55 protein-coding genes (1 of these 55 cut by a window edge) are annotated in these 56587 nt (G+C 63.5%); 32 read left to right on the top strand and 23 right to left on the bottom strand.

The annotated features are described in order from the left end of the window. The 4 genes from JQ597_RS30835 to JQ597_RS30820 all read left to right on the top strand — a co-directional run. Positions 1-1280, top strand: partial view of a WG repeat-containing protein gene (locus JQ597_RS30835; protein WP_212269237.1) — the 3' portion only. The gene continues 769 nt to the left of window position 1, outside the view; 1280 of the gene's 2049 nt are visible here — the last part of the coding sequence; the start codon falls outside the window, past its left edge; its stop codon occupies positions 1278-1280. A 77-nt stretch (positions 1281-1357) separates the two neighbouring features. Then, positions 1358-2200, top strand: coding sequence for a shikimate dehydrogenase (locus JQ597_RS30830; RefSeq protein ID WP_212269236.1), 843 nt, complete (start codon positions 1358-1360; stop codon positions 2198-2200). A gap of 122 nt (positions 2201-2322) precedes the next feature. Further along, positions 2323-2901: a hypothetical protein gene (locus JQ597_RS30825; RefSeq protein ID WP_502754710.1), complete on the top strand. Its 579-nt coding sequence runs from the start codon at positions 2323-2325 to the stop codon at positions 2899-2901. 137 nt (positions 2902-3038) lie between these two features. Then, on the top strand, positions 3039-3656 hold the full coding sequence (locus JQ597_RS30820) for a single stranded DNA-binding domain-containing protein (protein WP_409411320.1): 618 nt from the start codon (positions 3039-3041) through the stop codon (positions 3654-3656). Between the two features lie 173 nt (positions 3657-3829). Here JQ597_RS30820 and JQ597_RS30815 read toward each other — a convergent pair whose 3' ends face one another. Further along, positions 3830-4966 (bottom strand): alpha-hydroxy acid oxidase, encoded by a 1137-nt coding sequence (locus tag JQ597_RS30815; RefSeq protein WP_212207229.1) that lies wholly within the window; start codon positions 4964-4966, stop codon positions 3830-3832. Positions 4967-5105: 139 nt separating this feature from the next. Between JQ597_RS30815 and JQ597_RS30810 the strand changes: the two genes are divergently transcribed. From JQ597_RS30810 to JQ597_RS30755, 12 genes are all read left to right on the top strand, one after another. After that, positions 5106-5312: a hypothetical protein gene (locus tag JQ597_RS30810; protein WP_212269234.1), complete on the top strand. Its 207-nt coding sequence runs from the start codon at positions 5106-5108 to the stop codon at positions 5310-5312. A 182-nt stretch (positions 5313-5494) separates the two neighbouring features. Further along, positions 5495-6841 carry a phosphoglucosamine mutase gene (gene glmM / locus JQ597_RS30805; RefSeq protein ID WP_212269256.1) on the top strand — a complete coding sequence of 449 codons (1347 nt, stop codon included), beginning with the start codon at positions 5495-5497 and terminating at the stop codon, positions 6839-6841. A gap of 308 nt (positions 6842-7149) precedes the next feature. Next, positions 7150-8409: an MFS transporter gene (locus JQ597_RS30800; protein WP_212269233.1), complete on the top strand. Its 1260-nt coding sequence runs from the start codon at positions 7150-7152 to the stop codon at positions 8407-8409. Positions 8410-8687: 278 nt separating this feature from the next. Further along, positions 8688-9533 carry an outer membrane protein gene (locus JQ597_RS30795; RefSeq protein ID WP_212269232.1) on the top strand — a complete coding sequence of 282 codons (846 nt, stop codon included), beginning with the start codon at positions 8688-8690 and terminating at the stop codon, positions 9531-9533. 313 nt (positions 9534-9846) lie between these two features. Beyond that, positions 9847-10662: an outer membrane protein gene (locus tag JQ597_RS30790; RefSeq protein WP_212269231.1), complete on the top strand. Its 816-nt coding sequence runs from the start codon at positions 9847-9849 to the stop codon at positions 10660-10662. 115 nt (positions 10663-10777) lie between these two features. Beyond that, positions 10778-11368: a glutathione S-transferase family protein gene (locus JQ597_RS30785; RefSeq protein ID WP_212269230.1), complete on the top strand. Its 591-nt coding sequence runs from the start codon at positions 10778-10780 to the stop codon at positions 11366-11368. A gap of 17 nt (positions 11369-11385) precedes the next feature. Beyond that, positions 11386-11856 (top strand): GNAT family N-acetyltransferase, encoded by a 471-nt coding sequence (locus JQ597_RS30780; protein ID WP_212269229.1) that lies wholly within the window; start codon positions 11386-11388, stop codon positions 11854-11856. Positions 11857-12033: 177 nt separating this feature from the next. Then, positions 12034-12246, top strand: coding sequence for a hypothetical protein (locus JQ597_RS30775; protein ID WP_212269228.1), 213 nt, complete (start codon positions 12034-12036; stop codon positions 12244-12246). A gap of 79 nt (positions 12247-12325) precedes the next feature. Further along, positions 12326-13498, top strand: a complete 1173-nt coding sequence (locus tag JQ597_RS30770; protein ID WP_212207237.1) for a phosphoserine transaminase — start codon at positions 12326-12328, stop codon at positions 13496-13498. A gap of 150 nt (positions 13499-13648) precedes the next feature. After that, positions 13649-15238: a phosphoglycerate dehydrogenase gene (gene serA, locus JQ597_RS30765; RefSeq protein ID WP_212269227.1), complete on the top strand. Its 1590-nt coding sequence runs from the start codon at positions 13649-13651 to the stop codon at positions 15236-15238. Positions 15239-15571: 333 nt separating this feature from the next. Next, positions 15572-17233, top strand: coding sequence for a mucoidy inhibitor MuiA family protein (locus JQ597_RS30760; protein WP_212269226.1), 1662 nt, complete (start codon positions 15572-15574; stop codon positions 17231-17233). Positions 17234-17419: 186 nt separating this feature from the next. After that, on the top strand, positions 17420-18256 hold the full coding sequence (locus JQ597_RS30755) for an enoyl-CoA hydratase-related protein (protein ID WP_212269225.1): 837 nt from the start codon (positions 17420-17422) through the stop codon (positions 18254-18256). A gap of 188 nt (positions 18257-18444) precedes the next feature. On the opposite strand, the gene JQ597_RS30750 is transcribed toward JQ597_RS30755, so the two are convergent. From JQ597_RS30750 to JQ597_RS37870, 5 genes are all read right to left on the bottom strand, one after another. Next, the gene (locus JQ597_RS30750; protein ID WP_212269224.1) at positions 18445-19800 is read right to left on the bottom strand and encodes an esterase-like activity of phytase family protein; all 1356 of its coding nucleotides are present in this window, start codon (positions 19798-19800) and stop codon (positions 18445-18447) included. A 141-nt stretch (positions 19801-19941) separates the two neighbouring features. Beyond that, positions 19942-20742 (bottom strand): heme ABC transporter ATP-binding protein, encoded by an 801-nt coding sequence (locus tag JQ597_RS30745; protein ID WP_212269223.1) that lies wholly within the window; start codon positions 20740-20742, stop codon positions 19942-19944. Beyond that, complete coding sequence (locus tag JQ597_RS30740; RefSeq protein WP_212269222.1) at positions 20739-21842, bottom strand: FecCD family ABC transporter permease; 1104 nt, start codon at positions 21840-21842, stop codon at positions 20739-20741. The genes JQ597_RS30745 and JQ597_RS30740 overlap by 4 nt, the downstream gene beginning before the upstream one ends. Continuing rightward, entirely contained in the window at positions 21839-22792 is a 954-nt protein-coding gene (locus JQ597_RS30735; RefSeq protein ID WP_212269221.1) for a heme/hemin ABC transporter substrate-binding protein, read from the bottom strand. Before JQ597_RS30735 ends, JQ597_RS30740 begins: the two co-directional genes overlap by 4 nt. Before the next feature lie 6 nt (positions 22793-22798). After that, entirely contained in the window at positions 22799-23005 is a 207-nt protein-coding gene (locus JQ597_RS37870; protein WP_249133696.1) for a hemin uptake protein HemP, read from the bottom strand. A 261-nt stretch (positions 23006-23266) separates the two neighbouring features. Between JQ597_RS37870 and JQ597_RS30725 the strand changes: the two genes are divergently transcribed. The 6 genes from JQ597_RS30725 to JQ597_RS30700 all read left to right on the top strand — a co-directional run bounded on the left by JQ597_RS30725 (position 23267) and on the right by JQ597_RS30700 (position 28767). Next, positions 23267-25642 carry a TonB-dependent hemoglobin/transferrin/lactoferrin family receptor gene (locus JQ597_RS30725; protein WP_212269220.1) on the top strand — a complete coding sequence of 792 codons (2376 nt, stop codon included), beginning with the start codon at positions 23267-23269 and terminating at the stop codon, positions 25640-25642. A 150-nt stretch (positions 25643-25792) separates the two neighbouring features. Beyond that, positions 25793-26128 (top strand): heme-degrading protein HmuQ, encoded by a 336-nt coding sequence (gene hmuQ, locus JQ597_RS30720; protein ID WP_212207247.1) that lies wholly within the window; start codon positions 25793-25795, stop codon positions 26126-26128. A gap of 13 nt (positions 26129-26141) precedes the next feature. Beyond that, positions 26142-26657, top strand: coding sequence for a heme utilization cystosolic carrier protein HutX (hutX, locus tag JQ597_RS30715; RefSeq protein ID WP_212269219.1), 516 nt, complete (start codon positions 26142-26144; stop codon positions 26655-26657). A 32-nt stretch (positions 26658-26689) separates the two neighbouring features. Next, on the top strand, positions 26690-27484 hold the full coding sequence (gene exbB, locus JQ597_RS30710) for a tonB-system energizer ExbB (protein ID WP_212269218.1): 795 nt from the start codon (positions 26690-26692) through the stop codon (positions 27482-27484). A 3-nt stretch (positions 27485-27487) separates the two neighbouring features. Further along, entirely contained in the window at positions 27488-27937 is a 450-nt protein-coding gene (gene exbD, locus JQ597_RS30705; protein WP_212269217.1) for a TonB system transport protein ExbD, read from the top strand. Positions 27938-27942: 5 nt separating this feature from the next. Then, positions 27943-28767, top strand: coding sequence for an energy transducer TonB family protein (locus tag JQ597_RS30700; RefSeq protein WP_212269216.1), 825 nt, complete (start codon positions 27943-27945; stop codon positions 28765-28767). 8 nt (positions 28768-28775) lie between these two features. Here JQ597_RS30700 and JQ597_RS30695 read toward each other — a convergent pair whose 3' ends face one another. The 4 genes from JQ597_RS30695 to JQ597_RS30680 all read right to left on the bottom strand — a co-directional run bounded on the left by JQ597_RS30695 (position 28776) and on the right by JQ597_RS30680 (position 33312). Next, entirely contained in the window at positions 28776-29678 is a 903-nt protein-coding gene (locus tag JQ597_RS30695) for a carbohydrate ABC transporter permease (protein ID WP_192737599.1), read from the bottom strand. Further along, a complete protein-coding gene (locus tag JQ597_RS30690) occupies positions 29671-30636 on the bottom strand; it encodes a carbohydrate ABC transporter permease (RefSeq protein ID WP_192737598.1) in 966 nt (321 codons plus the stop codon). Before JQ597_RS30690 ends, JQ597_RS30695 begins: the two co-directional genes overlap by 8 nt. A gap of 133 nt (positions 30637-30769) precedes the next feature. Then, positions 30770-32110 carry an ABC transporter substrate-binding protein gene (locus JQ597_RS30685; protein ID WP_212269215.1) on the bottom strand — a complete coding sequence of 447 codons (1341 nt, stop codon included), beginning with the start codon at positions 32108-32110 and terminating at the stop codon, positions 30770-30772. A 158-nt stretch (positions 32111-32268) separates the two neighbouring features. After that, positions 32269-33312, bottom strand: a complete 1044-nt coding sequence (locus tag JQ597_RS30680; protein WP_212269214.1) for a C-terminal binding protein — start codon at positions 33310-33312, stop codon at positions 32269-32271. Between the two features lie 241 nt (positions 33313-33553). On the opposite strand from JQ597_RS30680, the gene JQ597_RS30675 reads away from it, so the two are divergent. Then, entirely contained in the window at positions 33554-35239 is a 1686-nt protein-coding gene (locus tag JQ597_RS30675; protein WP_212269213.1) for a methyl-accepting chemotaxis protein, read from the top strand. Positions 35240-35375: 136 nt separating this feature from the next. Continuing rightward, the gene (locus JQ597_RS30670; RefSeq protein ID WP_212269212.1) at positions 35376-36722 is read left to right on the top strand and encodes an amidase; all 1347 of its coding nucleotides are present in this window, start codon (positions 35376-35378) and stop codon (positions 36720-36722) included. Between the two features lie 100 nt (positions 36723-36822). On the opposite strand, the gene JQ597_RS30665 is transcribed toward JQ597_RS30670, so the two are convergent. Next, positions 36823-37800, bottom strand: a complete 978-nt coding sequence (locus JQ597_RS30665; protein WP_212269211.1) for a Bug family tripartite tricarboxylate transporter substrate binding protein — start codon at positions 37798-37800, stop codon at positions 36823-36825. A gap of 102 nt (positions 37801-37902) precedes the next feature. Beyond that, positions 37903-38838 (bottom strand): DMT family transporter, encoded by a 936-nt coding sequence (locus tag JQ597_RS30660; protein WP_212269210.1) that lies wholly within the window; start codon positions 38836-38838, stop codon positions 37903-37905. A gap of 131 nt (positions 38839-38969) precedes the next feature. Between JQ597_RS30660 and JQ597_RS30655 the strand changes: the two genes are divergently transcribed. Continuing rightward, positions 38970-39392 (top strand): DUF1330 domain-containing protein, encoded by a 423-nt coding sequence (locus JQ597_RS30655; protein WP_212269209.1) that lies wholly within the window; start codon positions 38970-38972, stop codon positions 39390-39392. A gap of 67 nt (positions 39393-39459) precedes the next feature. Here JQ597_RS30655 and JQ597_RS30650 read toward each other — a convergent pair whose 3' ends face one another. The 10 genes from JQ597_RS30650 to JQ597_RS30605 all read right to left on the bottom strand — a co-directional run bounded on the left by JQ597_RS30650 (position 39460) and on the right by JQ597_RS30605 (position 48687). Then, a complete protein-coding gene (locus JQ597_RS30650) occupies positions 39460-40437 on the bottom strand; it encodes a TRAP transporter substrate-binding protein (protein ID WP_212269208.1) in 978 nt (325 codons plus the stop codon). A gap of 41 nt (positions 40438-40478) precedes the next feature. Then, positions 40479-41786: a TRAP transporter large permease gene (locus JQ597_RS30645; RefSeq protein WP_212269207.1), complete on the bottom strand. Its 1308-nt coding sequence runs from the start codon at positions 41784-41786 to the stop codon at positions 40479-40481. 1 nt (position 41787) lies between these two features. Beyond that, positions 41788-42333, bottom strand: coding sequence for a TRAP transporter small permease (locus JQ597_RS30640; RefSeq protein ID WP_212269206.1), 546 nt, complete (start codon positions 42331-42333; stop codon positions 41788-41790). A 202-nt stretch (positions 42334-42535) separates the two neighbouring features. After that, positions 42536-42832, bottom strand: a complete 297-nt coding sequence (locus JQ597_RS30635; RefSeq protein WP_192737587.1) for an antibiotic biosynthesis monooxygenase — start codon at positions 42830-42832, stop codon at positions 42536-42538. 201 nt (positions 42833-43033) lie between these two features. After that, entirely contained in the window at positions 43034-44029 is a 996-nt protein-coding gene (locus tag JQ597_RS30630) for an ABC transporter substrate-binding protein (protein ID WP_212269205.1), read from the bottom strand. Positions 44030-44069: 40 nt separating this feature from the next. After that, positions 44070-45287, bottom strand: a complete 1218-nt coding sequence (locus JQ597_RS30625; protein WP_349628915.1) for an alpha-hydroxy acid oxidase — start codon at positions 45285-45287, stop codon at positions 44070-44072. A 42-nt stretch (positions 45288-45329) separates the two neighbouring features. Beyond that, positions 45330-46130 carry an MlaD family protein gene (locus tag JQ597_RS30620; RefSeq protein WP_212269204.1) on the bottom strand — a complete coding sequence of 267 codons (801 nt, stop codon included), beginning with the start codon at positions 46128-46130 and terminating at the stop codon, positions 45330-45332. 76 nt (positions 46131-46206) lie between these two features. After that, positions 46207-47136, bottom strand: coding sequence for a DMT family transporter (locus JQ597_RS30615; RefSeq protein WP_212269203.1), 930 nt, complete (start codon positions 47134-47136; stop codon positions 46207-46209). Between the two features lie 162 nt (positions 47137-47298). Further along, positions 47299-47682, bottom strand: a complete 384-nt coding sequence (locus tag JQ597_RS30610; protein WP_212269202.1) for a helix-turn-helix domain-containing protein — start codon at positions 47680-47682, stop codon at positions 47299-47301. A 9-nt stretch (positions 47683-47691) separates the two neighbouring features. After that, entirely contained in the window at positions 47692-48687 is a 996-nt protein-coding gene (locus JQ597_RS30605) for a LysR family transcriptional regulator (RefSeq protein WP_249148345.1), read from the bottom strand. Between the two features lie 251 nt (positions 48688-48938). Here JQ597_RS30605 and JQ597_RS37865 point away from each other — a divergent pair, with 251 nt between their 5' ends. From JQ597_RS37865 to JQ597_RS30585, 4 genes are read left to right on the top strand one after another with little or no spacing between them, the layout of a single operon-like run. Then, positions 48939-50075: a GNAT family N-acetyltransferase gene (locus JQ597_RS37865; protein ID WP_249148343.1), complete on the top strand. Its 1137-nt coding sequence runs from the start codon at positions 48939-48941 to the stop codon at positions 50073-50075. Further along, positions 50072-50677 carry an isochorismatase family protein gene (locus JQ597_RS30595; protein WP_212034333.1) on the top strand — a complete coding sequence of 202 codons (606 nt, stop codon included), beginning with the start codon at positions 50072-50074 and terminating at the stop codon, positions 50675-50677. Before JQ597_RS37865 ends, JQ597_RS30595 begins: the two co-directional genes overlap by 4 nt. Further along, positions 50670-50873, top strand: a complete 204-nt coding sequence (locus tag JQ597_RS30590) for a hypothetical protein (RefSeq protein ID WP_212269200.1) — start codon at positions 50670-50672, stop codon at positions 50871-50873. The genes JQ597_RS30595 and JQ597_RS30590 overlap by 8 nt, the downstream gene beginning before the upstream one ends. Before the next feature lie 17 nt (positions 50874-50890). After that, positions 50891-52090, top strand: coding sequence for an MFS transporter (locus tag JQ597_RS30585; RefSeq protein ID WP_212269199.1), 1200 nt, complete (start codon positions 50891-50893; stop codon positions 52088-52090). A 4-nt stretch (positions 52091-52094) separates the two neighbouring features. Here JQ597_RS30585 and ybaK read toward each other — a convergent pair whose 3' ends face one another. Next, positions 52095-52568, bottom strand: a complete 474-nt coding sequence (gene ybaK, locus JQ597_RS30580; RefSeq protein ID WP_212269198.1) for a Cys-tRNA(Pro) deacylase — start codon at positions 52566-52568, stop codon at positions 52095-52097. 276 nt (positions 52569-52844) lie between these two features. On the opposite strand from ybaK, the gene JQ597_RS30575 reads away from it, so the two are divergent. The 3 genes from JQ597_RS30575 (at position 52845) to JQ597_RS30565 (ending at position 56316) form a co-directional block, all read left to right on the top strand. Next, positions 52845-54137: an adenylosuccinate synthase gene (locus JQ597_RS30575; protein WP_192737578.1), complete on the top strand. Its 1293-nt coding sequence runs from the start codon at positions 52845-52847 to the stop codon at positions 54135-54137. Between the two features lie 37 nt (positions 54138-54174). Beyond that, the gene (locus tag JQ597_RS30570) at positions 54175-55782 is read left to right on the top strand and encodes a hypothetical protein (RefSeq protein WP_212269197.1); all 1608 of its coding nucleotides are present in this window, start codon (positions 54175-54177) and stop codon (positions 55780-55782) included. 111 nt (positions 55783-55893) lie between these two features. Further along, positions 55894-56316: a DUF5413 family protein gene (locus JQ597_RS30565; RefSeq protein WP_212269196.1), complete on the top strand. Its 423-nt coding sequence runs from the start codon at positions 55894-55896 to the stop codon at positions 56314-56316. The last annotated feature ends 271 nt before the right edge of the window (positions 56317-56587 follow it).

Genomic DNA, 56587 nt, shown 5'->3' with positions numbered 1-56587 from the left:
TGGCGCGTGCCGACGGAAGCTGGTTGGTCGAGCCAAAATTCCAGCAGATAGGCTCACTGATCGACGGCCTAGCGCAGGTGACGCTCAACGGCAAGGTGGGCTTCATCGGCCGGAGCGGAAATTTCGTCATTGAACCGGCATTCGACAAGGCATTGCCGTTCAAGCTAGGATTCGGGCGCACTTCGGCCGAGCGAGATGGCTTCTTCGGCGTGATCGACACAACCGGTGCATGGATATTCCGAACGGACTACCAGCAGATCCAGTTCGCCGCTAACTTTGACAGAGATTACAAGTCCGAGACCGTGGTGGGCTGGAATTTCAAGAAGGCGGATCGATGGGGCCTTCTGGATCTCGATGGTCGCGTGGTGCTCGATGCCGGCTTCGATCAGCCCGTCGGACCATGCCCCGACGGACGGCTGGAGGCATACAAAAACAAGGAGCGGTTTTACTTCAAAGCGGATGGCAGCCCGCTGCAGCCGCCGGGTGGCCAACTCATCGATGCGATGTGCCGCGGTGGCGTGCCGCCATATACGTTGAAAATCGGCGACAAGTTTGGGCTGGTCGACGCCAGCTCGAACCTGCTGACGGCCGTGAAATTCGACGCAGTCACTTGGGCTGGGCCGGGTGTCAAGAATGTGAAGATCAATGGTAAATGGGGACGCATTGGCGCCGACGGTCGATGGCTGCTGGAACCGAAATTCGATTATCTGTCAGGTGTTGGTGATGTCTTCGTCGCCTCGGTCGACGGCAAACGCGGCTTCATGCGATCGGATGGCAGCTGGCTGGTCGAGCCGAAATTCGACGCCGCCGCGCGGCGCCGAATTGACGGCACCGCATTCGTCACGATCTCCGGCGCGACCGGCGTGCTGCGGTTGACGGATCAGTCCTGGGTCGTTCCGCCGCGTCCTGGCGCCCTGTGCGATATCAGTCATGCGCTGATGTCGGAGGCTGGCGGCAAGCGCGCAATCCTCTCCCGGACCGGCGAGACCTGGGTGGACATCGGCGCCGAGCGGGTCGGCGCCAACCTCGAATTCGGTCTGCTGACCTTTCTCAAGGACGGCAAATGGGGGCTGGTCGACACCGCCGGGCAGGTGATGATCGAGCCGCGTTTTGACGAGCCGGTGCATTTTGGATCAGGTCAGCGCGGCGTCGCCTGGACCAAGCGAGATGGTCAGTGGTGCGCGATCGACCGGCGTGGCAGCTCCGTCCCCGGCATCGCATGCGCCGCTGCCAACCCGACGGGTTCCGATCTCCGGCTCCAATGCAAGGTCGAGCCCTGACTTTGCGTTTTCGACCGGGGTCTTTGCCACCGCACCCCGGCATTGACACCGCCGCCGGCATGGCCGAATTGACTGCCATGACCCGTGCCACCAGACCCCCTGCCGCATGCCTGATCGGATGGCCAGCCGCGCATTCGCGCTCGCCGCTGATCCATCATTACTGGCTGCGGACGCTGAGGATCGAGGGCGGCTACGTCATCGAGGCGGTGCCGCCCGACGAGTTTCAGGACTTTGTCTTTCGGCTTTCGCTGCGCGGCTTCGTCGGCGCCAACGTCACCATTCCGCACAAGGAGCGCGCGCTAGCGCTGTCGAAGCCGGATGACCGCGCCCGCGCGGTCGGCGCCGCCAACACCTTGTGGTTCGAGAACGGTGAGCTGTGTTCGACCAACACCGATGTCGAGGGTTTTATCAATAATCTCGATGCCTGCGCGCCCGGATGGGAGCGTGCCGAGGAGGCGCTGGTGCTGGGCGCCGGTGGTTCGGCGCGCGCCGTGCTGTTCGGGTTGATCGAACGCGGCGTCAAGCGCGTGCATCTGGCCAACCGGACCGGGGAGCGCGCGCAGGCGCTGGCGGATCAATTCGGCGCGAGCGTATTGCCGGTGGCATGGGATGCGCTGGACGAATTGCTGCCGCGCGCCGGGCTGCTGGTGAACACGACCTCGCTCGGGATGCACGGCCAGCCGGCGCTCGAACTCGATGTCGGCCGGTTGCCGCAGGGCGCCGTCGTCAGCGACCTGGTTTACGTGCCGCTGGATACGCCGTTGCTATCAGCCGCGCGCGGGCGCGGGCTGCAGACCGCCGACGGGCTCGGCATGCTGCTGCACCAGGCGGTGCGCGGGTTCGAATTGTGGTTCGGAAAGCGCCCCGAAGTGACATCAGAACTTCGTGCGATCGTCGAGGCCGATCTCAACAAAGTTTGAGCGGGAGTATCGTTGCGGGAATTGGGGGCAATGGCTACGTGGTGGCCCACCGGAGATCCCTCATGTCCAAGAATCTGTCCAAGCATCGTTCTACACTGATCCGCCCGCTGTTCGCCGCCGCGATGGTGGCCGCGTCCACGATCTACGCCATCGCCCAGCAGCCGCCCACGCCGACGCGGGTTCGCGGTACCATCGAAGGTGTCGAGGGCGACATACTTGCGGTCAAGTCGCGCGGCGGTGAAGACGTCAAGCTGCACATGACCGGCGATATCAGGGTGGTCGGAATTACCAAAATCCCGCTGTCCGATGTCAAGGTGGGTTACTTCATCGGCGCCACCACGGTGCCGGGACCGGACGGCAGCCAGAACGCGGTCGAGGTGCACGTGTTTCCCGAGGCGATGCGCGGCACCGGCGAGGGCTCGCGGCCGTATGATCTGCGCCCCAACAGCACCATGACCAATGCGACGGTGGATCAGTCCGTAGCCGGCAATGACGGTCACACGCTGTTGATCAAATACAAGGGCGGCGAGAAGAAGGTTCTGGTCTCGCCGGAGACGCCGGTCGTGACCTATGTCCCCGCCGACAAGTCCGATCTCAAGGCCGGCGCCAAGGTGATCGCGTTCATGAAGCAGCTGCCGGACGGCTCGTTCGAGACCAACCGCGTCAGCGTCGGCCGCGACGGGCTGACGCCGCCGATGTGAGGCTTGTTTTCCTCTCCCCTTGTGGAAGAGGGCGGATTCGCGAAGCGAAGGGAGAAGCCAACACCTGGAATACGCACTTCCCTCCGGTGTTCGCGTTGGTGGGACGCTCAGACATTGGAAGGGATACCGCCATGCGGATGACGTCACGCCTGCTCGCTGCTTCACTGACATTTGCCACCATGCTCGGAACGACGGTGTGGGCGCAACAACCGCCGACACCGACGGTGCGGATCCGCGGCACCATCGAGGCCGTCGATGGCAATGTTCTCTCGATCAAGTCGCGCGAGGGCGCCGACCTGAAGGTGCGGATGACCGACAATGTGGCGGTGTTCGGCGTCGCCAGGACCGAACTGTCGGAGATCAAGGAAGGCTCCTACATCGGCGTCACCGGCATGCCGGAGCCCGACGGCACCCAGCGGGCGGTTGCCGTTCATATTTTCCCGGAAAACCAGCGCGGTGCCGCGGAGGGTTTCCGGCCCTGGGATGCGCGGGCGAACTCCACCATGACCAACGCCACCGTCGCCCAGACGGTCAAGGGCACTGACGGCCAGAACATCCTGGTCAAATACAAGGACGGCGAGAAGAAAGTCGTGGTGCCGCCGGATACGCCTGTTGTCACCTTCGTCGCCGGCGACAAGTCCGAACTGAAGCCGGGCGCAAAAATCATCATCTTCGGTGCGGCGAAGAAGGAAGACGGCACGCTGGAAGCTGCCCGCGTCAATGTCGGCCGCAACGGAATTACGCCGCCGATGTGAGGGGTGAGGCGCTGCATCTCATTGTCGTCCCGGCGAAGGCCGGGACCCATAACCACCGCTGTTTGTTGTTAAACTGGGCGGTAGCTCCAGCCTTCGTAAATACGACGGCCTGTGGTTATGGGTCCCGGATCGCGCTTCGCTTGTCCGGGACGACGATGGAATTTTTCCGATAGCTAAATCGCCAGCACGTGATCGTCGATTTCGGCGATGGTGTTGACGCCGCACAGGCCCATCGTCACCAGCATTTCGTTGCGGATCAGATCGAGCGCCTTGGCGACACCCTGTTGTCCGCCGGCGCCGAGGCCGTGGACGAAGGCGCGGCCGATCATGCAGGATTTGGCGCCGAGCGCGAGCGCGCGCATCACGTCCTGGCCCGACCGGATGCCGCCGTCGAACATGATTTCCATCTTGTCGCCGACCTCATCGACGATCTCCGGCAGCACCTCGATCGACGACGGCGCGCCGTCGAGCTGGCGGCCGCCATGGTTGGAGACCACCATCGCATGCGCGCCGGTCTTCACGGCCTCCTCGGCGTCCTCGACGTCGAGAATGCCCTTGAGGATCAGCTTGCCCGGCCAGATCGAGCGGATCCAATCGACATCCTTCCAGCTCAGCGTGGTGTCGAACTGCGCGTTGGTCCATTGCGAGAGCTGGGTGATATCGTCGGTGCCTTTGACGTGGCCGGCGATGTTGCCGAAGGTGCGGCGCTTGCCGCGCATCACGCCGGCGACCCAGGCTGGCTTGGTGGCGAAGTCGATCAGTTTCGACAACGACCATTCCGGCGGAATCGTCATGCCGTTCTTGATGTCCTGGTGGCGCTGTCCCATCACCTGCAAGTCGACGGTCAGGACCAGCGCGCTGCATTTCGCCGCGATCGCGCGCTCGATCAGGGATTTGATGAAGCCGCGATCCTTCATCACGTAAAGCTGGAACCAGAACGGCTTGTCGACATTGGCGGCGACGTCCTCGATCGAGCAGATCGACATCGTGCTCAGCGTGAACGGAATGCCGGCGGCCTGCGCGGCCCGGCAGGCGGCGATTTCGCCGTCGCCGTGCTGCATGCCGAGCAATCCGACCGGGGCGAGGCTCAGCGGCAGCGCGGCCGGCTCGCCCAGGATCGTCGTCGACGTATCGCGCCTGGACACATCGACCAGGATGCGCTGGCGGAACTTGATCGCTTCGAGATCGGCGCGGTTGGCGCGCAGCGTGTCCTCGGAATAGGAGCCGCGATCCGCATAGTCGAAAAACGCCTTCGGAACTCGGCGCTTGTGCAACTGACGCAGGTCCTCGATGCAGGTAATGTGCTTCATGGACGTTCCCGGCCCCTTCCTGGATCTCTTGCTTGAATTTCTTTTCTGTGTCGTCATCTAGCATGGTTGATACGTCAGCCAAATCAGGCTCGCGGAACCCTGCGTGGGGACAGTCCCAAGGAAAACATAAGGACATCTCATGACCGGACCTGATCGCCATCCCAAGCCCGCCCGCGAGTCCCGCGAGAGCGCTGAAAAGCGCCGGTTGGACGAGGCCCTGGAGGAGGGGCTTGAGGAGACCTTTCCGGGCTCGGACCCCGTGAATGTGACCCAGCCGCCGCCGTCGAAGGGCGACCATCACATCAAGCGGCGCGATCAAGGGGTACCCAAGCAGCGGCTGGATTAAAAAATATCATGTTTTGCAATGGGTTATGCTGCGATCGCGACTTCCGGTGCCGGTAATGATTCATCATATTTTTTGAAGCCATTTTAGCGCCTGAGAGACTATAAGGCCGGTGCACGCTATGGTGCGCGTTCGCTGCTTCTTGCCGGATGGCTTTGAGAGGCGTCGGAATGGCTGGGGGTTTTATGAGCCGCAAATATTTCGGTACCGACGGAATTCGGGGCCGTGCCAATGGTCTGATCACACCGGAGCTCGCGCTCAAGGTGGGGCAGGCGGCCGGCCTGGTGTTTCAGCGCGGCGATCACCGCCATCGCGTCGTCATCGGCAAGGACACGCGGCTGTCCGGCTACATGATCGAATACGCGATGGTCGCGGGCTTTACCTCTGTCGGCATGGACGTGCTGCTGCTCGGCCCGATGCCGACGCCGGCGGTCGCGATGCTGACCAAGTCGATGCGCGCCGATCTTGGCGTGATGATATCAGCCTCGCATAATCTGTTCGAGGACAACGGCATCAAGCTGTTCGGCCCGCAGGGTTTCAAATTGTCCGACGACGTCGAGAAGCAGATCGAGCAATTGCTCGACGAGCCGATCGACCGGCGTCTGGCGCAGAGCGCCAGCCTCGGGCGCGCCCGCCGCATCGACGGCGTTCACGACCGCTACATCGAATTCGCCAAGCGCACGCTGCCGCGCGAACTCTCGCTCGACGGCCTGCGCGTCGTGATCGATTGCGCCAACGGCGCGGCTTACAAGGTGGTGCCGGAAGCGCTGTGGGAGCTCGGCGCCGACGTCGTTGCCATGGGCGTCGAGCCTGACGGTTTCAACATCAACAAGGAATGCGGCTCGACCTCGCCGGAGGCGCTGAGCCGCAAGGTGCGCGAGATGCGCGCGGATATCGGCATTGCGCTCGATGGCGACGCCGATCGCGTGATCCTGGTCGACGAGCGCGGCCATGTGGTCGACGGCGACCAGCTGCTCGCGGTGATCGCGCAGAGCTGGAAGGAAGACGGCCGTCTCGCCAAGCCGGGCATCGTCGCCACCGTGATGTCCAATCTCGGGCTGGAGCGCTTCCTCGAAGGCATTGGGCTGGAGATGGTGCGCACGCCGGTCGGCGACCGCTATGTGCTCGAGCAGATGCTCAAGCAGGGCTACAATCTCGGCGGCGAGCCGTCGGGCCACATCATCCTGTCCGACTATGCGACCACCGGCGATGGTTTCGTCGCGGCGCTGCAGGTGCTGGCCGTGGTGCAAAAGCTCCGCCGCCCGGTGTCGGAGGTCTGCCACAAATTCGATCCGCTGCCGCAGATCCTGAAGAACGTACGCTATCGCAGCGGCAAGCCGCTCGACGACGCCGAGGTCAAATCCGCGATCGTTGATGGCGAAAAACGCCTCAACGGCTGCGGCCGCCTGCTGGTCCGCTCGTCCGGCACCGAGCCCGTGATCCGTGTGATGGGTGAGGGCGACGATCGCATCCTGGTCGAGGAAGTGGTCGATCACATCGTCACCGCCCTCGGCCACGCCGCCGCGGCGTGAGGCGAGCACCATCAATTGAGGAAATCTTCCCTTCTCCCCTTGTGGGAGAAGGTGGCGCGAAGCGCCGGGTGAGGGGTATCTATCCGTAGAGGGAGTTTTATCCGCGGAGACAGACCCCTCACCCGTCCGCAATGCTTCGCATCGCGTCCACCCAAGAGCGAGCTTCGCTCGTTTCGGCTCCCACAAGGGGAGAGGGGAAGAGCCGCACCCCAACGCATCGCAGCCATAAGCTATTTATGCTGGTCGCCGCCATGCGCGCGGCGTAGGAACGGGCATTATTCACCAGTCGATATTCGGGAATCGCGCCCTTGAACAAGCCCGTCACCGTCTCCGAGGAAGCGCTCACTGCGCCCGTGGTGGTGCCCGACGTGTCGCCGGCGCTCGCCGCCAAGGCGGTGGCCGCGGGGCCGGCCTATGTCGTGCTGGCCGGGATCAGCTTCTCGCACTTCCTCAACGACACCATGCAGTCCCTGATTGCGTCGGTCTATCCGATCCTGAAGGACAATTACGCGCTGGACTATGCGCAGATCGGCCTGATCACGCTGGCGTTCCAGTTCACCGCGTCGCTGCTGCAGCCGCTGGTCGGGCACTTCACCGACAAGAAGGCGCAGCCGTTCTCGCTCGCGATCGGCATGGGGTTCACATTCTTCGGCCTGCTGCTGCTCAGCGTCGCGCATCAATACACGACCATTCTGATCGCGGCCTCGCTGGTCGGATTGGGATCGGCCGTGTTCCATCCGGAATCGGCGCGGATCGCGCGGCTTGCCTCGGGCGGGCGCTATGGCTTTGCGCAATCGGTGTTTCAATTGGGCGGCAGTTTCGGCACCTCGATGGGGCCGGTGCTGGCGGCGTTGATCGTGGTGCCGTTCGGCCAGCCCAGCATCGCCTGGTTTTCCTCGATCGCGTTTCTGGCGATCGTGATCCTGTGGCGGATCGGCGTCTGGTACCGGCCGCAGATCACGACGAAGAAATCTGCCGTGGTCGAACGGCATCCGGATGCGCCGGACGCGCGCCGCGTCAAGATCGCACTCGTGGTGCTGGTGGCGCTGCTGTTTTCAAAACAGCTCTACGTGTCGAGCCTGTCCAGCTATTACATCTTCTATCTGATCGACAAGTTTGGCGTCTCGACCCAGGCGGCCCAGCTCTATCTCTTCATCTTTCTCGCCGCCAATGCCGCAGGCGCGTTCTTCGGCGGGCCGCTCGGCGACCGCTATGGCCGCAAATACGTCCTCTGGTTCTCGATCCTCGGCGCGCTGCCGTTCACATTGGCGCTGCCCTATGCCGGCCTGTTTGGAAGTGCGGTGCTGACTGTCATCATCGGGTTGATCCTGTCCTCGGCGACGTCGTCGATCATCGTGTTCGCGCAGGAGCTGATGCCGCATCGCTTCGGAATGATTTCCGGCGTGTTCTTCGGCGTCGCCTTCGGCATCGGCGGGCTCGGGGCGGCGGTGCTCGGCAAGCTTGCCGATCACACCGGCATCGCCTTTGTCTATCATCTCTGCGCCTACCTGCCGGCGCTCGGCCTGCTCGCCGTGTTCCTGCCGAAGATGCCGAAGCTCGCGCGCTAACGAAGCGTTTGCAAACGGCGCGGGCAAGCAAGCGGGTAGGTCAGCATCCGTGTCATTTCCGTCAACACATCGTTAGGATGTATGGCGGTTTCGCCATTTTCTGTGCTGCAAATGCATCAGCTTGCATTGTGCGAACACGTGCTGGCAGAAATATTCGGAGATTATCAACCTTAAAAATTAGGGTTAAGCGCCGCTTAAGCATTTGCTGGCATCGTCCGCTCGTGAGTTTTTGATGTGAGGCCTCCGCAGTCGCCTCACCGGACAAAAGGACGAAGCCAATGCGTAGCGTTAAGTCTCTTCTTGCCGCCGGAGCGGCATCCCTGTTGTCGTCGGTTGCCTTCGCCGCGGACATGCCTTCGATCGCACCGCCACCTCCGATGGCCTATGCACCGGCTCCGGCGCAGGATTTCGGTGGCTGGTATCTGCGCGGCGATATCGGTATGACCAACACCCAGAGCAAGCTGCACGTCAACGCCTACGACACCCTGCCGGCCAATACGGTTTGGAGTCAGAACGGCCATGGCTTCGACAGCGGCACGCTGTACGGCGTCGGTGTCGGCTACCAGTTCAACAGCTGGTTCCGTGCTGACATCACCGGCGAGTATCGCTCGAAGGTCAGCTTCAAGGGCACGGACTTCTTCATGTTCAATCCCGGCGGCGGGCTCGCTGATGCCTACAACGGCGGCTACAAGAGCTGGGTCGGAATGGTCAACGGTTACGTCGACCTCGGTACCTGGTGGTGCATCACGCCGTTCATCGGTGCCGGCTTCGGCGCAGCCACCATCAAGACCACCGGCTTTAGCGATGTCGCGACGTTCCCGGCGTTCGATGGCCGCGCCAGTTCGTACTTCGCTGAAGGCGCGAGCAAGACCAACTTCGCATGGGCCGTGCACGCCGGTCTTGCCTACAAGGTCAGCAACAACTTCACGGTCGAACTGGCGTACCGCTACCTCGACATGGGTACCGGCATCCACGGCCAGGGCCGCTTCTTCGATGGCACGCCCGCCGGTACCTCGACCTTCCAGTACCGCGACATGACCTCGCATGACCTCAAGCTCGGCGTGCGCTGGAACCTGGAAAGCCCGCAGGTCTATGCGCCGGCGCCGCTGATGCGCAAAGGTTAATTGCGACTTCCATCTGTTAAGGATTGAGAACGGCGCGGGATCTTCCCGCGCCGTTTTGCTTTTGGCGCGGCCGCACCTAGAGCTTCGCTTCTGATTGAATCAGAACCGAAGCTCTAGACTCTTGTTTTGACGCGTTTTCTTCACGCGAACCGGTATCCACTTCGCTCGAAAACGCTCTGGCGCCTGTCGCAGGCACGCGATGCGTTTGGCTTTTTCCCGCAAGATCACGTCTCATCGGAGCCTGCGATAACGATTGGTTAGGGTTAACGAGCCATGATCAACGCAAGTTAGAGTTGTTCGATGGAGTGTTGCGATGCGTCGTTTTTTGCTGGTGGCGGTGATGTGTGGCGCGGTGACCGGCGCGCAGGCGGCCGATATGCCGGACTATCTCCGCGGCAGTTTCACCGACGGGCTGAGCAGAAGCAGCGTCAACTGGTCGGGCGTCTATGTCGGCGGCCATGTCTCGCATGGCGCGGCGGACATGGACTTCACCAATTCCGGCCAGGATTTGCTCGCCAAGCTCCTGAACAATCTCGATCTGGAATCGCAGTTCAACATTTCGCAATGGCCTCTGCTCGGGAAGTCCCATATGCAGAGCAGCGGCTACGGCGGGTTCGTCGGTTATAATTTTCAGTGGAGCGAAGCCCTCATCGGTATCGAGCTGAACTATACCCACGGCAACTTCTTCGGTGCCAACAGCGGTTCCCAGGGTCGCTCGTTCCAATACCCCACCGATTACATATCGACAGCGCGCGTGTCCTCGAGCGCCTCGATGAAGATCACCGATTACGGCTCGTTGCGGGTACGTGGCGGATATGCCATCGACAGCTTTCTGCCATATGGATTCGTCGGCGTTGCGATGGGGCAGGCGAATATCAATCGCAGGGCCGATGCCAGCATTGATTATCTCTATGTCGGCACGAACGGACTTCCCAATTACTCTGCAGCCGGTTTCTTGACGGACAACGCCAATTCCAAGTTCATCACAGGATTTGCCGGCGGTCTCGGCATCGACATGATGCTGTATGCTGGTCTTTTCCTGCGCGCCGAGTGGGAATATCTCCGGTTCACCTCCAGTGTCGATACCACCGTCAACACGGTGCGCGCGGGCCTCGGCTACAAGTTCTGATGGGCTACAGGCTCAGACTTAGCCTCAGACTTGGCCTGGTCCGTCGTCGATCCTGATACCGTTGACAGATTTGCCGCGGGCTGTTGCACTGTCGCCATAACGAGGGCGACCGCGCATGAAAATCTACGGCGATACCAATTCCGGCAACTGCCTGAAGGTGAAGTGGGTGTGCGACAAACTCGCGCTGCCCTATAGCTGGGTTGCGATCGATACGCTCAAGAGCCAAACCCGCACGACCGAGTTCCTCAAGCTCAACTATGCCGGCCAGGTGCCGGCCGTCGAATTCGACGACGGCCGCACGCTGGCGCAGTCCAACGCCATCATCCGCTATCTCGCCCGCGGCAGCGACCTCATTCCAGCGGATGCGTTCGCCGCCGCGAAGATGGACGAATGGCTGTTCTGGGAACAATACAGCCACGAGCCCTATATCGCGGTCTGCCGTTTCCAGATGTTCTATCTCGGGAAATCTGCCTCCGATCTCGACCCCGACAAGGTCAAGCGCGGCTATGCGGCGCTGGCGCGGATGGAGCACCAGCTCGCCATCACGCCGTTCCTGGTCGGCGACGCCGTCTCGCTCGCCGACGTTTCGCTGCTGGCCTATACAAGGCTGGCGCATGAAGGCGGCTTCCATCTCGACGGCTATGCCGCCGTGCGCCGCTGGATCGGCGAGACCGAAAAATCGCTCGGCCTGCCGCCGGCGCGCTGAATTCACCGGAAAACCCCATGGCCACCGTTTCGCAAGTCACCATCCGTCGCGCGCGCCGTGACGACATCGCCGTCATCGTCGCCATGCTGGCGGACGATCCGCTCGGTGGCCCGCGCGAGCGGCTCGAAGATCCGCTGCCGCAAGCCTATTTCGACGCGTTCGAACGCGTCGCGGGCGACCGGAATATCCAGCTCGTGGTCGCCGAGGATGGCAAGGGCGCTGTCGTCGGCTGCCTGCAGCTGTGCATCCTGCCCGGCCTGAGTTCGCAGGGCGCCTCGCGCGGTTTGCTCGAGGATGTCCGCGTCGCCAGCCATTGCCGCAGCCGGGGCATTGGCGAGCAGTTGGTGCAATGGGCGGTTTCAGAAGCGCGCGCCAAGGGCTGCAAGCTGGTGGAACTGCTGACGCATCATACGCGCGTGGATGCGCAACGGTTTTATGAACGGCTTGGATTCGCGCGCAGCCATCTCGGCATGACCTTGAGATTCTGAGGCTTTATTCTTGTGCAGAGCTGCGTCACGACGCAGGCAATTGCTGATGGTCGTTCTGACTCTGCGATCCCGTTAACAGGCGATAAACTACCTCGACCTCCGTGATTTTACGGAGAGGAGCGTCTCCGCTATGTCAGCGTCTCCCATGGGGCCGTGGGCAACTCTGGGGGATTTTCGATGAAGGATTATTCGATCGTGCGGATCGGCAATGAATATGTCGTGCAGGCCGGCGAAAAAAGCGTTCTGAAAACTTCGAGCCGGCGAATGGCCGCCAGGCTGATCAACGATGCGGCTGGACTGCTGGAGCAGCAGCCGGTCTCGTCCACAGCTGTCGATGCTTCAATCACCTGTGATGTCAGGGACATATCGGAAGCGCCCGAAGTTCCTTGACGATCGGGCACGATTCCCCTAATCACCGCCGCGGGACACCTCCCCCCAACGGGAGGCTTGCTATCTGGAAGGATAGAATATGACCGTAGCGAAGCCCGCTTCGCGGCCAAATGTGCCGCATTTCTCCTCCGGCCCCTGTGCCAAGCGCCCCGGCTGGAACCCCGCAAATCTCAAAGACGCAGCGCTCGGCCGTTCGCATCGCGCGAAGGTCGGCAAGGCCAAGCTCAAGCTCGCGATCGAATTGACGCGCGAAGTGCTTGAAGTGCCGGCCGGTTACAAGATCGGCATCGTGCCGGCGTCCGATACCGGCGCGGTCGAAATGGCGCTGTGGTCGCTGCTCGGCGCGCGCCCCGTCACCACCATCGCCTGGGAATCCTTCGGCGAAGGCTGGGTCAGCGATATCGTCAAGGAACTGAAGCTCAAGGACGTCACCAAGCTGCACGCCGGCTATGGTGAAATCCCCGATCTTTCCAAGGCCGATCCCGCCTCCGACATCGTCTTCACCTGGAACGGCACCACCTCCGGCGTGCGCGTGCCCAATGCCGACTGGATCAAGGCCGACCGCGAAGGCCTCACCATCTGCGACGCAACGTCCGCCGCTTTCGCGCAGCCGCTCGATTTCGCAAAGCTCGATGTGGTGACGTTCTCCTGGCAGAAGGCGCTGGGCGGCGAGGCCGCGCACGGCATGCTGATCCTCTCGCCGCGTGCGGTGGAGCGGCTGGAGACCTACAAGCCGGCGTGGCCGCTGCCAAAAATCTTCCGCCTGACCAAGGGCGGCAAGCTCAATGAAGGCATCTTCGAAGGCGAGACCATCAACACGCCGTCGATGCTGTGCGTCGAGGATTATCTCGATGCGCTGAACTGGGCGAAATCGATCGGTGGCCTCAAGGCCCTGATCGCGCGCGCTGATGCCAACACCAAGGCGCTGGCCGACTGGAAGGCCAGGACGCCGTGGATCGACTTCCTGGCCAAGGATCCGGCGATCCGCTCCAACACTTCGGTCTGCCTGAAGTTCGTCGATCCCGCGATCACCTCGCTGACGGCGGACGCGCAGGCCGACTTCTCCAAGAAGCTGGTCGCGCTGGTGGAGAAGGAAGGCGCCGGCTACGACTTCGCCTACTACCGCGATGCGCCGGCGGGCCTGCGGATCTGGTGCGGCGCCACCGTGGAAGCGTCCGACGTCGCGCTGCTGACGCAGTGGATCGACTGGGCGTTCGCCGAGACCAAGGCCGCGTTGCCGAAGGCTGCTTAAGCTAGCGTCATCTCACATCGTCATGGCCGGGCTTGACCCGGCCATCCATCGAAAAAGAAGATGGACCCGCGGATCTCAAGCGCGAAGACGCGCTTCGTGCTTTAGCCCGCGGGTGACGACATCAGTACATCGCCCATAGGGATCACACCAATGTCCAAACCCAAAGTCCTCATCTCCGACGCGCTGTCGCCCGCCGCCGTTCAGATCTTCAAGGACCGCGGCATCGATGTCGACTTCCAGCCCAATCTCGGCAAGGACAAGGACAAGCTCGCCGAGATCATCGGCAATTATGATGGGCTTGCGATCCGCTCCGCGACCAAGGCGACCGCCAAGATCATCGAGAAGGCCAAGAAGCTGAAGGTTATCGGCCGCGCCGGCATCGGCGTCGACAATGTCGAGATTCCCGCCGCGACCGCCAAGGGCATCATCGTGATGAACACGCCGTTCGGCAATTCGATCACGACCGCCGAACACGCGATTACCCTGATGCTGGCGCTGGCACGCGAGATTCCGCAGGCCGATGCCTCGACGCAGGCCGGCAAGTGGGAGAAGAACCGCTTCATGGGTGTCGAGATCACGGCCAAGACGCTCGGCGTGGTCGGCTGCGGCAATATCGGCGCGATCGTCGCCGACCGCGGGCTCGGCCTGCGCATGAAGGTGATCGCCTTCGATCCGTTCCTGTCGCCGGAGCGCGCCAAGGACATCGGCGTCGAAAAGGTCGAGCTCGACGATCTCTTGAAGCGCGCCGATTTCATCACGCTGCATACGCCGCTGACCGAGAAGACAAAAAACATCATCGACGCGGGAGCCATCGCCAAGATGAAGAAGGGCGTACGCATCATCAACTGCGCCCGCGGCGGCCTGGTCGACGAGCAGGCGCTGGTCGATGCCCTGAATTCCAAGCATGTCGCGGGCGCCGCCTTCGACGTTTTCATCGAGGAACCCGCTACCTCGAACGTGCTGTTCGGCCATCCCAACGTGATCTGCACGCCGCATCTCGGCGCCTCCACCACCGAAGCCCAGGAGAACGTCGCACTGCAGGTCGCCGAGCAGATGTCGGATTACCTGTTGACCGGCGCGATCTCCAACGCCGTCAATTTCCCCTCGATCACCGCCGAAGAGGCGCCGAAGCTGAAGCCGTTCATTGAACTGGCCGAGAAGCTCGGCTCGTTCGCGGGCCAGCTCACCGAGAGCGGCATCCTCAAGGTGCAGATCACCTATGAGGGCCATGTCGCCGAAATGAAGATCAAGGCGATCACCTCGGCGGTGCTGTCCGGCCTGCTGCGGCCGATGCTGGGCGACGTCAACGTGGTCTCGGCGCCGGTTGTCGCCAAGGAGCGCGGCATGGTGGTCGACGAGATCGTGCGCGCGGCGCAGAGCGATTACGAAAGCCTGATCACCGTCACCGTCGTCACCGAACGCCAGGAGCGTTCGGTGTCGGGTACCGTCTATCACGACGGCAAGCCGCGGCTGGTCGATATCAAGGGCATCCGCGTCGATGCCGAGTTCGGCAAGTCGATGATCTACGTCACCAACGAGGACAAGCCCGGCTTCATCGGCAGCTTTGCCGGTTTGCTCGGCGACGCCAAGATCAACATCGCGACCTTCCATCTCGGCCGCGTCAAGCAGGGCGGCGACGCCATCGCGCTGGTGGAAATCGACGGTGAAATCCCGGCCGACGTGCTCGCCAAGGTGCAGGCACTGCCGCAGGTGAAGCAGGCCAAGGCGTTGGTGTTTTAAGAGGCGTTGCTTTCGCTCTTTTGTCGTCCCGGCCTTGAGCTCAGATGCGCAATTGCGCATCGGGGGACCCATAGCCACCGGCGTTTGTTGGTTACGCCAAGTGGTCGCTCCAGCATTCTCCAAATCGATGGGCCGCGGCGTATGGGTCCCGGCGTTCGCGGGGACGACATTGTGCCTATCCGGCGGTCCTGACTCCCGTCGCCGCGGCGCCGCCTCGCATAAGCCTCACGGAAACCCCAATCGAACCAGTTCCTCTCTCGCAACGTCTCATCACCAGGGGTGGTGGGATTTTCGCGTCGCCGTTCAGCAGGCGGCCTTAGGAGAGGGAAACCAATGCGATTGTTTGCCAATAGTCTTGTGACGGCCAGCCTCGTCGTGGTTGCGGCGTTGGCCGCAGCTCCAGTGCGGGCGGCCGATGTATCAGCCAGTTCGGCCGTCGACGCCGTCACCGTCTATCCCGACGGGGCCAGCATCACCCGGGTCATCACCCTCGATCTTCCGGCCGGCGACCACTCGGCCGTGCTGAAGGATTTTCCGCTGACGCTGGACCCGTCCTCGCTGCGGGTCGAGGGCGAGGCGGGGGCAAAACTCACCATTGGCGCCATCGACGCCAAGCCGCCGCGCGCGGCGCCGCCGGTCAATTTGCCCGAACTCGACAAGCGTATCGAGGCGTTGAAGGACCAGCGCGCCGATCTGCAGGGCGCGATCAATTCAGCCGCGGCGCGACGCAAATTCGCCGAGCGGTTTGCGGAAGCCTCGCCGGCCGGGATTGGCGACAAGGGCGAGGCGCGCCCGATTGCCGAATGGCGCGCGGCCTTTGCTGCCGTGGCCGAGGAAGTCGCCACCGCCGACAGCGCGATCCGCGATGCCGAACGCAAGCAGCGCGAGCTCGACCGCGAAATCGCGCGGCTGGAAGCCGACCGGGCGCAGAAGCCGCCGAGCAAGCTCGAGGTCCGGATCGAACTCGCCGCCGCGGCCGCAACCAAGGCCACGCTGCGGGTGACCTATGCGGTGCGCAACGCGCGCTGGACGCCGCTGTATGATGCCCGTTTCGATACCGGCGCCAGGGACCGCAAGCCGGCGCTCGAACTGGTGCGCCGCGCCGAAATCACCCAGAACACCGGGGAAGACTGGTCGAATGTTGCGCTCGCCGTTTCCACCGTGCGCACCGCGCGCGGCGGCAAGGCGCCGGATCTGAATTCGCTGATCGTGCAATATCCGCCGCCGCCGCGGGCTGCCGCATCCATCAGCGGTGGCATGGATGCCGCCAAACCATTGGTTCGCGCGGCGCCGGCGCCGATGACGCAGGAGGCACGCAGCAAGGTAGCTGAGGAGCAACAAGCCACGGCCGAAGTCGACGGTTTCCAGGTCACCTTCAAAATTCCGGGCCGTGTCAGCCTCGGCGCCAGCGAGGGCGCCAAAAGCCTGCGCGTCTCCTCTGCGATCATCGCGCCCGATCTTGCGGTCCGCGCCGTGCCGGTGCTGGACCCGACCGCGTTCCTTGAAGCCAGCTTCAAGCAGACCGAGGACGCGCCCTTGCTGCCCGGCCGTGTCTCGATCTACCGCGACGGCGTGTTCGTCGGCCGCGGCCAGATGGCCGCCGCCGGCAAGGACGAAACCGTGCGGCTCGGCTTCGGCGCCGACGACAAGATCAAGATCGAGCGTACGACCGTCAAGCGTAACGAGGGTTCGGCCGGCCTGATCGTGACGACGTCGAAGACCGATGAGCGCTCGTTCAAGACCACGGTCCGCAACGGCCACGACTTCCCGATCAGAATCGCGATCGAGGATCAACTGCCGGTCAGCGAAGCCGAGGACATCCAGGTCGAGATGCTGTCGTCCTCGACGCCGCCGACCACGACCAATCTGCGCGACAAGCGTGGTGTGCTGGAATGGGCGTTCGAGGCCAAGGCCGGCGAAGTCCGCGACATCGGCTTTGCCTGGCGCGTGCGCTGGCCCAAGGACAAGGGCATCGTGATGACCCCGGCCGGCTGAGCGGCTTGAAATGAAGCGAGGTCGCGGGGTGCTGGTCTGCATTCCGCGACCTTGCTGTCCCTGCTGACTTCCTCTCTGATACCGGCATCAAGCCTAAGGACCGCCCAACACAATTCATTCTGGGTCGACGGGCTCAGCCCGTCACCCCTGAATGAATTGGGGTCCGCGAACAGGGAGAAGCCGCCGATGCCCTACGAACACATTCTCGTCGATGATCCCCGGCCGCGGGTCCGCCGCGTCACGCTCAATCGCCCCGAAAAGCGCAACGCGCTGAACAACCGCCTGCGGGCGGAAGTGTTCGAGGTGCTGGAGCAGGCCGACCGCGATCCTGACATTTCGATCTCGATTGTTCGCGGCGCTGGTCCCTGTTTTTCCGCAGGGTATGATCTGTCGGCGGATAACCGCGTCGACCAGCCCTATCACTCGGCCGCCGGCCCCGGCCAATGGTCGCGGCACGTCGTCGAGGGCTGGTTCGGGATTTGGGATCTTGCAAAACCGGTGGCCGCGCAGGTGCACGGCTATTGCCTTGCCGGTGGCACGGAGCTCGCGACCGCCTGCGATATCGTCTACGTCGCCGACGATGCGCAAATCGGCTATCCGCCGGTACGGCTGATGAGCCCGCCCGACATGCAGTATCACCCGTGGCTGGTCGGCATGCGCCGCGCCATGGAGCTGATGTTGACCGGCGACGCGATGTCCGGCCGCGAGGCCGCCGAATGGGGGTTTGCGACGCGGTCGTTTCCGCTCGAAGAGCTCGATGCGCGCACGCTGGATTTCGCCGAGCGCGCCGCCAAAGTGCCGATCGAATTGCAGCAGCTCAACAAGCGATCGGTGCACCGCGCGATGGAAATCATGGGCGCCCGCGCCGCGATGCGCGCCGGCACCGAAATCCAGGCGCTGGCGTTCACGACGGAGGCTTCCCGGAACTACATGTCGACGTTCCGCCGCGACGGTGGAAGCGTGAAATCACAGCTCGACCAGCGTGACGCGACGTTCGGGGATTATCGGACAAGGAAGGAGTAGGGCCGCTTCTTACCTCGCCCCGCTTGCGGGGAGAGGTCGGATCACATCGCAGATGTGATCCGGGTGAGGGGGTACAGGTCCAACCTTTAACACTAACTGTGTCGAGAGAGCCCCTCACCCCGACCCTCTAAGAGCGAGCTTCGCTCGTCTCGACCCCGTGAAGGACGGGGAGAGGGAGGAGTCACGGCTCACTTCGCCTTCAAAAATTCACCCACTTCCAGCAGCACGAACTCGTTGTCGTCGGCCTTGTTGGGATCGCGGCTCGAGGAGAACGGCAGGTTGTTGTCGTTGCCGACGATGATGTGCGTGTCATCGACGCGGTCGACGTTCTCGATGGTGAAGAACGGGAACGTTAGCACGCCGTCATTGAGCGGCTTCCTTGCCTTCTTGTCGGGATCGCGGATTTTCATCAGGTCGATATAGGCGATCTTGCGCACCGGCTTGCCGGCGTTGGCGTCGTTAAGCTCGACCTTGTAGACGCGCTTGAATTTGGCCAGGTCCGGGAAGCAGTTTTCACCGCGGGTGCCTTGCGGGCAGGCCTTGTCCGCGGTGCCTTCGCCATTGTCGCGCTCGATGATCAGGCCGGAGGAGGCATCGATCATGTTGAAATCGCCGATCGCGTGGCCGTTGGCCTCGAACACATAGTGCCAGTAGCGCCCGGTGAATTTTTCCGCCGCGACGTCGAATTCGAGGATTCGCGCGGCTTCCTTGCCGTCGACCTTTTCAACATCCTTTTTCTCGGCATCCCATAGCGGGCCTTCCAGCAGGCCGTAGAGGAACTTGCCGTCCTTCGATCCGCCAAAGCCTTCATAGCCCTTGGAGCGGCGCAGGTTGACAGTGGTGTAGCTGGCTCCGGGCGCGCCCGGCGACTGCACCGACCAGTGATCGGGCGACCGCACCGGCTTGCCGTCGGCGGTGGTGTCGAACACGGCGAGCACTTTCCCGGTCTTGTCGGCTTTCAGGATGTAGGGACCGAATTCATCGCCGATCCAGAAGGTGTCGCCGATGATCTGGAAACCTTCGGTGTCGAAGTCGGCGCCGGTGAGGTAGCGCTTGGCGGTGGCTTCGTGGACGATGCGGAACGGCACCTTCTTTTCGGGGTCATGCAGGAAGACGGTTTCCTGGCGGTCGATCTTGCCGGTCGTCCAGTCGATCTTGTGTCGATTGAGATACAGCATCGAGTCGGCGGAGTTATAGCGCGAGCCCATGCCGTTGTCGGTGAGCACCCAGAACGAACCATCTGCCATCACCTTGATGCCGGAATGGCCCTGCAGCGGCTGGCCCTTGAAGGGCAGCGAGACGCCGGTCGGGCGCTCATAGGATTTTCCCATCACGCTGCCGACGGCATCCACGCGGCGACCGGTGGTGTATTTGCCTGATGTCTTGAGATCATCAGGCGCGTCGGCGGGGGCCTCGACAAAGGATTGCGCGGGGAGGACGGCGTGGCCCTTCAGCGTGGCGGGAAACTCGCCTTCGCCTTGCGCAAACGCGGCACCTGTAGCCAGAAAGACAGAGGCGACGGAACAGAGCAGTGACATGCGCATGGTAAGATCTCCTGTGAGAAGCGATGCCGTGTTCTCGGAGGACCTTGCAACAGCCATCTGACAGTTTTGTGAAACGCCGGTGATGCCGTTGGATAATCGTGCGGCCTTACGCCGCCCGCGCGCACGAGGATCCTTGGGCGGCTACCGGGTCGCGACCGGTCGCATGGTTTGCGGCAGCAGGAACGGTACGCCATGGTCGGTATATTCGACCGTGACATCCACCTCGAAGATGCGGCGGATGGTTTCGGCCGTGATGGCGTCGGTGCGGCCGCCGTCGATCGCCAGCCTGCCGCGGTGCAAGAGCACGATCCGGTCGGCGAAACGCATCGCCAGGTTGAGGTCGTGCAGCACCGCGATCACGGCGGTGCCGCCCCGCGCGCGCAGCTTGGCGGTTTCCACCAGGTCGATCTGGTGGCGCATGTCGAGGCTCGAGGTCGGCTCATCCAGGAGCAGCAATCCCGGCCCGTGCTGCGCCTCGCCGCAGGCGAGTTGCACCAGCACGCGGGCAAAATGCGCGCGCTGTTGTTCGCCGCCGGACAAAGTCGGCAATTGCCGGTGGCTGAAGCGCTCCAGCCCGACCTCGTGCAGCGCCGTCTCGACCAGCCTTTGCGCGGCGGCGCGGCTGTTGTCGCCGGCCCCCATGGCGACGATCTCTTCGACCGTGAACGGGAAGGTGACGGTGACATGCTGCGACAGCATGGCGCGATGCTGAGCCAATTGGCGCGGTCTGTAGGCGTCAATGTCGCGCCCCTTGAGTTTGACATGGCCGCGGGTCGGGCGGAGGTCGCCGGACAGCATCCGCAACAGCGTTGATTTACCCGCGCCGTTGGGCCCGACGATCGCGACCATCTCGCCGGCAGCGACGCGAAGGTCGATGGCGTCGACCAGGGTCGCGTCGCCGATCCGCAGCGAGACCGAGCGCGCTTCGAGGATCGGGTTCATAGCCCGACCAGCCCGCGCTGGCGCAGCAGCATGGCGAGGAAGAACGGCGCGCCGACCGCCGCGGTCAGGATGCCGATCGGCATTTCCGCAGGCGCAACGATGGTGCGAGCCAGCGTATCGGCGCCGACCAGCAGGATCGCACCTGATAATACCGAGGCCGGCAGCAGCAGCCGGTGCGCCGGGCCGATCACCAGCCGCAACAGATGCGGCACCACGATGCCGACAAATCCGACGACGCCGCAGATCGACACCGCGACGCCGGTCATCGCCGACACCAGCACGATCGAAATCCGCTTCAGCCGCTCGACGTCGACGCCGCTGTGAAACGCTTCGGCCTCGCCGAGCACCAGCACGTCGAGCCCGCGGCCAATCCACAGGCAGGCGATCAGGGCGAACAGAAGTACCGGCGCCAGCGTGGCGACCTTGGGCCAGGTCGCGCCGCTCAGCGATCCCAGCAGCCAGAAGGTGATGTCGCGCAACTGGCGATCGTCGGCGATGAACACCAGAAGCCCGATGCCGGCATTGGCGATGGCGGCGATCGCCAGCCCCGCCAGCAGGAAGATCGCAATCGAGGTCCGGCCCGAACGGCTGGCGATGCCGTAGAGCACGATGGTGGTCGCCAGCGAGCCGAAGAAGGCCGCGAGCGGCAGCAACTGGTTCTGCATGAAGCGCAGGCTTTCGCCGAGATGGCTGTCGGTGAACACGATCGCGCAGGCCGCCGCAAAGGCGCCGCCGCTGGAGACGCCGACGAGGGCAGGATCGGCCAGCGGATTTCGAAACAGCCCCTGCATGATGGCGCCGGACGCGGCGAGCAGGCCGCCAACCATCGCCGCCGCCGCGATCCGCGGAATCCGGATCGACCACAGCACGAGCTGATCGCGCGCCGCCAGCGGATGCGGCGACGCATCGCTCCACAGGCCGAGGGCCGCCGGAAGCCGTGACAGCGGAATTCCCGCAGCACCCATCGTGAGCGCGATCAGCGCGGCACCGGCCAGCGCCAGCAGCAACCCAACCAGCGTCAGCGTGGTGGCGGGCCGCAGCGTGGTGCCGCTGCGACGCTGTTTCGCGCCGTCCGCCTCGGCCGGTGCCGCCGCGGTCATTGCCGGCAATTTGCCGTCAGCGCGGCCGGCGTGAAGCTCGCAGCCTGCGGCGCCAGCGCCGGATAAAGCTTGACCGAGAGATCGCGCGCAGCGGCGGCGGTGCGCGGGCCGAAGCCGAGCAGATAGAGGCCTTCCATCGAGATGAAGGCCTTGTTCGTCACCACGGGCGTCATCGCGAAGGCCGGATGGACGTAGACCGCTTCGGCTTCCAGCGAATCCTTGCTGCGCTGGATCGAGAGCACGACGTCGGGCCTGGCCGCGACGATCGCCTCGTCATTGATGATCTTGTAGCCCTCATAGCTGTCGATCGCATTGACGCCGCCGGCCAGCGCGATGATTTCATTGGCCGCGGTCTTCTGGCCCGCCGCCATGGCGCGGCCGTTGAGCAGCGACATCACGAACATCACGCGCACGGGTTTTGTCACTTTGGCGCGCAGCGCACGCAGCTGCGCCAGGTCGCCGGATACCGCCGCGGTCAGGCATTCCGCCCGCGCGTCGGCGCCCATGGCGTGGCCGACCAGCTTGATCTTGTCGAGCAGGCCCTGTTCGGAAAAGGTTTCGGGCACCAGCACCAGCGGCACCTTCGCCGCCTCCAGCACGTCCATGGTTTCCTTCGGCCCAGATCCCTGCACGGCGAGCACGAGCGAAGGGTTGAGCCCGAGCACGCCCTCGGCCGAGAGCTGGCGCATATAGCCGACATTGGGTTTGTCGCGCAGCGCCGACGTCGGATAGAGGCTGGTCGCATCGACACCGGCCAGCCGGTCCTCGAAGCCCAGCGCGTAGAGGATCTCGGTGATGGCGCCGCCGATCGAAACGATCCGCGCCGGATCCGAGATCGTGACGTCGCGGTTGCGCGCGTCATGCACCGTGATGCCCGCCGCAAGCGCGGCGCCGCCAATGGCGAAGGCGCAAGTGGTGGCGAGCAGAGCGAGTGTGCGACAGATTGCCATCAGGGATCACTTGGTCAGGATCAGCTTGTTTTGCGACGTCAGCCGCAAGCGGTAATTCTCTTCGCCGTGTGCAATGATGATCTCGCGTTCGGTTGCAAACAGCTCGCGGCTGTCGAGCCGGTTGCCGCTCATGACCACCGATCGCCCCGCAACAGGGGGATCCCCTGCTTTCCCAGTGGCGTCTCCGAGTTTGTCTCCGGAAGGTGCGGCCATCTAATTCTGTTGTGCCCCAAAGAAGTTCTTATGATCCAACCTTGTATAGTTGGGCCGAAGCGCAATCCAACCGTGGCAATTTACAATAGATATAAAGTGTGCCCTGCGGTCATTGACCGTCCCGACGCCACCGCTTAACCAATTATGACAGAATGCGGGCGGGGGAGCCCGCGTTCGAAAAGTGGTAGCCAGCAAGCAGCTCGCACGTCGCGTAGCGCCCGCCAGCCAGACCCGAGAAATAGATAACAGGTTGGGGTTGTTATGGCTGACGGGGCTAGGTATCCGCGCGCCCTTCTTTTGGGTGCGTCGGTGGTGTCATTTGCATTGCTGATGGGCGATGCCGCGGTTGCGCAGACCGCGGACACGCAGGAGACCGGTCGTCCATCGGAGCGGAAAAAACAGGCCAAGCGCAAGCCCGCCAAACCGCAAGCGGAGCAGCAGGCAAGCGCGCCGGTGTTGAATGCGTACGCGCAGGTCGGCCGCGCACCGGTGCAGTCGCTCGATACCATCACGGTTGCGGCATCGAAGACCGAAGAGCGCGCGATCGACGCGCTGGCGCCGGTCAGCGTCGTGACGCTCGAACAGATCCAGGGGCGTCAGGCCTCTACGGTCGGCGATCTCCTCTACAATATCCCCGGCGTCTGGGTACAGAATCGCGGCGATGAGCCGTCCACCGCAATCAACATTCGCGGCCTGCAGGATTTCGGCCGTGTCGCCGTGGTGGTCGACGGCGCCCGGCAGAATTATCAGCGCACCGGCCATTTTGCGAACGGCTCGTTCTTCCTCAATCCCGAACTGATCGCCGGAATCGATATCGTGCGCGGCCCGACCGCGAATATCTACGGCTCCGGTGCGATCGGCGGCGTGGCCTCGTTCCGCACCAAGGACATCGAAGACGTGGTGCGGCCGGGCGAGCGCTGGGGCGTGGATGCCAAGACGATTCTTGGAACCAACTACGGCCGTGCGATGGGTTCGATCTTCGGCGGCGTTCACGTCAACCCGAACGTTGATGTATTTGCCGGCGGCACCTACAGCACGCAGGAGAACTACAAGGACGGCACCGGCTATGAGGTTGCCAATACCGGAAACCGTCTCAACAGCGGTATCGGCAAGCTGACGGTGCGCCCGGCCGACGGGCACGAGGTCAAGCTCGGGGCGATATTCCAGGAGAATATCTACAGCGTCGGCCAGCCGCCGCGCCGCGCCGGTGATCCTAATTCGACCAATGCGAACGGCACCAACAACCTCAACGGAACGTCGATCTACGCGACCAACGTGAAGAACTACACCACCACGCTCGGCTGGAAATATTCGAAGCCTGAGGACAAGTGGTTCGATTGGGACGCGAAGGTCTACTGGAACCGCACCGACAACGACCAGATCAAGACGGGACATACGACCACGACGGCATCGACCTATTGCGGCGGAGTCCCCGGAAATGCGGTCTCCGGCTGTATCGGCAGCAACCGTGGATATCTGCTCGACACTGTCGGTGTCGACGTTCACAACACGACACGTTTCGAGACCTATGACTGGCGTCACGCCGTTACCTACGGGCTCGATGCGTTCCAGGACAAGGTATCGACCGAAGACCTTCGCGGAACCTCCGAGGTTACGACTCCGGGCGGCCGGCGCACGGTGTCCGGCGGCTTCGTGCAGTGGAAGGCCAACTACACCTCGATGCTCGAAGTGGTGGGCGCTCTGCGTTACGACAATTACAAGCTGGAATCGGGGACGACGTCCTCCAGCGGCGACCGCTTGTCGCCGAAGATCACGGTCGGCCTGATGCCCCTGGCCGTGGTGACGCCCTATGTCAGCTATGCTGAAGGCTACCGCGCGCCGTCGATCACCGAGACGCTCGTCAACGGCCCGCATGCCGGCGCCACCCCGCAAGACTCGTTCTTCCGCTGTCCGTCGGGCACGCCGGGTCCCGGCGCCGATTCGACATTCTGCTTCGTGCCCAATCCGAACCTGCGGCCCGAGGTCGGTAAGACCAAGGAAATCGGCTTCAATCTGAAGAAGAACGACGTGTGGGTTGCCGGCGACAGCATCCGCGGCAAGTTCAACTTCTTCCGCAACGATATTACCGACTACATCGATCAGGTTGCGTTCGGAACGCCGGTCGTCGTTCCGGGCTTTGGTAGTTTCTTCCCGTTCCTGCAGTACCAGAACGTTGCGAGGGCCAGGATCCATGGTTTCGAGGCCGAGGCCATGTATGACGCCCAACTCTGGTTCCTCGGGGTCGCCGGAACCTTCCAGGAAGGCAAGAATCTTCAGACGAATCTCGGTTTGTACAGCGTCCCGCCGCAGAAAATCACGACAACGGCTGGTTTAAGATTCCTCGAGAATAAGCTGGTGGTCTCCGTGATGTGGACGTCGGCGAAGGCAAACAGGGACATTCCGGTGACCTATACGCCGGCAACGTCGTACGATCTCGTCAACCTGTATCTTCAATACAAGCCGACGCCCGACCTAGTCCTCAACCTCTCTGCCGAGAATATCTTCAACACGTACTACCGGCCTTACGCCATCCCGGTCGGCAGCACCGGCGACACGCAGAACGACGTGAAATGGGCGAGTGCGGGTCCTGGAATGGTCTTCAAGGGCGGTCTCAAATATCATTTCGGAGGCACCTGATCGGAGTAAGAACAACCGGCGCTCTTGTTTAAGAGATTGCCGCCATCAAGGCTCCGGACCGTGCTGATGTCCCAGCGCGGCCTCGGAGCATTTCTGCGTTACGATATGATCGGGGCCAAACCGGCTACGACGACAACCAAGGAGATTTCCATGTTTATCGCGATGAACAGGTTTCAGGTGAAGTTGGGCCAGGAGCAGGCTTTCGAGACGGTGTGGGCGACGCGGGAGTCCTATCTCGGCAACATGGCCGGCTTCGTCGAATTCCATCTGCTCAAGGGTCCGGTAGCCGACGACCACACGCTGTATTCGTCGCACACCACCTGGGTCGACAAGGCCGCATTCGAGGCCTGGACCCGCTCGGAAGAGTTCCGCCGCGCCCACGCCCGCGCCGACAACAAGACCGGCGAAAGCCTGTACCTCGGCCATCCCAAGTTCGAAGGCTTTGAGGTGATCCAGTCCGAGCGCAAAACCAGCGCCGCCGCCTGACCGGGAGGCCTGCATGTCGAGCACGCAGAACGCCGATCTCAAGGCGTATATGGCGGAAAATCCGGGCGCCGTGATCGAGGACGTTGCGCGCGAGCGCAACGTCACGCCGCGCGCGGTGATCGAGGCGCTGCCCGGGACGATGGTCCGCATCGGTGCCGGCAGCCATTTCGCCGCCGCGATGCAGGACATCGCGCAATGGGGCGACGTGACGCTGATCGTCCATACCAGCGATGCGATTTTCGAGTTCACCGGCGCCATCCCGGCGGGCGAGGTCGGCCGCGGCTATTTCAACCTGATGCAGCCGAAGGGATTGCACGGCCATCTCAGGCATGAACGCTGCGACGCGGTCGCCTTTGTCGAGCGCCCCTTCATGGGCAAGGCATCGGCCTTCGTCGCCTTCATCAATGTCGATGGCGGCATCATGTTCAAGGTGTTTGTCGGCCGCGACGAGACCCGCGCGTTGCGCGGCGATCAGCTGAAGCGTTTTCAGTCGCTCGCCGACAGCCTTGCTTCGGCAAAGGCGGCCTAGCCAACCGCGTTGTTGTCAGCCGGGAGGTAATCATGCAGCAGAATGTGCTCAGATCGGCGATCGGTAGGCTGGCGGCCTTGTTCGGCGCTGGCGTGGTAGCATGCCCGGGGGCGGCGCTTGCCGCAACTGATACCGCACTACTGCCGCGAAATCTTTCGCCATGGAACATGTTCGTCAACGCCGACATCGTGGTGCAAGCCGTGATGGTCGGACTGGCGTTTGCCTCGCTGGTGACCTGGACGATCTGGCTGGCGAAAACGCTCGAGGTCAGGCGCAAGACCGCGACCGCCAGGCGGCGGATCTCCCTGCTCGAGGCCGATACGGTGCTCGCCGACGTCGAGAAGCAGTGCCGTGGCGGCGGCGACGCGGTGGCGCAGATCGTGCAGTCCGCGGCGCGCGAAGCCAGCCTTTCCGGCGGCATCGCCGATGACGGTTTCAAGGAGCGGATCGCGCTGCGGCTGGAGCGGGTCGAGGCCGCGATGTCGCGGCAGATCGCGCGCGGCACCGGCGTGCTCGCGACCATCGGCGCCACCGCGCCGTTCGTCGGCCTGTTCGGCACGGTGTGGGGCATCATGAATGCCTTCATCGGCATTTCCGAAGCCCACACCACCAATCTCGCGGTGGTCGCGCCCGGCATCGCCGAGGCGCTGCTGGCGACCGCGCTGGGGCTGGTGGCGGCCATCCCCGCGGTGGTGATCTACAACCATCTGACGCGCACGATCTCGGCCCACCGTGCGCTGCTTGGCGACGCCTCTGTCATGGTCATGCTGCTGATCAGCCGCGAGGGCGATCGCGGCTCGTTCCGGCTGGCGCGCGCCGCGGAGTGAATCATGGGCGCTAGATTGGGCACACGCGCAAGCTTCGGCGGCCGGTCGCGCGGCGGCGACGACGATCTGGCCGAGAATCACGAGATCAATGTCACGCCGTTCATCGACGTGATGCTGGTGCTGCTGATCATCTTCATGGTCGCCGCGCCGCTTGCCACCGTCGACCTCGGCGTCGATCTGCCCGCCAGCGCGGTCGAACCGGCGCCGCGTCCGGACAAGCCGGTGTTCGTCACGGTGAAGCCGGACCTGTCGGTCGCGGTCGGCGAGGACATCATCGCGCGCGACACGCTGACCGCGACGCTCGATGGCGCCACCAGGGGCCGCAAGGACGAGCGGATCTATCTGCGCGCCGACAAGGCGGTCAGCTATGGCGACCTGATGGAGGTGATGAACCTGCTGCGCAACGCCGGCTATCTCAAGGTCGCGCTGGTCGGCCTCGACGGACGTACCTGACCGCCATGAATGCGTTCGCGCTGCATGACGCCACTGATCACGCCGGGGTGCGGCGCTGGGGCACGTCGAGCATTGCGATCCTCGCAGCGCATGCCGCGCTGATCGCGCTGTTCATGACCTGGTACACGCAGCGGCCGCCGCCGGGCGCTACCTTGCCTGCGATCATGGTGGACATGTCGCCGGTATCGGCGGCGCCGCAATCGACTGAGCTGGAGCGCGCCCCTGACCAGCTGATGGAGCAGGCCGACGCCTCGCCGCCGGAGCCGGTCAAGCAGCAGGAGGTGGTCGAGGAGCAGATCGCGCCGACCCCGCCGCAGGAGAAGCCCGAGGTGGTGGCGCCGCCCGAGCAGAAGGTGGAAATGAAGCCGGCGGCCGAGCCCGCCAAGCCCGTCCCGACCGCCACGCCGACACCGGTCAAGCCAAAGGTGGTCCGACCCGACGCGAAGAAGCCGAACCAGGCGACACCCGCGCCGCGCACCGCGGCGCCGCCCCGTGTTGAACGTCAGGCCCAGGCCGCCTCCGCGGCCAGCGCCGGTACATCGGCCTCGGCGCTCGCATCCTATAATCAGCGCGTCCGCGCGCATCTGATGCGTTTCCACCAGTACCCGTCGGGCGCCAACGGCCAGCGCGGCGTCGCGCGGCTGTCCTTTACGGTGAGCCGGGGCGGACAGGTCAGCGGAGGCCGCCTCAGCGGATCGTCGGGCGTTGCCGCGCTCGACGCGCAGGCCTCGGCGATGATTCGTCAGGCTTCCCCATTTCCCCCGATCCCGCCCGAAATCCAGCAGGGATCGATCAGCTTCACGATCCCTGTGGCGTTTACGGTCAGATAATCGGTCGTCTATTCCTTCACCGCGCCGGTCAGCGACGAGACGTAATAGTCGACGAACAGCGAGTAGAACAGCGCGACCGGCAGCGAGCCGAGCAGCGAGCCCGCCATCAGCGCGCCCCACTGATAGACGTCGCCGGTGACGAGTTCGGTCAGGATCGCGACGGGAACGGTCTTGTTGGCGCCGCTCTGGATGAAGGCCAGCGCGTAGATGAACTCGTTCCAGGACAGCGTGAACGAGAAGATGCCGGCCGAGATCAGGCCGGGCACCGCCAGCGGCAGCGTGATCCGCCGCAGGATCTGCAGCCGCGTCGCGCCATCGACCAGCGCGCATTCCTCCAGCTCATAGGGGATCGACTTGAAGTAGCCGATCAGGAGCCAGGTGCAGAACGGCACCAGGAAGGTCGGATACACCAGGATCAGCGCCATCGGCGAGTCGAACAGGCCGAATTGCACGATCACGGTGGCCAGCGGAATGAACAGGATCGAGGGCGGCACCAGATAGGCGAGGTAGATGCCAAGGCCCACGTAAGGGCTGCCGCGGAAGCGCAGCCGTTCGATCGCATAAGCGGCCAGCGTCGAGGCGAACAGCGACAGGAAGGTCGAACCAACCGCCACGAACATCGTGGTCTTCAGCCAGGTCGGATACGCGGTATTGAACAGCAAATGCTTGATGTGGGCGATCGTCGGCGAGGTGATCCAGAACGGGTTGTGCTCCTTGTAGTTCAGAAGTTCCGCGTTCGGTTTGAACGAGGTGATCGCCATCCAGTAGAACGGGAACAGCAGGATCAGCACGAAGCAGGACAGCGGCAGATAGATCATCATCACCCGCCGCGCCCGCGAATCCCACGACATCGTATCCGGCGTGGCGCTGGCGACATTGCTGTTGCCCGGTGAGGCGGCTACGTCAGTCATTGGCTTCTCCTTGCTGCCATTTGCGGCGGGCGAGGCCGAAGTAGCTGAACAACGTCGCGAAAACCAGGAACGGGATCATCGACACCGCGATTGCCGCACCCTCGCCGAGCTCGCCGCCGGCGATGCCGCGCTGGAACGCCAGCGTTGCCAAGAGATGCGTCGAATTGACCGGCCCGCCACGGGTAATGGCGTAGACCAGCTGGAAGTCGGTGAAGGTGAAGATGATCGAGAAGGTCATCACGATGGCTAGAATGGGCATCATCATCGGCAGCGTGATGAAGCGGAAGCGCTGCCAGGCGGTGGCGCCGTCCAGCATCGCCGCCTCATAGAGCGAGGGCGAGATGGTCTGCAGGCCCGCCAGCAGCGAGATCGCCACGAACGGAATGCCGCGCCAGATGTTGGCGACGATCAGCGAGAACCGCGCCGGCCACGGCGTGCCGAGGAAGTCGATGTTTGTGGTGCGGACGTGCAGCACGTCGACCAGCAAATAGGAAATGATCGAGAATTGCGGGTCGTAGATCCACCAGAACGCCAGCGCCGACAGCACCGTCGGCACGATCCACGGCAGCAGGATGATGGCGCGGAGCAGGCTCTTGAGCGGGAAGTGGTTGTTGAGCAGCAGCGCCAGCCAGAAGCCGAGCGCAAATTTTCCGATGGTCGCGACCGCGGTGTAGAACACGCTGTAGAACACCGCGTTCCACCACAAGGGATCCTTCAGCAAATACTGGAAGTTCTCCAGACCGATGAAGACGCCGCGCTGGCCGATGGTGGTGTCGGTGAAGGCGAGCCAGACGCCGAGGCCGAGCGGGTAGGTGAGGAACACCGCCAAGAGGCCGATCGCCGGCGCAAGGCACATCACGATCAGGAACGGCTTGTAGTCGAACAGGCGCACGATCCAGCCCGGTTGCCGCTGCTCAATGATGCGTCGAGGTCGAGAAGGTAGGGTCGTCACAGACATTAGATGGTTGTCCCGACTTGGTCAGTGTCATTCCGGGGCGATGCGAAGCATCGAACCCGGAATCTCGAGATTCCGGGTCTGGTGCTCGCGCACCATCCCGGAATGACGGAATTTTACTTCTGCAGCGACGGCGTTACCGCTCCTGGCGCCGGAAGTAACGCTTCGCACGCTGCTCCGCCTCAGCGGCGGCGGTTTCCGGCGTCGAGGCGCCGGTCGCAACCGCTGCGCACATCTGCACCAGCACGTAATCGGCGTTGACAGCACCCGTTGCGGTCGTGATCGGGCCCTTGTAGCCGTCGTAATACGTGCTCTGCATGGTGTTCTTGAAGATCGCGACCTTGGGATCCTCGGACCAGACCTTGGCTTCGGCGTAGGCGGCCAGCGGTTGCGACCAGTAGCCGGAGTTGGCGTTGAGCCACGGTTCGTACTGGTCCTTTTCCAGCATGAATGTCAGGAAGGCCTTGGCGGCGTTGGGGTACTGGCTGTGCTTGAACAGCATCGCGTTCAGTGTCAGGCCCGCCATCGGCGAAATCTTGGCATTGCCCTTCGGCAGCAATTGATGCTCGCTGTCCTCGGCGATCGCCTTGGTCGCCGGATCGTTCTTCAGCGAGAAATACAGCGAGACGCCGTTGGCGGTCAGCGAGATTTCCTGCGCGGAGTAGGCGCGGTTGTTGCTCACGTCGTTCCACGACGGCGTGCCGGCGATGAAGGTCGCGTACAGTTCCTTGACCCATTTCAGCGCCGCGATGGTCTCCTTGCTGTTGATGACGATGTTACCGGATTCATCGAGCAGGGCAGCGTTATGCGACCACAGTACCCAGTTGGCAAAGCCGTTGCCGTCGCCCTTGGCGTTGCCGAGCGCGAAGCCGGCCGGCTTGCCGGCCTTCTGCAGCTTCTGGCACAGTTCGAGAATTCCGGCGTGATCTTCCGGGACTGTGTCGTACCCGACCGACTTCAGGATCGACTTGCGGTAGATCAGGGGGCCGGCGGTCGCGCCGAACGGCAATCCGATCCAGGCACTGCTCTTGCTGCGCTTGCCGTACGTCTGCGCCAGCGGCAGCCAGCCGCCGTAGCGCTTGCCGAGGTAATCGGCGACGTCGCTCAGTTCGACCAGTTTGTCGACGTAAATGTGCGGCGCGTCGGAGAAGCCGATGATCATGTCCGGACCGGCGCCGGAATTCGAGGTCACCGCGGTCTGCTGATTGATGTCTTCCCAACCGACGAAGTCGACCTTGACCTCGACCCCGGTCTCCTTGGTGAACTTGGCGGCATTGGCGCGGAACACGTCCTCGTCGGCCTGCACGAAGCGAACCGGGCGCAGCATGCGCAAGGAGGCGCCTTTTTCGATCGCAAACTTGGGCACCGGAACATCGGCGGCCTTGATGGGCGATTGCGCCGATGCGCCGGTTGCGGCGAGCGCGGCGGCGGAAACGCCCAATACCAGCGCGTCGCGGCGGGTAATATCGTTCTTCATCATAATCGTCTCCCTGTTTTTCCTGCTCCCGGCGTTGATCGCCGATGAACTTCGCGGCCTCCGGTTCCCAGCGGAACCGAAGGGTAGTGTTTTCTTCCCGGTGCGTTTTCCCGGGCGCGGACCGTTCTCCGCTTCGCCCGACGACGCGTTCGGCCGTCCTAGCTGTTGGGACCGCGATCCATGCTGACGGGCTGCCAGCGACGAAGCGAGGTGTTTTGCAGCACCGACGGATTGACGCAGCTTACCGGCCACATTCCGGACAGCACCAGTGACAATTCGTAGCCCACACGGCGCTTGCGCGCTTCGTCGAAACGTGCCGATGCCGAGGCGACATGCGCCGTCAGCGTGACGTTTTCCATCGAGAGCATCGGGTTGTTGTGCGACGGCGGCTCGGTTTCCAGCACGTCGAGGGCGGCATGCGCGATCCAGCCCTCCTGCAGCGCCTTGATCAGCGCTTCCTCGTTCACGGTGGCGCCGCGGCCGGTATTGATGAAGATTGCGCTCTTCTTCATCTGCTTGAAGTGCTTCTCGCCCAGCATGTGATGCACCTCCGGCCGTGCCGGTGCGTGCATCGACAGGAAATCCGACTGCGACAGCACCTCCGACAGGGTCGCCGGGAGCACGCCATGGTCGGAAATCAGGGTTTCCTGGATGAAGGGGTCATAGGCGATCATCCGCAGGCCAAACGGGGCTGCGCGCTTGGCGACCGCGCGGGCCACCCGGCCGAACGAGATGAAGCCGAGCGTCTGCCCCATCAGCCGCGGAATCTTCAAAAGCTGGGGCCGACCTTCGGACCAGCGGCCGGTGCGGACCATCTTGTCCTGCTCGACCAGGCGGCGGAAGCCCGAGAGCAGCAGCATCATGGCGTGGTCGGCGACCTCCTCGATGAAGGTGTCGGGGATGTTGGTGACGGGGATGCCGCGGGCGGTAGCGGCTTTGACGTCGACGCTGTCGACCCCGACGCTGCCGAGCGTGATGACCTTGCAATTATCGAGGGCGTCGATGACCGTTTTCGAGATCCGCATGCCCTTGGCGTAGATGGCATCGGCGGTGCGGGCGGCAGCGATGAATTCCGCCTCGTTGGCCGGCGCCTCGATGATTTCGGCCCCGATCGGGTCCAGCGCCTCCATTTCATAGTTGTAGCCGCCGCCGGCGACCGTGAAACTCGCGCCTTTCGGCGTCAGCACCCTGAATTTTGACATTTCCTGCTCCCGATTTGACCGTTCGGTGTTGATTATGGCCGCGGCAGCTCGCCGTTGCCTCCCGAATTTTACGCGCCCTGATCAGTTTCTCGCACAATCCCGGCGCATAGAGACCAATGTTTTTTGCATGTCGGGGCTTCTACGGAGAGGCTTCGTAACAAAGCGCTAAAGGCTCGCACGATAACGTGCGGCGAATCAATTCGCCAATCGCGTCCCCTGCGCATTCCCCGGAGATTCCCCTGTGAAGCTTTCAAATCTGAAGATCACCCCCAAGCTCGGTATCTTGGTGGGGGTGACGCTGCTCGGCCTGTGCGCCGCCGGCGTGCTCGCGGGCTACCTGATGCAGCGCGAGATGCTGAACGCGCGCATCGACCAGACCAGGGCGATCGTCGATATGGCGCTCAACATGGCCGCCGGCCTGAAGAAGCAGGTCGATGCCGGCCAGATGACCAAGGAAGCGGCCATCGCCGAGTTCGGCAAGCGCGGAAACACCCTGACCTACGACAAGGGCGCCGGCTATCTGTTCGGCACCGCCTATAACGGCATCACCATCATGGCGCCCAATCCGGCGCAGGTCGGCACCAACCGCATGGACGTGGTGACCAACGGCCGAAAACTTTCCCAGGAACTGATGGATGGCGTCAAGGCCAACGGTTCGATCCTGCTCACCTACGAATATATGAAGCCCGGCGAGGAAAAGCCGATCCGCAAGATGGGCTACGCGGTGGCGGTCCCCGGCTTCGACATGTATGTCGGCACCGGCGCCTATCTCGACGATCTCGATGCCAAGCTGAAGCCGATCGCGTGGCTGCTGGGGCTCGCCATTCTCGGCATCGGCGTGATCGCGGGCAGCATCGCCTGGATGATCGGTCGCAGCATCTCAAAGCCGCTCGGCGAACTCGGCGCCCGCATGCAGGCGCTGGCCGACGGCAAGCTCGACGGTGAAATTCCCGGGCTCGGGCGCGGCGACGAGGTCGGTGCGATGGCGGCAACCGTGCAGATCTTCAAGGACAACGCGGTGCGGATCCGCGGCCTCGAACAGGCCGAAGCGGCGACACAGGCGCGCGCTGCAGCCGAACGCCGCAACGCGATGGAGAACATCGCCAGCGATTTCGAGCGCAGCGTCAACGGCATCGTCCGCTCGGTATCGACAGCCGCCACCGGCATGCAGAGCACGGCGCAATCGATGACGGCGACCGCCAGCGACGCCAGTGCGCGCGCTGCCACGGTTGGCGCGGCATCGGAAAGTTCGTCGAACAATGTCGGCACGGTCGCGGCCGCAGCCGAAGAGCTGTCGAGCTCGGTGGCCGAGATCGCCCGCCAAGTGGCGCGTTCCAGCGACATCGCCAGCAAGGCGGTCGGCGATGCCGAGCGCACCAACTCCACCGTCCAGGCGCTCTCCACGGGTGCCGAGAAGATCGGCGAGGTCGTCAAACTGATCCACTCGATCGCTGCTCAAACCAATCTGCTGGCGCTCAATGCGACGATCGAAGCGGCGCGCGCCGGTGACTCCGGCCGCGGCTTTGCGGTCGTCGCCTCCGAAGTGAAGGCTTTGGCCAACCAGACCGCGAAGGCGACCGAGGAAATCTCGGCCCAGGTCGCGGCGATGCAGGCTTCCACCAGCGAGGCGGTCTCCTCGATCGGCGGCATCACCGAAACCATCGCGCAGATGAGCGAGATCACCGTGAGCATCTCGACGTCGATCGAACAGCAGGGCGACGCGACACGCGAGATCGCGCGCAACATCCAGTCAGTGGCGGCGGGATCGAGCGAGATCAGCGCCCATATCGGCGGCGTCACCACGGCGGCGGCAGCCACCGGCAAGGCGGCGTCCGACGTGCTCTCGAACGCGCGCGAGCTCGACAATCAATCCGGCATGCTGCGCAACGCGGTCGACGAATTCCTCGTCAAGGTCCGGGCGGCGTAACCAGTTCTCGGCGCTAATCTCTTCATGCCCGGGATTTCGCGAAGCGCGCCTTCGCGATGTCCCGGGCATGATGCTTTTGGACCGGGGGCGGGCCTGCTATTCTGCCGTCTTGAGCTAATTTTTCCCGGAAGCTGGCATGACCGATCGACGCGCGCGTCCCGTATCCAATTCGGAAGCAGGGGTTCTTGAGCTTCTGCGTCTATTTGGCGACAGCCAGCCAATGGCGGACGAATATGCGGCCTTGTGCCTGCAGAAGGCGAAAGCCCTCGAGCCCGCGCTGAGAGCGTTTGAATACCTGCCTGTCGATACCGCGCGGCGGCCAGGCCCGCTCTCGGGCATTCCGGTGGCGATCAAGGATATCATCGCCACATCGGATATGCCGACGACGAACGGTTCGCCCGTCTATGCCGGTCAGGTTCCAGCCGCAAATGCCTGGGTGGTCGAGCGGTTGCGCAATCTCGGCGCGACGATCTTCGGCAAGACGGTATCGACCGAATTCGCCTGGCGACATCCGGGACCGACGGTCAACCCCTGGAATCGCGAGCATACGCCGGGCGGATCTTCGTCAGGTTCGGCGGCCGCCGTTGCCGCGGGACTGGTGCCGCTGGCGCTCGGCACCCAGACCCTCGGTTCGATCATCCGGCCTGCCGCGTTCAACGGCATCGTCGGATTCAAGCCGAGTTTCGGCGCCATCCCTCGCATCGGCGCGCATCCGCTCAGCCCGTCGCTTGACCATGTCGGCTTCTTTGCCCGGCGGGTCGATGATGTCGCGTTCGCATTGTCGCATCTGGCCGGCTCGAGCGATCGCGATCTCCATGGCCGGCCGTTGCCTGCCTTTACCGTCGAGATCGACACCGGTCTGCCGCCACTGAACAAGCCGCGCCTTGCCGTCGTGCGTTTTGCGAAATGGTCGCGCGTTGAAGGCGAACAGCAGAAGGTGTTCGACGCTGCAATCGACAAATTGCGTGGCGAGGGCGCCATTCTGGAGGAACTTGAATTATCCGAACTCGACGACGCGAACTGGACGACGATCAATTGCATCCTGTCGAGCGAGGCTGCCCAGATATTCGCCGATCTCGTCGCAAATTATCCGGACCGTACCAGTGATCACCTGAAGTCGCTCGTCGAGAGCGGCAAAACTCATTCGGCGACCGGCTACCTTGCGGCCAAGGCGTTCCAGGATGCCTGGCGCCACAGGCTGACTTCGGAAATGTCGGGCTATGATGCCGTGCTGACATTGCCTGCGTTTGGCGAAGCCCCGCGCGGCCTGCACTATACCGGCGACGCGGAATATTGCGCGCCGTGGACCTTGCTCGGCGTGCCGGCCGTCACCCTTCCGGCCGGATTCGGCAAGAATGGTCTTCCGCTCGGCCTTCAAATCGTCGGCCCGTATCTGAGCGATCATCGTATGCTGCGGGTCGCGAAATGGATTGAAGGCGCTTTGGGCTTCGAGCCAGGTATTCCGACCGGCCTCGCTTCGTAGGGTGGGCAAAGCGCAAGCGTGCCCACCAATCCAGATCACGGTCCGTCGGTAGATGGTGGGCACGGCGCGATGCGCCTTTGCCCACCCTACGATCTACCCCCTACTGCTTCTCGATCCCCGCGTCGGTGATCAGCTTTTCCCACAGCACCAGCTGCTCCTTCAGGAACGCGTCGAACTCTTCCGGCGTGCTCGAGAAGGCCTCCATGCCGCGCTCGGCGAGCTGGCTCTTGGTGTCCGGCCGCTCGACGATCTTGCGGATTTCCGCGTTCAGCCTGGTGACCATGTCCTTCGGCATATTGGCCGGGCCGAAATAGCCCTGCCATGAGCTGATGTCGAAACCCTTCACCGTGGCGTCCATGGTGGGCAGGTGCGGCAGCAGGGCGGAGGGTTTTTTGGTGGTGACGGCCAGCGACTTCAGTGCCTTGCCGTTGACATGCGGCAATCCGGTCAGGACGTCGATGAACATCATCGAGACGCGGCCGGCGATCACGTCGGTCAGCGCCGGCGGCGAACTCTTGTAGGGGACGTGCAGCAGGTCGATGCCGGCGAGGCGGGCAAACGTCGCGCCGGAGACGATCGCCGACGAACTGCCGCTGGCGTAGGAGTATTTGCCCGGCTCCTTCTTCGCCAGCGCAATCAGTTCGGCGACCGAATTGGCGGGAATGTCGGGATGGATCACCAGCATGAAGGGCAGGTCGCCGGTCCGCGCGATCGGCGTGAAATCCTTGATCGGATCGTAGCTCATGGTCTTGAGCAGATACGGATTGGCCGAATGCGTGGTGTTGGTCGTCACGAACAGCGTGTAGCCGTCCGGCGCCGAACGGGCGACATAGCTCGCCGCGATCGAACCATTGGCGCCCGCCTTGTTCTCGACCACCATGCCGACACCGAGCGCGGTGCCGAGTTCCTTGGAGATGATCCGCGTCGTGGTGTCGGTGCCGCTGCCGGCGGCGAACGGCAGCACCAGCGTGATGTTGCGGTTCGGATAGGGGGCCTGCGCGGAAGCCGCTGATGCCAGTGCCAGCATCAAAGGCGTTAGCACTGCAATGCGCCGGTATCGTTGCAAAAAAGCGATCATAAGGTCGTTTCCTCGGTGGGTTTATTGACGGTTGGCGGGCAAGCTAGCCTGCCCGGAGCGAAAGCGGAAGGCGGCTAGGCGCTACATCCGGCCGCAAGGGTTTCATGCCCGGCTCGAAGCCCGCCGCGATGCGATCACGACGCCGGCCAGCACCAGCGCATAGCCGACCAGGTGAAACAGCCGCAACTGCTCGCCGAGCAGCAGGATCGCCATCGCCGAGCCGAACACCGGCACCAGATGGAAGAACGGCGCGGCGCGGTTCGGCCCGATCAGCGCGATGCCGCGGTTGAAGAACGTGTAGGCCAGCGTCGAAGGAAAGATCAGGACATAGGCCAGCGTCGCCAGCGTCAGGAAATCGAATTTCAGCACGGCACCGGTCGAAAACTCCCAGACCGAGAACGGCACGAGCATCATCGCGCCGCAGCAGGTGGTGAAGGAGATCAGCGACAATTGATGCGTCACCGGGCGGCGCAGCATCAGCGCCGAGTAAAGCCCGAACGACACCAGCGATGAGCCAAACATCACGTCGCCCTTGTTGAAGCTGATGCTGGCGAGCGCTCCGAAATCGCCGCGCAGGATGATGGTCAGGACGCCGATCAGCGAAAGCGCAATGCCGGCCAGCTGCGCGCCGGTCAGCCGCACCCCGAACAGGACCAGCGACCACATCGCCACGAACAGCGGGCCGGACGACTGGATCAGCAGCGCGTTCAGCGCCTGGGTGTATTGCATCGCCCACCAGGAAATCGCGTTGTTGTAGGCAAAGCCGATCAGCGAGAGGAACAGCATCAGCGGCAGATGGGCGCGCAAAACCTTCCAGTCGCGCTTGAGATGCGGCCAGGCGAACGGCAGCAGGATCAGGAAGACGCCGAACCAGCGGATGGTGGTCAGCGTGATCGGCGGCACGTGGTCGCCGACATGCCGCGCCAGCACGATGTTACCCGCCCAGAACAGCGAAGTCAGGGTCAGCAGGACGTAAGGCTGGTTGTTGAGCCAGCCGACGGGATCGCGGGCGGGCGGCAGTGGCGCGGGGCTGGTCATGGTCTCGCGGGAGTTGTGCCGGATTTTCGCCGCGCGACAAGTCCCGAGTCTGCAATGCTACTATGGCTGCAATGCTACAATGTCCTGAAATCGTCTGAGCTGGCCGGGAGCAAGTCATTTAGGAGTAAGTCATGGGCGTCGATCTGTTGAATGTCAGGGGTCTCAAGGAGCTGGCGCATCAGGGGCCGGTCGTGATGGTCAATCTGATGCGGTTCCGCGAACGCTCGCTCGACGGTGACGGGTCAGGGTGGGATGCCTATTTGCGCTACAGCGCGCTTACCGTGCCGATGATCAAGGCGCGCGGCGGCACGCTGCTATGGACCGGCAACGCCAAGGCGGTCGCGCTCGGCGCGCAGCAGGGCAATCAGTGGGATTACCTGGCGCTGGTGTACTATCCCGACGTCGCTGCCTTCATCGACATGATGACGTCGGCGGATTACGAAAACCGCTGCGATCCGCACCGACACAATGGCTGCGCCGAGCATGTGATCATCTGTACGAATGAGGCGTACAGCAAGTTCGGGATTGGGGCGTCTCCATCCCCGAGAGTCTGAGCGAAGAACGTAAAATGCCCGGCACAAGGCCGGGCATGACGGCGTTCGCTATCAAGCGCTATTCGTCCTACTTCTTATAGGCGGCGACCACGGCTTCACCGTCGGCGCCGGCCTTCTTCGACCAGTCGGCCGTCAACTGCTCGCCGATTTTCTCGAGCCCGGACTTCAGCGCGGCAGGCGGCGGCAGCACCTTCATCTTGTTGGCCTGAAGCTGTTCGAGATACCACTTCGCCTTTTCTTCGGCGAGCTTCCAGCCGCGCTCTTCGGCGACCGCGGCCGCCTTGAGGATCGCTTCCTGCGTCGGCTTGTCGAGCGCGTCGAACGCCGCCTTGTTCACGAAGGTGACGTTCTTCGGAATCCAGGCCTGCGTATCGTAGAAGTGCGTCATGGTTTCCCAGGCCTTGCTGTCGTAGCCGGTCGAGCCCGAGGTCATGAACGCGTTGACGACGCCGGTCGCCAGCGCCTGCGGCAATTCCGCTGCCTGGATGGTGATGGGCTGCGCGCCGACCAGTTCGGCGATGCGCGAGGTCCCGACATTATAGGCGCGCCACTTCAGGCCTTTCATATCCTCGACGGTATTGAGGTCCTTCTTGGCATAGATGCCCTGCGGACCCCACGGCACCGCGAACAGCAGCATCAGCCCCTGCGACGCGAGCTTCTTTTCGACAGCGGGTTTCGACGCCAGCCACAGCTTCTTGGCCGCCGGATAGCTCGTCGCCAGGAACGGGACGACATCGACGCCGAACAGCGGGTCCTCGTTCTCATGCAGCGAGATCAGAACTTCGCCCGCCTGCGCCTGACCGGTTGCGACCGCGCGCTTGATTTCCGGGGCCTTGAACAGCGACGCCGCCGCATGCACGGTGATCTGCAGCTTGCCGCCGGTGGCGTCGCCGACGTCCTTGGCAAACGCGATCAGATTGACCGAATGCGGATTGTCCGCCGGATAGGCCGCCGGAAGATTCCATTTCGTCTGCGCCATTGCGGGAGTGATAAGCGCGGGAACGAGCGTTGCGGAAATCGCAAGCGCCGCGACGCCGGCAGCCATTGCGCACGTCTTAACAAGCCTCAACATGACAATACCTTTCTCTAGCCAGGGAACGCTATCCGCGGCAGCAGCATCACGATATCAGGAAACACCGTGATGATGGCAACCGCCAGAACGAGCAAAAAGAAGAACGGCAGGGCCGCCTTGGCGACGGTGTTGGAATCCTTGCCGCTCATGGTCTGCAACACGAACAGGTTGAAGCCGACGGGCGGAGAGACTTCAGCCATTTCCACCACCAGCACCAGGAAAATACCGAACCAGATGAGGTCGAATCCGGCCTGCTTCACCATCGGAATGACGATGGCCGTGGTTAGCACGATCATGGAAATGCCGTCGAGGGCCGTGCCGAGCACGATGTACATGACGGTGAGCGCCGCGATCAGCGCATAGGGACTGAGCTGGAGACCGTTCACCCAGTTCGCGAGCGCCAGCGGGATGCCGGTATAGGCCATCGACGTGCCCATGTAGGAGGCGCCCGCCAGGATCAGCAGGATCATGCAATTGACCCGCGTTGCGCCCATGACGCTGGCCCAGAACGCCTGCCAGGTCAGCGCGCCCTGCCACCACGCGATCGCGAGCGATCCCAGGACGCCCCAGGCCGCACATTCCGTCGCCGTCGCCCAGCCCATCAGCAACGACAGAAAGACGAAAGCGATCAGCAGCAGACAAGGGAACAGATTGAGTGATTCCGAGATGCGCTTGCGAAAGCTCATCGGCGGGTCGGCCGGTGGCGTGCGCTTCGGATTGGCAAGCGACCAGACGGCGATGTAGCCGGAGTAAAGCGCCATCACCAGCAAGCCCGGCAGAAAGCCGGCGAGGAAGACCTGAATGATGGAGACGTTGGCCTGCACGGCGTAGACCACCATGGTGATCGACGGCGGGATCAGAATGCCGAGCGTGCCGGCGCCGGCCAGTGAGCCGAGGCTCAGGCCTTCGTCATAGCCGCGTTTCTTAAGCTCGGGCAGCGCGATCTTGGCTACCGTGGCGCAGGTCGCTGCCGATGATCCGGAGACGGAGCCGAACACGCCGCAGGCGAGCACGTTGACGTGCATCAGTCGGCCCGGCAGCCAGTTCAGCCACGGCGCAAATCCACGAAACATTTCCTCCGAGAGCCGCGTGCGAAAGAGAATTTCGCCCATCCAGATGAAGAGCGGCAAGGCTGCCAGCGACCACGACGCGCTGTTGCCCCACACCGTTGTCGCCAGCACGCTGCCCGCCGGAATGGCGCCGCCGGCGAATTGCATGCCGGCCCATCCCGTCGCCATCAAGGCGACGCCGATCCAGACGCCGGCACCGAGCAGCAGCGCAAGAAATCCCAGCAGGATGGCGGCGATCGAGAGCAGCTCCATGTCAGACCCCGCTCTGCATGGCGCGCTCGACGATCTCTTCGGCGCTCTTTGGTTTCGGCAATTCGTAGCGCGGCGGAAAACCGCGCAGGACGTGGATCAGCTCATCGACAAAGGCGATGAAGAGAATCACGAGGCCGCCGCTGTAGCCGAGCTGCGGGATCCACAGCGGCACCGCGATGACGCCTTGCGAAATGTCGAAAAACTTCCACGACTGCCAGGTCATGACCGAAGCGTGCCAGGCGAAAAAGCCGATGAAGCCGGTGCCGACGAAGAGCGCGGCGATCTCCACATAGTGGCGGACGCTGTCGCTGAGGCGGTCGATCAAAAGACCGACGCGGATCATCTCGCCGTGCTTGAACGTATGGGCGAGCCCGAGGAAGGCCGTCGCCGCCATGCACCAGGAGATGAAATCGTCGCCTGCCGGAATGTTGATGCCGAGCGGCCGGCCAGCCGAAAGCAGCATCATCAGCACGAAAATCGCAATCAGGAAAAGTCCGGCGAGATAGCCAGAGAACAAATAGAGCCGATCGAGAAGCAGGCGGATCATCGTGTGTTCTTTCCCCTCACGCGCAGATTGCCCGGAAGCAATAGACGTACCATTTCAGCCAACCGTCCCGGCCGGAAATGCCCCGTCAGCCGTGCTCGAAACGGGCGACTGAAGTCAATCCCGGAAAACGCGGGCAGGGTTTCCGAGTTGTTCAGAGCCGTCAATGGGACGTTCTGGGAATGCCGAAGAGGACCGCCACGAACTATTTCAGCGCCAGCACGACCTCACCCGCCGCCGGATCGGTGACGCCGAGACCGCCGCCGAGGTCTTCGAGCGTATCGCGAAAGGAATTGAGGGTCGCGATCATGTTCGGCCGCGCCGCGACGCACGCGTCCATGTCTTTCCACTCGGCGATAATACAGTAGGAGCGGTCGCCGGTCTTGATGATGTTGGCGTGCGTCAGGCCCGGCCACGTCGCTTCAACGTTCTTGTGGGCATCCAGAAACTCCTGATCGCGTCCTGGTTTCACTCGGAAACGCACCGTATTGAAAGCGGTCATCGGCCTTCTCCCCTCGCCTTTGAGGGTGCCGAGGATACCCAGCCTGCACACGGTTGCGCAATACAATAGGGTCCCTGACCCGCCGCCGCGAGCAGTCCTATGCCTGCAATGCGAGAATGTCCTGAACTCGTCTGACCTGCTGACCTTGCGCCTCTTTGGTTGGTCCCGCGGCCGATTGCTCGGGACGGCGCTTCTCAACTCTCATTCAATCACCTCGTCGGCGCGCACAAGGATCGATGGAGGAATGCTCAGACCGAGCGCCTTTGCGGTCTTCAGGTTGACCCCAAGCTCAAACTTTGTCGGTTGCTGGACCGGAAGATCGGCGGGCTTCGCGCCCTTCACGATCCTGTCGACGTAGCTGGCGGCGCGCCGAAGCATGTCCGGCGTGTTGGCGCCGTAGGCCAGCAGCGCACCTGCGCTGGCAAGTCCGAACGGCGGTGCAGCAAACACCGCCGGCAGCCGGTGCCTGGCGGCTGCCTCGATGATCTGGACGCGGTTCACGAAGAACATGCCCTCGATCGTCGACACCAGGAGCCCGTTGGCTTGTTCCCGCGCCTGCGCGACGGCGCCTTCGAGGTCGTTGGGCTGGCGTGCCTCCACCGGGTGGACGGTGAAGCCCAGGGCCGGGGCCGCCGCCTGCACCTCCTTCAACACGAGCGTCGCATCGAGGACTGCCGGGTTTACGAGTACAGCAAGCCGGGACAGGCCGGGAATGGCCTCCTTGCACAATTCGACGTTCTTGCCGACTTGCTCGACCATCAGGTTGGAAAAGCCGGTGATGGTTCCGCCAGGCCGCTGAAGGCTCGCGACGAACCCGAACCCAACAGGATCGGACACGTTCGCCATCACGATGGGGATCGTCGTGGTCGCCTGCTTCAGGAGCCGCACGACCGTCGCGGAGGGCGCCACGATGACATCGACCTTGAGCCGCACCAGCTCTTCGGCAATGCCGGGCGCAAGCTCGACCTTTCCCTCCGCGAAGCGTGCCTCGATTGCGATCGTCTCGCCCTCGACATAGCCCAGCTCACGCAGCCCCTGGCGGAACGCCTCCTGAAACGGCGCTACCTCCGATCGGGAAGCAATCCAGACAATGCCAACGCGCGGAATTACCGACTTCTGCCCATGTGCTGCGAGCGGCCACAGCGCCGATCCGGCCAAAGCCCTGGCGAAGTCCCGCCGATGCAATAACGCCGCCATCGAACTCTCCGTCATGAGCGAGCACGTCTCAGAACCGGCCCTAGAACTTTCGTACCAGATCCGGCGTGATCTCGCTGATGCTGCGGATGCCGAGCAGCGCGAGGTCGCGGTCGATCTCGGCATGGAGCAGACTGATGGCGCGCTGCACGCCGGCCTCGCCGCCGGCGATCGCAGCATAGAGGAAGGGACGGCCGACCCAGACGAAATGGGCGCCGAGCGCTAAGGCCTTGATCACGTCGGTGCCGCGGCGGATGCCGCCGTCGACCATGATGGTCATGCCTTTCGCCTCGGCCGCAATCTCCGGCAGCGTGCGCAGGCCCGACATCGTGTAGTCGAGCTGGCGGCCGCCATGGTTGGAGAGCATCACGCCATCGACGCCGCTCTCGCGCGCGATCCGGGCGTCGGTGGGCGAGACCAGTCCCTTGACGACGAGCTTGCCCTTCCAGCGTTTGCGGATCAGTTCGACATGCTTCCAGGCCAGCTGGTCGCGGGCGCCGATGTTGCGCATCAGATTCTTGGCCAGCACCGGCGGGCCGCGCTGCGCGTCCATGTTCTCGAAATGCGGCATGCCGTGGTTCTTCACGGTGCGCAGCCAGGTGCCGAACAGCCAGTGCGGATGGGTTACCGTATCCCAGGCGACGCGCGGCGTGATCGCCAGCGGCACCTGAAAGCCGTTGCGGATGTTGTTCTCGCGGTTGGGCGGCACCGGCACGTCGGCGGTGACGACGAACGTGTCGTAGCCGGCCGCGGCGACGCGGTCGACCAGGGGCTCGATACGGGCGGGCAGGCCCGCCAGATAGGCCTGGTACCAGGCGGCCGGATTTTCCCGGCGCACGTCCTCCAGCGTGATCAGCGAGGAGGCGGATAGAATCATCGGCACGTTTTCGGCGGCCGCCGCCCGTGTCAGCACGATGTCGCCGCGGTAGGCGCACAGCGCCGAGGAGCCCATCGGCGGAATGCCGAACGGCGAGGCGTAGGTCTTGCCGAACAGCGTCGTGGTCTGGTCGCGGCCGGAGACGTCGTTGAGCACGCGCGGCACGAAGCCATATTCGTCAAAGGCTGTGCGGTTGTCGCGGACCGCGGCGTCGGTCTCGGCGCCGCCCGCGATATAGCCGTAGAGGAATTTCGGAATCCGCCGCCGCGCCGTGGCTTCGAAATCGTCGAGCGAGAGATAGCGTTTCAAGGCGCGCGGCACCTCGCTCGTGGCGCGGGTCACGGTCGGCGGCGGAGCGGTCAGGCCAGCGGATTTATCGAGCACGGCGGAGCAGTCCCTGTTCTTGGTTTATTATCGGGCAATACGCTATCGCCTGGCGGGGGGCGCGGCAAACTTGCTATTGTTGATGGACTGGCTGAGATCGATCAGCATTTTTCGGGCTTCTTTCAGCGCCGTGTCGGACTTCTTGTCGAAGCTTACGATCAGTTCGCGCATCGAAATCACGGTAGGCAGCAGTTCGCCGCCATATTTGTCGCTGCCAAGCCCGCCGAGGAAATCCGTGGTCTTGGTCAGGGCGCTGTCGACGGAACTGATACCTGCATCGGCGGTGCCGATGATGCTGCTGATCCGCTCGCCACTGCCAGAGAGCGAAGCCGTGAATGTTTCGAAGTTGCGTAGCGTGTCTTTCACCGCGACTTCATTGTCGGCGATCACCTTGTCGACGTTGCGCAGTGCGACGCGGATCCTTTCCTGCATGTCCAGCAGTCCTTCGGGATCCGCGGTCAGTTCGGGAATGCCGTCGGCGCCGAGCGGCGGCGGATCGACCGTGCCGCCGGTAAAGGAGATCGCGGCGATGCCGGTCAGACCCTGGAATTCGAGGCCGACCTGGGTGTCCCTGCGTACCGGGGTGTTGCCGTCGATCATGGTGAGCACGACGACGCGGCGCGGATGGTCCAGTTGCATCGACACCACTTCGCCGACCCGCACGCCTGCGAAATTCACGCTGCCGCCCTGGCGCAGGCCGGAGGCGGAGCCCTCGAAGATCACCCGGAACGGCGTCTTCTGCTTATTGCTGGCGAATTTCTGATAGCCAAGGAACGAGCCGAGCGACCCGGCGATCAGCGCCAGGGTCAAGGTCCCGATCATCAGATTGCTGGCGCGCGCCATCAGCGGAATCCTGCGAAGCAGGTCCGAGTGATAGCGGATTTGGCGCGGCAAGTCACCGCAACCAGGCTGTCCAAAACTAGCTGGTCGCGGGCCTTCGCGACGCCACAAAAACCCCGGTCAGGACCAGCGCAAACCCTAAGAAGTGGAACGGCTGCGGGTGCTCGCCGAGGAAGGCGATCGACATCACGGTTCCGAACACCGGCACCACGTGAAAGAAGGGCGCGGCGCGGTTGGCGCCGATCAGCTGCACGCCGCGATTGAAGCAGAGATAGGCCAGCGTCGAGGGAAACAGCGCCACATAAAACAGCGTCAGCAGGTTGGCGGTGTCGATCCGCATCAGGGGCCGCGCGAACAGTTCCCAGATGAACAGCGGGATCAGGCACGCAGCACCAGCGCCGAAAGTAAAGGCGACGAACGACAGGCCGTGGATGGCGGGGCGTTTCAGCGACAGCACCGAATAAAGCCCGAAGATCGCCAGCGCCACGATGAAGATGAGGTCGCCTTTGTTGAACTCGATGTTCTTGAGCGTGGTGAGATCGCCGTGCAGCAGGATCACGAGCACGCCGGCCAGCGACAGCAGAACCCCGCCGGCCTGAGCCAGCGTCAGCCGCATGCCGAACAGGACCAGCGACCACACTGCGACGATCAGCGGCCCGGCCGACTGCAGCAGCAGCGTGTTGAGCGCCTGGGTGTGTTCGAGCGCCCAATATTGCAGGGTGTTGAAGGCGCCGATGCCGGTGATCGACAGAAAGATCATGATGCCGAGGCGGCCGCGGATCGCGGCCCAGTCATGCACCAGATGTCTCCAGGCAAACGGAAGAATGATGAGGAACGCGAACGACCAGCGCAGGAACGACAGCGTCACCGGTGGGATATGCCCGGCGGCGAGGCGGCCGACGATGGCGTTGCCGGCCCAGCACAGCGCGGTGATGCTGAGCAACAAATAGGGCTGGTTGGCGATCCAGGTCGCGGGCTGCGCGGGCGCGTTGGGTTCGGAAGCAGACATTCGCAAAAACAAGGCCCGGTTCATGACGCCGCGGCCCGCCCGGCGATGCAAGCCGGGCCGGAGAAGGTCGCCCGGCCTGTGTCACAGACACCGATTTGCCGCGTTCATCAATGGGGCAGATGCATCGCGACCATGCGCGGAGGGAGATGCGCGGCGTTCCGGTTAACCCGCTTGGTCGGGGCCCGCGGCCTGACGCTTGACGATCTGCTCGGCGAGCTGGATCAGCATCCGCTTGGTATTGGCGTCCTGCAGCTCGCGGAACACGCGCAGCAAACGCAGTTCGAGCAGCGCCTGCATCGTATCGGCATTGGCGTTACCGGATTGCGGCTTGGTCGACGGCGACAGGCCCTCGAACAGATCGTGGGAAACACCGAGCGCGTCCGCCACCTGCATCAGGCGGCCGACGCTCACGCGGCCCGACCCGTTGTTGGTTTTCGGCGTCGGCTGGCCAGCGAGTACTTCCGCAAGATCGTTCTGCGAAAGCCCGAGCGCGAGCCATCTTGCCTTCACCAGTTGATCGATTTGCCCGTCGGTCGACTTGCTCATGTGTCTCGCTCAGCCAATCTTTGACCGTGATTCTTTCATGAAACCAGCGAACAGATTCACCAGCGGCTCACCCTTGTAGGTTTTCTGCAAATCGTCGGGATGGACAAACTCATCCCGAAACCACGGATATTTGCGGCCGTCGAACGCCTGGATGGTCCAGTCGATCAATTGCTTGACGCGTGGAATCCGCTTCGCATCGGGATGGTAGGTGAGCCAGATGTCGAGCGGAAACTGGACACCAAGATCGAGCGGAATCAAGGGCCCGGCGATCGCCGGTATGTAGGTCGGCAACCAGCCGATGCCGGCGCCTTTGGAGACGGCCCAGACATGCGCGCTGGAGACGTTGTTGCGCATCGCGACAAAGCCGAGCTGTTCGCGTCCGGCATGCCGTTCGTACATCTCCTTGCCTTTGGTCTGCTCTGCGTCCTGAATCACCATGCGATGATTTTGCTGCAGATCGTTCAGATCTGTCGGCATGCCGTAGATTTCGACATAGGATGGACTGACGAACGGCATGATGTGAAGCCGGCCGATCTTGACCCGCTTCAGGTTGGGATTAGCGGGCTCCTCGAGTTGCACCGCGACATCGGCTTCGAGCCGGAGCACGTCCGCCGATCGCATCTCGCATTTCAGATCGACCAGCAGTCCGGAGTAGACCCGCTGGAATTCGACCAGCCGGGGTGCCAGCCAGAAAGTGCCGAGCCCCTCGGTCACAGCAAGCCGGACCTCGCCGGTGAGCGCCGGCGTCGCCCGGCTTAGCGCGCGGTCGAGCCCGAAGGACGCCTCTTCCATCCGCTTGGCGGCGTCCAGAACCGCCTCGCCTTCCGGCGTCAGCCTGATGCCGTCGACGTGGCGGGTCATCAGCGGCGTCTTGTAGGTATTCTCCAGGACTGAAATGCGCTTGCTGAGGAAATTGGCGGACATGTTCAACTCCGCAGCCGCGGCGCGGAAACTTCCGGTTCGGGCGACGGCCAGGAAAATCCGGACCAGATCCCAGTTCGCCATTCGTCCCGGCATGTGCGCGCCGCTGTGCGCGCCCCTGCGCTCACCTGAGTGCATACAAATCGCCTCGTTTGTCGCCTTCTAATTTAAGAGAACCATATTTCTATTATTGGCAGAAAACCAAGTTTTACACAATCAAGAGACGATCAATGAACGCGCTCGACATCGATCTGATCAGAAAATCCGCCCGGGAGCACGCTCGCGCCAGCCGCTCGGCTCCCGCCAGCCGGTCTACGGCCCATTCTCTGGAGCGAATGACCAATCTTCAAGTGGCCAGACGCACGGTGATTTTCACCGTCGGGGCCGCCGGCATCGCCTCGCTGGTTGACAGGGCCCGCGCCGACATACCGGGATTAACCAAGAACGAAGTCCTCCAGGCGGCGGCACGCCACAACCCCGATATTTTCTGGGCAATCGCGCGAAGCGACCGGTTCGATATCAGCGACCCCAAGGGCGACGGCTTCCTTGCGGTGTTGCCGCTAACCCACGAGGGCATGCGCCGGCTGCTCGACGGCCGGCTCAACACCAAGGATCCCGAGCTGTGCTACGTCGCGCGGCAATCGGAGCGTCCGGCCGGCATCTATGTCTGGGCGATCCACGCCAAGGGTACGCTCGCGGCAGCGATCCCGCTGGTGCTGCAGAAAATCTCCTCGCCGCTCTACCAGGGCGTCAACCTCTATTCGCGTCCCATCACCAAGGGCGGCCTGCGGGTGCTGGAGCCGCTCGGCTTCCAGCCGGGCGCAAGTTACGAGGAATTGTTCGCGCCGCATCTGCAGATGTTCGACCGCTCGAAGGATATTCCGCGGGTCAAGGCAATGCCGCCCGAGCCGGTCACCGTCGAGGTCGTCCGCTCGATGGACGAGATGGCGCGCGTCATTGCGATCCGCGGAGCGGTCTACATGGGCGAACAACATTGCCCGTTTGAAGAGGAATTCGACGGCAACGATTTCTCCGCCACCCATCTGATCTGCCACAAGGATGGCGAGCCGGTCGGCTGCATGCGGATCCGCTATTTTGCGGATTTCGCCAAGCTCGAGCGGCTGGCCGTCCGCAACGAAAGTCGCAACGCCGGCCTGGCCGGCCAGATCGTGGACACGGCCATCGAGCTGTGCCGGAAGAAAGGCTACCGCGTGCTGTACGCGCATGCGCAGGCCCGGCTGCTCGGCTTCTGGCAGCAACGTGGCTTCAAGCGCGCGCCCGGCCGCAAGTTCGTGTTTTCCGACTTTGACTATGTCGAGGTCAAACTCGAGACCGAGAAGCATCCGCAATGTATCACCATCAACGACGATCCCTACGTGCTCATTCGTCCCGAAGGCCGCTGGGATAGACCGGGCATCCTCGAAAAATCCACCAGCCGGGGAATTTGCGAAGCGGCGGATGTCGTCCAATGAGTTCAGTCATCGATCTGCGAACCTATGTCGGCGCATCGCGTGGCCGCCTGCTGATCATGGTCGACCTGCAGGAGAAGAACTACGCCGCGTTGGCCAGGGACAACGCGCGCGACATCCAGCGGTCGCTGAACAACTGCATGGCCGCGATCCGGCATGCGCGCGAGTTCGCCATACCGATCGCGTTCACGCGGCAAGCCGAGGGGCGGGGCGATGGCCCGGGCATACTCGAACGCTCGAGCCAGTCGGCCTGGATTTCCGGTCTCGAGCCGCGGCGGTCGGACATGGTGTTCGAGCGCCAGCAGCCGTCCTGCTACAGCAATCATCTGTTCGAAAGCGTGGTCTCGCAGGCCGGAAGCTTCGCCATTGCCGGTCTGGTCGCCGAGGAAACCTGCCTTGCAACGGCGATGGATGCCGCGCGCAGGGAGCACAGTGTTACCTTCCTGAGCGATGCATCCGTGAGCCGGTCGCGGCCCAATACCGATGCCGCCGCCGTGCATGTGCTCGCCACAAGGGCGATCGAACTTTTCGCCGACGTCGCCACCACGGGCCAGTGGCTGGTCGCGACGTCACAGCGACCTCTCAAAGGGCACCGCTATGGATGAGTTGAGTGCGCGTCGTTTGCGTAATGTGCTTCCGGTGCTGGTAGAGCAGCGCAATTTGCTGGTTTCCGGCGGCGTCTCCTTTGCCGGCCATCTGGTCGATCTCGCGATCATGCAATTGCGCTTGACTCTGCACGAGATCTCCGAGGATGAATTATCCGAGTTCTCCAACGTGCTCAGCGGCGAACGAACGGATTGATCCCCAGGAGTATCGGTATGCCGGGACGCAGGTGGATCATCCTTGCGGTGTTGTTCGCGACGCGCGCGGCCATCGGATTCCAGTTTCAATCGATCGGGTCGGCGGCCAATCTTCTGATGGCCGATCTCGGCATCGGCTATTCGGAAATCGGCATGCTGCTCGGCGCCTATATGCTGCCGGGTGTCATCGTCGCATTCCCGGCCGGATTGCTTGGAAGCCGGGGCCGCGAAAAGACGCTCGGGATCGTGGGCCTGGTGCTGATGGCGGTTTCCGGCCTGGCATTGAGTTATTCCGGCGATCTCGCTTTCGCACTGGCGGCGCGCACGATTGGCGGGATCGGGGGCACGATCGTGGGGCTGGTCGCGACCAAGATGGTGGCGGACTGGTTCGATGCCCGCGAGATGGTGCTGGCGATGTCGTTCCTGCAGATGAGCTGGCCGTTCGGCGCCATGATTGCGCTGCCGATCCAGACTTACATCGCCCATTCGCTCGGCTGGCACGCGGTGATGGTGTCGGGCGCGGTCTGTTCGGTGGCGGTGCTGCTTGCGTTTGCGATGATTCCGCGCGCGGCGCAGCTGGCCGAGGCGGAGGCCGCCGGCCGCGGACGGCTGCCGCGTGCGGCGCTGGTCCCGGTGGTGATATCGGGCGCCATCTGGGGCGCGATGAATCTCGCCTGCGTTTTGTTCTTCAGCTACGCACCGCTGTTGCTGGTGGCGCAGGGATCTTCGCCGACGGTTGCGGCGTCGCTGACGAGTCTGGCGATCTGGTTCACCATTCTCGCCATTCCGACCGGTGGCTATCTCGTGCACCGCGCCGGCCGGCCGATCACCGCAATCATTGCCTGCAGCCTGATCGGAGCCTGTGCACTGATGCTGTTCGTGGAGAATTTTCATCCGACGATCGCCTGTCTGATTTTTGGCGTCGCGATCGGTCCGATGTCGGGTGCGATCCTGTCGATGCCTGCCAGGGTGCTCGAGCCGGCCGACCGGTCGATGGGCTTTGGCCTGTTCTATACCTGCTTCTACGTCCTGATGGCGGCCGGACCCACCGCCGCCGGAAGCCTGCAGGACGCCTGGGGATCGCCGTCGGCGGCGCTGGTCGCCAGCGCCGCGCTGCTGGCATCGATGGTGCCGCTGGTCCTGCTGTTCCTGGCCGTCGCCAAGCGCTGCGATTTCGCGCAGCCGAACGACGAAGCAAAACTGCGCGCGGCGTCTTGAACCCTCACACCGTCAGCGCCGGCGCGATCGCGCCGAGCGCCTGCATCGCGTCATCAGGATCGAGCTCGACCTGCAATCCGCGCTGCCCGCCATTGAGGAACACGGTCGCGTGCCCGAGCGCGGCGGCCTCGATCGCGACCGGCACGCGCTTCTTCTGGCCGAACGGCGAGATGCCGCCGACATGATAGCCGGTGAGCCGCTCGGCATCCGCCGGGCGCATCATCTTCGCGGCCTTGCCGCCGAACGCGCTGGCGAGCTTCTTCATACTGACTTCGCCGTCCGACGGCACCACGACGCAGACCGGCTTGCCGTCGACCTCGGCCATCAGCGTCTTCAGCATCCGGCAGGGCTCGACGCCGAGCGCCTCGGCCGCTTGCAGGCCGATGCTGTCGGCGCTGGAATCGTAGACGTAGTTGTGCAGCACAAACTTCACGCCGAGCTTTTCCAGCGTCTTTGTCGCCTGGGTGGTTTTAGACATTTGCCAGATTACTCCGCGTTCATGCCGCCGCCTTCCCGCCGCCACAAATTTTTGGGGGATATCAAAGGGTTGTCCTCCTTTTTGACGACCCCCAAAGCTCCCTTCTTGCTTGCCTAGACGGGCCGCTTCCTTTATCCGGTTGGGCTGCCTCGCATGCGAACGGCCTTAAGGTCGTGATTTGGGCTGGGCGATCTAAAGCATGATCCGGAAAGTCGGGCAGTAGTTTTCCGGGGAGGTCATGCTGAAACCACGTGAGTCGCAGGGAAACGCTTAGAAATGGCCAATGTTGTCGTCGTCGGCGCCCAATGGGGTGACGAGGGGAAGGGCAAGATCGTCGACTGGTTGTCGGAGCAGGCTGACATCGTCGTGCGCTTCCAGGGCGGCCACAATGCCGGCCACACGCTCGTCATCAATGGCGAGACCTACAAGCTGGCGCTGCTGCCGTCGGGCGTGCTGCGGCCCTCGAAACTCGGCGTCATCGGCAATGGCGTGGTGTTCGATCCGCAGGCCTTTCTCGACGAGGTCACCCGGCTGAGGGGCCAGGGCGTCGCCATCAGCCCGGAAAATCTCCGTATCGCGGAGAACGTCACGCTGATCCTGCCGCTGCACCGCGAGCTCGACGCTTTGCGCGAATCATCCAACGCCGGCACCGCGATCGGCACCACCCGCCGCGGCATCGGCCCGGCCTATGAGGACAAGGTCGGCCGCCGCGCCATCCGCCTGATGGACCTGGCCGACCTCGACACCCTGCCGCACAAGATCGACCGCCTGCTGGCGCACCACAACGCGCTGCGTCGCGGCCTCGGGCTGGAGGAGTTCGACGGCCGCGTCATCCTGAAGGACCTCACCGCGCTGGCGCCGCAATTGTTGCCCTACACCGAGACCGTGTGGCGGCTGCTCGATCTCAAGCGCCGCGAGGGCAAGCGCATCCTGTTCGAGGGCGCGCAGGGCGCGCTGCTCGACGTCGACCACGGCACCTACCCCTATGTCACCTCGTCCAACACGGTCGCGGCGCAGGCCGCGACCGGCAGCGGCCTGGGGCCGAGCGCGGTCGGCTATGTGCTCGGGATCTGCAAGGCCTATACGACGAGGGTCGGCCAGGGCCCGTTCCCGACCGAATTGGACAATGAGATCGGCCGCAAGATCGGCGAGCGGGGCCGCGAGTTCGGCACCAATACCGGCCGGCCGCGGCGTTGCGGCTGGTTCGACGCCGTATTGGTTCGACAAGCCGCAAGAACCTGCGGCATCACGGGCCTGGCTTTGACCAAGCTCGATATTCTCGACGGCTTCGACACGATCGAGGTCTGCACCGGCTACATGCTGGACGGCAAGGAAATCGACCATCTGCCGGCCGGCGAGGGCGCCCAGGCCCGGGTGGTGCCGATCTACGAGACCATCGAAGGCTGGAAGGAGCCGACCGCCAATGCCCGTTCCTGGGCGGATCTGCCGGCCCAGGCCATTAAATATGTGCGCCGGGTCGAGGAATTGGTGGGCTGTCCGATCGCCTTGCTTTCCACCAGCCCGGAACGCGAGGATACTATTCTCGTTCAAAACCCGTTCGAGGCTTAACGAGTTGTTACCCATAAGTCCGCATTGTTGAGTCGTTATGGCTGACTACTACCCGCTGATCGCCCGCGCCATTGCCGGACTGGACCCCAGTGCTCCCGGCGAGAGCCGCCGTGCGCTCTATGAGCGGGCTCGCTCGGCGCTGATCGCGCAGCTGCGCAGCGTGCAGCCGCCGCTGAGCGAATCGGAAATCACCCGGGAGCGGCTGTCGCTGGAAGAGGCCGTCCGCAAGGTCGAGTCCGAGGCCGCCCAACGCGCCCGCGACGCCTCGCGGCCCGGCGGCGCAGGGGCTGCGCGCGGTGGCGACGCCTTCCGCCGCGCCAATGCGCGCCCGCCGGAATCCGGCGCGCCAGCAGCTAACCCACCCCGTCCGCGCCCGGCTTCGCCGCCGCCCGCGCGCGAAGGCCGTCCGCCGCTTGGTGACGGCGACCAGCAACGCCCGCCGCGCAACCTGCGGCCCGATTTGCCGCCGCCGCCGCCACGTCCGCCGCAGCTGCCGGCGCAGGAACCGACGCTGCCGCCGACCCGTGAACGCACGGGCGCGGCGCGCCGCGGCCCCGACAATTCAGCGCCGCAGATGCCGCAGCCCCCGGGCATGCGCGGCTTCCGCGACATCGCCGCCGACGCCGACGATCTCGGCCGCGCCGCCGCCCAGGCCAACCGCTCGGCGCGCAAGACCTACGCCAACGTGCCCTCGCCCACGCCGGAGTTCGACCGGCTCGAGCCGAGCATGGAGAACCGCGGCGCCGATCCGGAAGCGCCGTATTCCTATGAAGAGTCGCTCGAGGAGGCCGACCGCTATTCGCCGCAGGCTTCCCCGATGCAGCCGCCGCCGCAGCGTTCGCGGCTGTCGCAGGATCGCGAGCGCGAGCCGAAAAAGGCACGCCGGGTCGGCGCGGCTTTCCCGTTCAAGAGCGCGATCGCGGTCGGCATCGTGCTTGTTGTGATCGGCGCTGCGATGGTAGGGGGCAAGTCCGCCATCAACGTGGTGAGCAGCCTGTTCAAATCCTCGCCCGTCGTCGAAGCGCCGAAGGATCCGTCAGCGCCGCAGTCGAAGCCGAAGATCCCCGATCGCGTCGGCCAGCCGTCGTCGGACCAGGTGGCGCCGGTGGCGCAGCGCGTGGTGCTGTATGACGAGGACCCGTCCGATCCCAAGGGTAAGCAATATGTCGGCTCGGTGATCTGGCGTACCGAACCGATCAAGGCGAGCGGCAACCAGAAGCCTGACATCAGCGTGCGCGCCGACATCGAAATTCCCGACCGCAAGTTCAAGATGACGATGTCGTTCCGCCGCAACACCGACACATCGCTCCCCGCCAGCCACACCGCGGAGCTCACCTTCATCCTGCCGCAGGATTTCTCCGGCGGCGGCGTCGGCAACGTGCCGGGCATCTTGATGAAATCCAACGAGCAGGCGCGCGGCACGCCGCTGGCGGGGCTCGCCGTGAAGGTCACCGACGGCTTCTTCCTGGTCGGCCTCTCCAACGTCGACGCCGACCGCGCCCGCAATTTGCAGCTCCTGAAGGAGCGTTCCTGGTTCGACGTGCCGCTGGTCTACGTCAACCAGCGCCGCGCCATCATCGCGATCGAAAAGGGCGCGCCGGGCGAACGGGCGTTCAACGAGGCGTTCGCCGCCTGGGGCGAGTAGCGGGCGGCGGCGGATTGTTTCGCAACGCTTCCGTCAAGCCTGTCGAATTTTTCGCAAGATCGTCGTAAGACTGAAACCGCATCTGATCCCGCGATTGGAAGAGGACGGTCCATGAAACGCTATCTGATCTTCGGAGCCATCGGCCCGTTCGTCGGCGGGTTGCTGATGCTGTTCGCGATCACGATGGCTTCCGGCTACTGGGCCCAGACCGACTGGAAGGAGGTCGGGAAATTCTTCGGCACCTTCGCCAAGACGCTGCAATACAGCTATTTGTTCGGCGTCGTGCCGGCGCTGATGATCGGCGCCATCGACGACATCCTGTATCACGTGCGGCGCCTTCCCTGGTGGGTGCGCATATGCATCGTAGGCGCGATCGGGTTCACGGTCACGGAACTGCTCTATGGCTCGCGCGGCCCGGACACCGGCGTGACGCAGTTCATCCTCTACGGGCTGGTCGGCGGCGTGCCTGCGGTGATGTCGTCGTGGCTGGCGCACAAATATGCCGACGAACATGCGCCGGTGCATTCGACGTAAAGCGCGACAATTTGGCACGACGGGCAAATCAGTTCTGATTGCCGGAAATCGTGTCAAGTCAAGAATTTCCGAAAATCAAAAATATTTCCCTTTCCTTCGACCCCAAATCACCTGCACATCTATGCCCATCCCGTCCCACTCAGAGGGGCGTCGGCCGTCGTCACGACGAGGGGCGGGTTGCGGTGGACGTTGAGGTTGCGATTGACGGTCGTGACTGACGCGTACGGCGAAAGCGTGTGGTCCTGGCGCCCGTAACGGCGTCAAGTCTTTC

Origin of the sequence: Bradyrhizobium sp. AUGA SZCCT0177, assembly GCF_018130125.1 — a bacterium.
GTDB lineage: Bacteria > Pseudomonadota > Alphaproteobacteria > Rhizobiales > Xanthobacteraceae > Bradyrhizobium.
Note: the sequence above shows the minus strand (reverse complement) of the source record. Positions and strands in the feature narration are given on the sequence as shown.

Bases quoted from the DNA above. Each gene is read 5' to 3' on its own strand.
- JQ597_RS30830 (WP_212269236.1), top strand. From the start codon at position 1,358: ATGACCCGTGCCACCAGACCCCCTGCCGCATGCCTGATCGGATGGCCA.
- JQ597_RS30825 (WP_502754710.1), top strand. From the start codon at position 2,323: ATGGTGGCCGCGTCCACGATCTACGCCATCGCCCAGCAGCCGCCCACG.
- JQ597_RS30820 (WP_409411320.1), top strand. From the start codon at position 3,039: ATGACGTCACGCCTGCTCGCTGCTTCACTGACATTTGCCACCATGCTC.
- JQ597_RS30815 (WP_212207229.1), bottom strand. From the start codon at position 4,966: ATGAAGCACATTACCTGCATCGAGGACCTGCGTCAGTTGCACAAGCGC.
- JQ597_RS30810 (WP_212269234.1), top strand. From the start codon at position 5,106: ATGACCGGACCTGATCGCCATCCCAAGCCCGCCCGCGAGTCCCGCGAG.
- glmM (WP_212269256.1), top strand. From the start codon at position 5,495: ATGAGCCGCAAATATTTCGGTACCGACGGAATTCGGGGCCGTGCCAAT.
- JQ597_RS30795 (WP_212269232.1), top strand. From the start codon at position 8,688: ATGCGTAGCGTTAAGTCTCTTCTTGCCGCCGGAGCGGCATCCCTGTTG.
- JQ597_RS30790 (WP_212269231.1), top strand. From the start codon at position 9,847: ATGCGTCGTTTTTTGCTGGTGGCGGTGATGTGTGGCGCGGTGACCGGC.
- JQ597_RS30785 (WP_212269230.1), top strand. From the start codon at position 10,778: ATGAAAATCTACGGCGATACCAATTCCGGCAACTGCCTGAAGGTGAAG.
- JQ597_RS30780 (WP_212269229.1), top strand. From the start codon at position 11,386: ATGGCCACCGTTTCGCAAGTCACCATCCGTCGCGCGCGCCGTGACGAC.
- JQ597_RS30775 (WP_212269228.1), top strand. From the start codon at position 12,034: ATGAAGGATTATTCGATCGTGCGGATCGGCAATGAATATGTCGTGCAG.
- JQ597_RS30770 (WP_212207237.1), top strand. From the start codon at position 12,326: ATGACCGTAGCGAAGCCCGCTTCGCGGCCAAATGTGCCGCATTTCTCC.
- serA (WP_212269227.1), top strand. From the start codon at position 13,649: ATGTCCAAACCCAAAGTCCTCATCTCCGACGCGCTGTCGCCCGCCGCC.
- JQ597_RS30760 (WP_212269226.1), top strand. From the start codon at position 15,572: ATGCGATTGTTTGCCAATAGTCTTGTGACGGCCAGCCTCGTCGTGGTT.
- JQ597_RS30755 (WP_212269225.1), top strand. From the start codon at position 17,420: ATGCCCTACGAACACATTCTCGTCGATGATCCCCGGCCGCGGGTCCGC.
- JQ597_RS30750 (WP_212269224.1), bottom strand. From the start codon at position 19,800: ATGCGCATGTCACTGCTCTGTTCCGTCGCCTCTGTCTTTCTGGCTACA.
- JQ597_RS30745 (WP_212269223.1), bottom strand. From the start codon at position 20,742: ATGAACCCGATCCTCGAAGCGCGCTCGGTCTCGCTGCGGATCGGCGAC.
- JQ597_RS30740 (WP_212269222.1), bottom strand. From the start codon at position 21,842: ATGACCGCGGCGGCACCGGCCGAGGCGGACGGCGCGAAACAGCGTCGC.
- JQ597_RS30735 (WP_212269221.1), bottom strand. From the start codon at position 22,792: ATGGCAATCTGTCGCACACTCGCTCTGCTCGCCACCACTTGCGCCTTC.
- JQ597_RS37870 (WP_249133696.1), bottom strand. From the start codon at position 23,005: ATGGCCGCACCTTCCGGAGACAAACTCGGAGACGCCACTGGGAAAGCA.
- JQ597_RS30725 (WP_212269220.1), top strand. From the start codon at position 23,267: ATGGCTGACGGGGCTAGGTATCCGCGCGCCCTTCTTTTGGGTGCGTCG.
- hmuQ (WP_212207247.1), top strand. From the start codon at position 25,793: ATGTTTATCGCGATGAACAGGTTTCAGGTGAAGTTGGGCCAGGAGCAG.
- hutX (WP_212269219.1), top strand. From the start codon at position 26,142: ATGTCGAGCACGCAGAACGCCGATCTCAAGGCGTATATGGCGGAAAAT.
- exbB (WP_212269218.1), top strand. From the start codon at position 26,690: ATGCAGCAGAATGTGCTCAGATCGGCGATCGGTAGGCTGGCGGCCTTG.
- exbD (WP_212269217.1), top strand. From the start codon at position 27,488: ATGGGCGCTAGATTGGGCACACGCGCAAGCTTCGGCGGCCGGTCGCGC.
- JQ597_RS30700 (WP_212269216.1), top strand. From the start codon at position 27,943: ATGAATGCGTTCGCGCTGCATGACGCCACTGATCACGCCGGGGTGCGG.
- JQ597_RS30695 (WP_192737599.1), bottom strand. From the start codon at position 29,678: ATGACTGACGTAGCCGCCTCACCGGGCAACAGCAATGTCGCCAGCGCC.
- JQ597_RS30690 (WP_192737598.1), bottom strand. From the start codon at position 30,636: ATGTCTGTGACGACCCTACCTTCTCGACCTCGACGCATCATTGAGCAG.
- JQ597_RS30685 (WP_212269215.1), bottom strand. From the start codon at position 32,110: ATGAAGAACGATATTACCCGCCGCGACGCGCTGGTATTGGGCGTTTCC.
- JQ597_RS30680 (WP_212269214.1), bottom strand. From the start codon at position 33,312: ATGTCAAAATTCAGGGTGCTGACGCCGAAAGGCGCGAGTTTCACGGTC.
- JQ597_RS30670 (WP_212269212.1), top strand. From the start codon at position 35,376: ATGACCGATCGACGCGCGCGTCCCGTATCCAATTCGGAAGCAGGGGTT.
- JQ597_RS30665 (WP_212269211.1), bottom strand. From the start codon at position 37,800: ATGATCGCTTTTTTGCAACGATACCGGCGCATTGCAGTGCTAACGCCT.
- JQ597_RS30660 (WP_212269210.1), bottom strand. From the start codon at position 38,838: ATGACCAGCCCCGCGCCACTGCCGCCCGCCCGCGATCCCGTCGGCTGG.
- JQ597_RS30655 (WP_212269209.1), top strand. From the start codon at position 38,970: ATGGGCGTCGATCTGTTGAATGTCAGGGGTCTCAAGGAGCTGGCGCAT.
- JQ597_RS30650 (WP_212269208.1), bottom strand. From the start codon at position 40,437: ATGGCTGCCGGCGTCGCGGCGCTTGCGATTTCCGCAACGCTCGTTCCC.
- JQ597_RS30645 (WP_212269207.1), bottom strand. From the start codon at position 41,786: ATGGAGCTGCTCTCGATCGCCGCCATCCTGCTGGGATTTCTTGCGCTG.
- JQ597_RS30640 (WP_212269206.1), bottom strand. From the start codon at position 42,333: ATGATCCGCCTGCTTCTCGATCGGCTCTATTTGTTCTCTGGCTATCTC.
- JQ597_RS30635 (WP_192737587.1), bottom strand. From the start codon at position 42,832: ATGACCGCTTTCAATACGGTGCGTTTCCGAGTGAAACCAGGACGCGAT.
- JQ597_RS30630 (WP_212269205.1), bottom strand. From the start codon at position 44,029: ATGGCGGCGTTATTGCATCGGCGGGACTTCGCCAGGGCTTTGGCCGGA.
- JQ597_RS30620 (WP_212269204.1), bottom strand. From the start codon at position 46,130: ATGGCGCGCGCCAGCAATCTGATGATCGGGACCTTGACCCTGGCGCTG.
- JQ597_RS30615 (WP_212269203.1), bottom strand. From the start codon at position 47,136: ATGTCTGCTTCCGAACCCAACGCGCCCGCGCAGCCCGCGACCTGGATC.
- JQ597_RS30610 (WP_212269202.1), bottom strand. From the start codon at position 47,682: ATGAGCAAGTCGACCGACGGGCAAATCGATCAACTGGTGAAGGCAAGA.
- JQ597_RS30605 (WP_249148345.1), bottom strand. From the start codon at position 48,687: ATGGCGAACTGGGATCTGGTCCGGATTTTCCTGGCCGTCGCCCGAACC.
- JQ597_RS37865 (WP_249148343.1), top strand. From the start codon at position 48,939: ATGACCAATCTTCAAGTGGCCAGACGCACGGTGATTTTCACCGTCGGG.
- JQ597_RS30595 (WP_212034333.1), top strand. From the start codon at position 50,072: ATGAGTTCAGTCATCGATCTGCGAACCTATGTCGGCGCATCGCGTGGC.
- JQ597_RS30590 (WP_212269200.1), top strand. From the start codon at position 50,670: ATGGATGAGTTGAGTGCGCGTCGTTTGCGTAATGTGCTTCCGGTGCTG.
- JQ597_RS30585 (WP_212269199.1), top strand. From the start codon at position 50,891: ATGCCGGGACGCAGGTGGATCATCCTTGCGGTGTTGTTCGCGACGCGC.
- ybaK (WP_212269198.1), bottom strand. From the start codon at position 52,568: ATGTCTAAAACCACCCAGGCGACAAAGACGCTGGAAAAGCTCGGCGTG.
- JQ597_RS30575 (WP_192737578.1), top strand. From the start codon at position 52,845: ATGGCCAATGTTGTCGTCGTCGGCGCCCAATGGGGTGACGAGGGGAAG.
- JQ597_RS30570 (WP_212269197.1), top strand. From the start codon at position 54,175: ATGGCTGACTACTACCCGCTGATCGCCCGCGCCATTGCCGGACTGGAC.
- JQ597_RS30565 (WP_212269196.1), top strand. From the start codon at position 55,894: ATGAAACGCTATCTGATCTTCGGAGCCATCGGCCCGTTCGTCGGCGGG.